Consider the following 57,671-nt stretch of genomic DNA (forward strand, 5'->3'; position numbering starts at 1 on the left):
CTGGCCTTGGTCGCGGATTCGCTGATCGTCGATCCATCGCTCACATTGGATCGTTTGGCAAAGAAGACCGGGTATTCGGATGCGTTCAATCTCAGTACCGCGTTCAAGACGCATTACGGGGTGTCACCTTCTCAGTACCCCTCTCGAGCTCGAACCGAATAATCCCTACCTGCACATCACCCGTTTCGAGTGAGTCGCGATGCGCCGGGAGCAGCCAGGCTGTGGGGAGCGTCAACGCGCCCGAATGGTCTCACGATGCCGCCGAACTGACGCCGAAGTTATTCGCTCGAGAGCGACGTCGTCCTCGCGAATTGCGCTTCCGACTTGAAGGCCGTCTACGCCTGAGGCTCAGCGTAGCCCGCCGAGTCGGGCGACTATCATGGACGCGTGCAGGAGGTGAGCGACGAGACTCGAAACTACGGCGGTCGACCGGTATCGGCTCGGCGTGCCGAAAGGCGGCTGCAGTTCATTTGGGCTGCGCTGGAAGTCTTCTCGGACAAGGGCTACGCCTCGAGTTCGGTCGCGGACATCTGTACCACTGCGAGCCTTGCACGACGACAGTTCTACGACGAGTTCGACAGCCGCGAAGATCTGTTGATCGCACTGTACGACCAGATCCAAAGCGATGCGCGGGACGCGATGCTGACTGCGATCGCTGACGAAAAGCCCGACACACTAGCCGATCTCGCAGAGACGGCGATGACAGCGTTCGTCGAGTCGATCGGCAGCGATCCTCGGCGAGCTCAGATCTCGTACGTAGACATCGTCGGGGTCAGCCTGCGAGTGGAAGCACATCGAGTAGAGCGGCGCACAGAATGGGCCGTGTTCTTCAAAACGACAGTTCAAAATGCCGTGGGTGAGGATTTCGTTCCCCCCGGAGGATACGAAATGGCGTCGACAGCATTCATCGGCGCACTCATAGCTCTCGTGCATCAGTGGAGCACTACGCCCACCCGCCCGCCCGTCGACGGTCTTGTCAAAGTCATGTCCACGATTCTGAGCGCTCTGATCGGCACCGACACCTCGTCCAGCTGATTCGACCGCGGCGCGCCACACGCTGCAGCGTCTTCCTCGGAACCCTTCTGCCTTCCGGCCCTTCTCCCGCAGTCCGGAATCTTCCTCAGCGGCGGCGCGCGGTGCAGGGCCCCATACAGACTCCAACTGTGGCGAATACCGATGCGAGACGACCATTGCGAGTCCCGTCACATGTGCGCTACCTTGAGGGAAAGTTAGACAACAATGTCTTACACGGAAGATCTGAGAAGAAATGCACAAAGCTGCGCTGCTCCGTCTCACGACAGTGGGCTTCCTCGCTGTCGGAGCATTTTCCATGAATCTCGCTCTTGCACAAGCGGAATCGAAAGATTTCTATCAACCACCCACGACATTGCCGGCAGGGGAGGGCACGATGATCAAGTCCGAGCCTACCCCTCTGCTCGGTCAGATACCCGGCATCCCTGGCACTTGGCCGGGCAATGGCGAGAAGATCATGTACACCTCCACTCTCGTGGACGGAACTCCCGTGGCCACCACGGGCGCAGCCATCACGCCGGCGTTTCCCTGGCGCGGGCCCGGTGAACGACCTACCGTGGTCGTCGCTCCGGGTACGTTCGGCCAGGGCGATCAATGCGCCGGTTCGAAGAACCTTGCGTGGGCCTTCAATATTCAGATCAGCCCTCAGTTGAGCTTGCCCGTCAACTACAACGTCGCCGACGCCGGCTTGCTGCTCACCGCAGGGTTTCGAGTAGTCATGCCCGACTACATCGGACTTGGCACTCCCGGGATTCACACCTACGTCAACAGGGTCGAGCAGGGCAACGCCGTCGTCGATGCCGCGCGCGCCTCGAATCAACTGTGGAATCTGCCTGACTCCACGCCGATCGCGTTCTGGGGCTACTCCCAGGGCGGCGGGGCGAGCGCATCCGCTGCAGAAATCGTCGGCGAGCGGGCACCAGAGCTGAACATGCTCGGTACCTACGCGGGGGCAGCCGATCCCGATCTGCGCGAAGTTCTCCGCAAGGCAGACGGGTCACTACTCACCGGAGCGATCGGGTACACCCTCAACAGCCTGATGGCGAGATACCCCGAGCTAGGTCCGATCTTCGACAAGCGGCTCAACGAGGAGGGAAAACAATGGCTTACGACCAGTGCGACGCAATGCGTGCCGGATACCGGGCTGACATCGTTGGGTACTCGTAGTACCGATTACACCGTCGACGGAAAATCCTTCTCTCAGATCCTCTCCGAAGAGCCGGAACTCGCGGCAGTAGTCGACGATCAACAGATCGGACGCACGACCCCCTCTGCCCCGGTATACCTGCACACGTCCACCAACGACGACATCGTTCCCGCTGATTCCGTTGCAGCACTGAGAGACAGATGGTGCGCATTGGGAGCGGAAGTCGAATACACACAAGACGACATCACGCCGCCATTACTACCGGGGTCAACTCTCAGCCATGATTTCGGAACGGCGACCGGAATGCCGCTAGCGGCAAAGTTCCTGTGGGACCGAATCAACAAGGCACCGGTCAACTCAGCGTGCAGTGCCTGACGGGCTGACCGAGAACGCCGATGGCCTGGCTACTGCCGAAAACAAGGAACACCAACCGAAGGGAACGGCATGACTGACGTAACTGTTGTTTTGGTACACGGTTTTTGGGGCGGCGCGGCCCACTGGGGCAAAGTCATCGTCGATTTGCACGCCAGGGGATATTCGAATCTCCGCGCCGTCGAACTGCCTCTGACATCACTCGCTGACGATGCCGAACGCACGCGCAAGATGGTCGAGCAGATTCAGGGCCCTGTTCTGCTGGTCGGTCACTCCTATGGCGGTGCAGTCATCACCGAAATGGGGGACCTCCCCAACGTCGTCGGGCTGGTGTACATCGCAGCGTTTGCACCCGATGCCGGCGAAAGCCCGGGCGGCATCACCCAACAGAACCCACCCGCCGCTGCCGCAAATCTGACACCGGACTCCGACGGATACCTGTGGATCATTCAGGAAAAGTATCGCGAAAGCTTCTGTCAGGATCTCGACGTCAATGACTCACTGATCATGGCAGTTACCCAAAAAGCACCATTGGCAAGTACTTTCGGTGACGCGGTTACTGCACCGGCGTGGAAGGTCAAGCCGAGCTGGTACCAGGTCTCCAGTGAAGATCGAATGATCCATCCCGACAACGAGCGCATGATGGCTGGGCGAATGAACCCTCGCAAACTCGTCGAGCTGCCGGCTGGGCACGCATCCTTGGCGTCGCAGCCGTCAGCGGTAACCGACTTGATCGTCGACGCGCTCAGCGACATTCAAGTCTGACAACCCGATCACTCATCCCTCGAGCGGCAGGTCCCGGCCCGCTCGGGGGTATCGGACCGAACCGGTACGCCACACGGAGAGCAGAGAATTGCTGAGCGAGCATGGATACAGCGTTTTCTGCATCAGATTGAACGCTCTTTTCGCAACCCGCCAACCTGGATTGACCAATGCACGAGTCTGCGACGCACTTCGCCAGCAGGGGTATCGCATATCGACGCCCTACCTTTCTCAACTTCGCACCGGGGTTCGCCGCGCCCCGTCAGCGACTGTGATGCATGGCCTCGCACAGTTCTTCGGTGTCACAACCAGCCACTTCTTCGACAGCCGAGGCGATTCAGGAACTGAAGACTCGCGACACTCGGATGCCTTGCTCATTGCCCAGTTGTCGGATGAACCGGTGAAGCATCTTCTCGGACTGACAAACGCTTTGTCGTCTGATTCCCAGGAGATGCTGATTTCGTTAGTTGATCGGTTACGGGAGTCCGACAGACTGGCGAGCCGCAAGTCAAGATCGCAGTGAATGTCGACTCTGCAGCGCCCAAGCCCACGCATCGATAGGCCCCCGCCCAGGCAGGCAAGGCAAGCGAACGCAAGGACATGTTTCGTGGTCTGACCAACATGTTCAGCAGGTGTGTAGATCGGCAGGCTAGGTGGATGACATCTCCCATGCCCTTCGGGGCCCTGACGGCCCCGAACAGCGCAACTCGAACGGACAGCAGAATGTCGCATGCTTCCGAGCGAGGTGTAGCCGGCGAGCCGTCGAGGATTCACTCGCGAGTGAATCGGCGCACGCTGTTCGCAGGGGGCGGCACTCGCAGCCGCAGCCGCAGTCACACCCGCTGCCCCTGCAACTGCTACCGCAGTCACCGGCGTCTCTTCAGCTTCCCCCGCGCGACCGGACTACCTTCTCGTTCACGGTGGCAGCCATGGAGGTTGGTGTTGGCGCAAACTCGCGCCGATGTTGCAACGCGGCGAAAACCGAGTGATCACTCCGACGATCACCGGCGTAGGTGACCGATCCCATCTCCTCCATGCAGAGTTGAGCTACGACGACGCTGTCAACGACATCATTCGGACGATTGAAGCAGAGGAGCTCACAGACTTCGTACTGGTCGGCCACAGCATCGGTGGTGCTTACATAACCTCGGTGGCTGACCGGATGCCTGAGAAGATCCGTCGATTGGTCTACCTCGATGCTGTCGTCATCGAAAACGGTGAGACAGTGCTGTCCACAATGCCACTCGGCAGTCAGGAGGTACTCCGAACGCTTGTCGCTGCCACCGGCGGGCACGCTGTACCCGCCCCGACAGATCCCACTATGTTCGGTCTCACCGATCGAAATGACATCGATTGGGCGAAAAGGCAACTCACTGCGCACCCATGGTCGACCTGGAGTGACACAGTCACTCTCACCGGTCCGGCTGGTGCTGGACTTCCACGGCACTACATCGACTTCACCGAGCCCGCCTTCCCCGACATCCAAGCGTCGAAGCAGCGGGTGCTGAACAACTCGCGCGAGTGGCAACTCGATCGGATCAACACCGGGCACGACGGGATGATCTCCGCTCCCCGAGCAGTCGCCAAACAGATCTTGTCCTACGACCGCTGACTCGATCAGCGGCGAAACTATCGACGATTCAGATTGGACGCCACTCGACATGCAGCGCGAAAACATTGCCCCACAACTCATTACGGGCAGGTTCGGATACAACGCCGCGGTCAGAATCAGCGCACCTTCGGAGTTTCTCTTCGTATCGGGGCATGAGGGACGAGGCAGCGTGGACACACGCGGAGGCGTCGGCGACTTCAGAGCCCAAGTTGCAACGACTTTTGTCAACATCGACCGCACCCTCGAAGTTGCGGGCTTCAGTTTCAGAGACGTAGTACAGATCCGCATCTTTGTCAGAGACATAGCTGCTGCAACCTCGAACTACGATGTTGTTCTCGATGCCCTCGAAACCTACCAATGCTCACCAGCCAGCTTGATGGCTGAGACTACCGGGCTGTCCGACCCGGCAATGCTGGTCGAGATCGAAGCTGTGGCAGTCCGCTAGGGCACCTCGAACGAAATTGACGGATATCTCCAATTCCGCAGAGCGGTAATCATATTCGATCTCACGGATGAATTTCTTTTCGGCAAGCGAACTTACGTAATGGAGGAATAGTCGTGGCGCAGCAATACACTTTCGTTCTCGTGCATGGAGCTTGGCATACCGGGGAGCACTGGGCACCAGTGGCGAAACACCTGCTTGCAGTCGGCCATCGCGTGTACACGCCCACGGTCTCGGGGTTCGGGGTATCACAGACGAGTGTCCGACACGCGGACGGTGTCGAGTCGATCGTTCGGTACATCACAGAGCGAGACATCACGGATTTCATTCTGGTGGGACACAGCTTCGGCGGCACGATCATCTCCAAGGTCGCAGAGGTATTTCCCGACCGCATTCGACGACTTGTCTATTGGAACGCCTTTGTTCCAGCGAATGGCAACAGCATCAACGACGAGTCCCCGGCTCACTATCGAGAGATGGTGCGCGAAGGAGCGGTGGATGGAATGTTCTCCTTGCCTTGGAACGTGTGGCGAGAAGCGTTCTTGAACGACGCCGATCACGAGACAGCCATGAGCGCCTACGAGTCTCTATGTCCGACACCGGTCACTATGTTGGAAGACAAACTTGATCTCACGAAGTTCTACGAACTCGTCAACTCCGGGACGATGAGGACTTCCTACCTGAACTGCACGGAAGACACCGCAATACCGCACGGCGAGTTCGCTTGGCATCCAAGATTTTCGAGCAGACTCGGCCTGTGCAGGATCGTTCAGATGGCAGGAAGCCACGAAGCGATTTTCACTACACCAGCTACCCTCGCCGAGAAGCTGGTCGAAGCCGGGCGCGACTGACTCGTTCTGTGGGTGCCGATGTGCCGCTCCGAGACTACGGAGTGGCACCAACGCCGGCGTCCACCAATGACGCAGCGGGATCCGAAGTCTCCGTCATCAAAGCGATGCATATTTCTGTCAGTCGGTCTGCGAGGTCCGCACGGCGCCGAACGCTTCCGATACGGATAGCGTTGCCGATCAACGTCATTGCTGCACTCACGGTGAACTTCGCCTCGGTGGCATCCAAGCCGGGGCGAACTTCACTGAGCGCTCTAACCCACAGCTCCAGGTAGTCCCGCTGAGCTTGGACACATGCCTTTCGGGTGTTGTCGGGAAGCTCGGCGAGTTCCGTCGCCATCAAACCGATGAGGTGTCCGTCTTCCAGGGCAAACGCGATATGAACACCCAAGAGAATGTCGAGCGTCTGGCTCGAATCGCCTACTTGCGACAGGGCCTGCCTCACGGCAAGGTCACGTCGGTCGAAACCACGCGTGATTGCCGTGGACAGAATGTCGAGCTTTGTATCGAAATGGTTGTACACGTTCTGGCCTGTCGTGCCGCAGGCCGCGCCGATGTCCTCGTTGCTCACCGTTCGATACCCGCGTTCGTCGAACAGTTGAATCGCCGCAGTCAGTAGTTGTTCGCGTCGCGAAACGGGTATGGAGATGACCTCTGTGCGCGCAGCGGGAACGTCGGGGTCCGCAGACCCGATGGGGGACAGGGAAACACGCGCCGAAAGGTCGAACAGCAGTGCCTCCATCTGGCGGGGAGGCATCGAGATTCGGTGACTTGACGAACTGCTGAACACCGCAAGGATCGAGTACGCCAGCAGCCGACTGTCGGAGTCGGAAAGGTCAGACCTGTGCGCTTGCACCAGCTCCGAGATGCGAGAGGTACTGAACCGCAACTTCTTACGCAGCATCTCTCGTTGATCGTCGTCCAGATACCTGGCTTCACGCTGCCACAACAGCGGCAGCCCGCGGCGCTCGACCGACGTTGCCGACAGCGTTGTCAGCAACGTGTACAGATCCGTTGCACCGCCGACAGATTCATTGAGAGACTCGATCCCGGCCAGAACCGCGTGATAGAGCAGGCTGTTCTTGTTTCGATAATGGCGATAGAGCGCGGACGTCGTGATGTCCACACGAGCGGTGACATCCGAAACAGAAATGTTGTGATACCCGTGCTCCCGGAACAGCTCGCTTGCTGCTGTCAATATCTGTTGCTTACGGTCGCGGGGTCGACGGACGGCAGTCATCGGTTCCCTTTCACGTGGCACGCCGCCATCCTATCGTCGATTCGGTCATTGCGTCAGATTCACAAAGCGAGTGTACTCGCATGAAGACGACTCATAACCAGAAAAGTCCAGTTACCTACTATTCTGCACACTCGGGAACCTCAGGTAGCTACGTTCGACTCGTAGCTTTCCAGACGATCTCCTTGTCACGCTCGGGGTTGGCGAAAATCAAGGTTCCGAACGCAAACAGGACCGCAACCAACCCGAAGGCCTGGAACGCAGTGGCATAGCCCGCAGCCGGAGTATCGGCAGCGTCGACGATCCGCCCGGTCACGTAAGGGCCGATCAAACCCCCGATTCCCATCATTGCCATGAAAACTCCGAGCGTTCCGGCTGTCTGCCGGGGCGGACATATTTCGGAGATCGTGGCGATGATCAGCGGATAGCCGGACGCGAGGAACCCATATCCGACCGAGACGATCGCGACGGCCAGCGCGGGGGCCGACACGTAGGGCAGGAACACCATGATCATTCCGCTGACGAGCACACCCACCGAGGGAACGATTATTCGAATCAGGCGGGACGTGGCGCCGCGAGAAGTCAGACGATCTCCGGAAGAGGAGAGGATCAACATCAAGATCAGGCCCGCAATGCTGGGGAATGCGAACATCGAACCAGCCTGCAGTCGGCTGTATCCCAGGCCCACTTCGAAGTACGACGGAAGCCAGGTCAGCACAACCGCGACGATGGCGTATATCGCCATCACCAGCATTGTGCAGCTGATGAACGTCCGCGTTCGGAAGATGCGTATCCACGGCACCGCCGGCTCGTCGGTCTCGGCTGCACCGGCTCCCGCACCTTCTCGTCGCTTTCCACTACGGATGTAGGGACCCTGCGACCACAGGGGCAGCCAGAGCACGCACCACAACACGCCGAGCACCGCCATGCAAACCACGGCAGCACGCCACCCCCACGTGACCGTCACGAAGGCAAGCGCGGGAGCCACGGCAATCTTCGCCAGCGAGGCCGACCCGGCGAGAAGCGCACCTGGAAGTCCACGCTTCGCCGGCGGATGCCAGGAGAACGCGGCGGTGTGCGTCAGGGGCCCGCTCGGCCCCTCAGCCAAACCCAACAGCATCCGACTGATTACCAGCACAGCAAAACTCGCCGTGATGACCATCGGGAGCATTGCCGCCGACCAGAGCAAGGCCAACACCGCCAGCGCCCATCTCAGTGTCGTTATTCGGGCAATCGCTCCGGAAAAGAAACCGCCGATCGTGAAGGTGAGGAAGAACAAGCTACCCACGAGACCGATCTGGGATGCTGTCAACCCCAACTCCTTGGACAACGGTTGGGCAATAATGCCCAAAACCGCTTTGTCGCCCCAGTTGATGACGGTCAGGAAGACCAGCAGCGAGGTCAAACCCCAAGCACGGCGACGTGATTCGGGAGGTGCGGGCACTGCTGTGCCCGAAGATACTTGTTGGTGTGTTGCCACTTGACGAGGCGTTGCCTTGGGTGTGGTCCGGGGTGTTGTCACTGTCGGATCCTTCGAGGAGACGGTTTGATCAACGGGCACTGCCAACGCAGTGCAGGGGCAGACTTGCCGCTTGGTTTGGTGACACTTCGAGTTCACATCGATGTTTGGAATCGAGATCCATCACGCTCTTCTTCCGCAGAGAAGACACGTCAGTTGGCCATTCCTTGAGAGCAAACCACCGAATAGCACTGCCAGATAAGCAGAAACAGACAGTTCGATGCCCGCCTCCCTCAGGTCGAATTTTTCAGTTCAGCCATCCGTGCGCGGGCATTCTCATGCAATGTCGCTTCAGGGAATTACTTGGGATTCACTTTGAGCTATTTTCCCTACTGTGTCAAGGGTCACTTCGAACTACCGACGACACTGGTGACCTTGCCGAAAGGCCAGTTCCCTCGAAACCCAACCGCACGATGCCCCAACACGTGCGGTGACAATCGACAGCTTCCGGCACCCCAGAGTGTCCGTCACTCGCCACCTACGCCCCATCCTGCCAAGTTTGCACGCAACTGTGAACGCATTGGAATAGCGCTTGACCAGCTGTGACAGCGAAGATGCTTGACATACATACTTTTAAGGCCTAAAAGTGAATCATCAGTAATTGCGAATGAAGCTCCCGGAGCCACGACGCCTCGGGATATCGCAGCGCCGGAGCAACCACCGGCCTGGACTACCGCCAATTACGTTTCGCTACAACACTCTTCACTCGAAAGGGAACACCGTGGGAAATGGGATCGCGGGAACTGGGACCGTGGGTAACCTGGAGGGAAAGGTCGCTCTCGTATCCGGGTCGGGACGTGGGATCGGTCGAGAAATCGCACTCAAATTCGCCCGCGAGGGTGCAGCGGTGACAATCAACGACTTGGATCCCGAAGCTGCTGCACAGACCGAGCACGACATCAAGGCGGCCGGCGGGCAAGCAGTCAGCGTAGTGGGTTCAGTGTCCGAGGACGGTTTCGCGGAGCGATTCGTCAGCACTGCGGTCGAGACCTTCGGTGGTCTGGACATCATCGTCAACAACGCCGGATATACCTGGGACTCGGTGATTCAGAAGATGACCGACGAGCAGTGGGACACCATCGTGGACGTGAATCTCAAAGCGCCGTTCCGCATCCTGCGTGCGGCGCAACCTTTCATCAAAGCCAACCCGACCGAATACCACCGCAAGGTGGTGAACGTGTCGTCGGTGTCGGGGTACTACGGGAACGCCGGCCAATCCAACTACGCCGCCGCCAAAGCCGGACTGATCGGACTGACCAAGACTCTTGCCAAGGAATGGGGTCGGTACAGGGTCAACGTCAACGCAGTGGCCTTCGGACTGATCATCACGAGAATGACCGAGGTGTCCGCGGACGCGAACGCGACGTTGACGATCGACGGCCGCGAGATTCGCGTCGGCGTCAACCCTGATCGCTTGGCCGTCGCGTCGAAGATGATCCCATTCGGCCGAGGCGGCAATCCGGTGGAAGCCGCGGGGGCGGTGTACCTGCTGTGCACTCCCGAATCGGACTACATCAACAGCCAGTGCCTCGTCGTCGACGCCGGACGCGTCTGACCCAAAACACGTCATCTCACCACAAATCTTCAGGAGCGCATCATGAAACGTACCGTCTATGCCCCCGAGCACGAGGCATTCCGCGAGACCATCCGGACCTTCATCGCCAAGCAGGTGACGCCGAACTACCCGGAGTGGGAGAACGCGAATCAGGTACCGCGTGAGTTGTTCAACCAGCTTGCAGAACTCGGCGCGACGAGTTTCGACATCCCCGAGGAGTTCGGTGGCGCCGGGCCCACCAGCTTCAAATTCCAAGCTGTCATCCAAGAGGAAACAGCTCGTGCAGCAGTAAGTTTCGGACACTACGGAGTGAGCATCGGCATCGTGCTGCCGTACCTGCTGCGCCTTGCCGACGACGAGCAGAAGCAGCGGTGGCTTCCAGGCGTGGCGAGCGGCGAGACCATGCTCTGCATCGCCATGACCGAGCCGGGAACCGGATCGGATCTGGCAGGCATCAAGACCACGGCGCGCCTGTCCGAAGACGGCACCCACTACATCCTCAACGGTGCCAAGACCTTCATCACCGGTGCCCGCAACTCGGAACTCTGCGTCGTAGCCGCTCGAACCTCCGCGCCGTCCGAGGAGGACCGACGCTTCGGACTCAGCCTCCTGGTAGTTCCCACCGACAGTGTCGGCTTCAATTTCGGACGCAAGCTCGACAAGATCGGTATGAAGTCTTCCGACACCAACGAACTCTCGTTCACCGATGTTCGAGTTCCGGTCGAGAATCTCCTCGGCGAGCAGGACAAGGGATTCTCCTACCTCGGCCAAAACCTCCCCCGCGAACGACTTTCCATCGGTGTCGGCCAGACCGCATGTGCGGCCGCGGCGATCGAGTTCGCGTCGGAGTACGTCCGCCAGCGTCAAGTCTTCGGTAAACCTGTTGCATCCTTCCAGAACACCAAGTTCGTTCTTGCCGAATGTGCTACCGAAGTCGCTGCCGCGCAGGCACTGGCGGACAAGGGACTCGATCTCGACGACTCCGGAGAACTCACCGCCGCCGATGCTGCACGCATCAAGCTGTTCTGCACCGAGATGGCAGGCCGCGTGATCGACAAGTGCCTACAACTGCACGGCGGCTACGGGTACATCCTCGAATATCCGATCGCTCGCCTGTACGCCGACACGAGAGTCTCGCGCATTTACGGCGGTACCAGCGAAGTCATGAAGACCATCATCGCCAAGGACATCGGTCTCTGATCTCCAACCGACTCGGACACAGGAGCTTTCATGCGTGATGCAGTCATTGTCGATGCGGTACGGACACCGATCGGCAAACGTGGTGGCGGGTTGTCCACCACGCATGCAGTCAATCTGTCAGCGCACGTTCTGCGCACGCTGGCAGAGCGAACCGGGCTGGACCCCGCAATCGTCGACGACGTGATCTGGGGTTGCGTCGGAACCCTCGGCATGCAGGCCGGCTGTATCGCCCGGTCGGCAGTACTCGGTGCAGGATGGCCCGAACATGTCCCTGGCGTGACAGTCGACCGTCAATGCGGCTCTTCGCAGCAGGCCGTACACCAGGCGGCAGCGGGCGTGATCTCGGGCCAGTACGACGTCGCAGTCGCGGGCGGAGTCGAGATGATGAGCGTCATCCCGCTCGGCGCGGCTGCGCGTGCCGGCGACTACGGGCCGATGCACGGTCCACTAGTGCTGGGGCGCTACGACATCGAGCGATTCAACCAAGGACTCGGCGCTCAGATGATCGCCGACGAGTACGGAATCAGTCGCGCCGACATGGATCGACACGGCCTCGACTCGCATGCCCGAGCTGCTGCCGCTGTCGACGCCGGCCGTTTCGCCGGCCAGATCGCTCCGGTCACGGTCATCGACGCCGAAGGCGCCACCCGGATCATCGAGACGGACGAAGGTATCCGTCGCGGCGGGACCATGGAACGCCTCGCCGAGCTGCCGGCAGCGTTCGAGGGAACCGAGATCACGGCGGGAAACGCTTCCCAGGTTTCCGACGGGTCCGCCGCGCTCCTCGTGACGACCAGTGACGTTGCGCGTGAACACGGTTGGACACCGATCGCCCGCATTCACACTGCGGTCGTGACCGGTACCGATCCGGTGAGCATCCTCAAGGGACCGATCCCGGCAACGGCGTTGGCGCTGAAGAAGTCCGGGTTGACGCTCTCCGACATCGGCACGTTCGAGATCAACGAAGCATTCGCCGCCGTGTCGCTGGCCTGGTTGCGCGAGACCGGAGCCGACTATTCGCTGATGAACCCCAACGGCGGCGCCATGGCCATCGGGCATCCCGTGGGAGGCTCCGGCGCGCGGTTGATGACCACGATGGTGCACCACATGCGTGACGAGGGAATCCGTTACGGCTTGCAGTCGATGTGTGAGGGCGGCGGCATGGCCAACGCCACCATCCTCGAGTTGCTCTGAATGCGCCTCACACACAACGAATCAACCACCAATCCACGAAGACCAGTAATCACAAGGGAGCACCGATGAGTCGCAAAGTACTAGTCGCCGGGGTCGGAATGATCCCGTTCACGAAGCCAGGGCGCAGCGAGCACTACTACGAGATGGGCGCGAAGGCCATTGTCAACGCACTCGCGGACGCCGGAATCGGATTCGACAAGATCGGGCAGGCCTACGCCGGCTACGTGTACGGGGATTCGACGAGTGGCCAACGCGCCATCTACGGCGCGGGTATGACCGGAATTCCGGTTGTCAACGTCAACAACAACTGCGCGAGTGGCTCGTCCGCGCTGTGGTTGGCCAGACAAGCCGTCGAGTCGGGCGTCGTCGAATGCGCACTCGCCGTTGGCTTCGAGCAGATGCAGCCTGGCGCTTTGGTCAACCACTGGGGAGACCGCCCGGCTCCGATGGAGCGACACGCGGAAGTCCTCGACCGCACCTACGGCATCGACCCCGCCAACCCGTCCATGGCGATGCAGTACTTCGGTGCCGCTGCGCAGGAGTACTCCAAGCGGTACGGGGTCTCGCCGGATCTGTTCGCGAAGATCTCGGTCAAATCCCGCAAGCACGCTGCCAACAACCCGTACGCGGTTTTCCGTGAGCCGGTCACCGAGCAGGAAGTGCTCGAATCAAAGGCACTGTACGGCGGGCTGACTCGTTTGCAGGCCTGCCCGCCCACCTGCGGAGCCGGCGCCGCCATCGTATGCAGCGAAGATTTCGCGCGTGCCCACGGCCTCACACCGGGCGTGGCGATCGCAGCTCAAGAGTTGGTCACCGACTTCCCCAGCGTCTTCACCGACGACGACGTCTTCAAAGTCGTCGGCGCGGACATCACTCGCGTTGCTTCGCAACGGATTTACGAAAAGGCCGGAGTGGATCCGCGCGACATCCAGGTCGTGGAATTGCACGATTGCTTCTCGGTCAACGAGGTGCTCTCGTACGAGGCCCTCGGATTGGTCGACGAAGGGTGCTCCGAGAAGTTCATCCTCGACGGCGACAACACCTACGGCGGCCGGGTTGTAGTGAACCCCAGCGGTGGTCTGCTGTCCAAGGGGCATCCGCTCGGCGCCACCGGCTTGGCGCAGTGTGCGGAACTGGTGTGGCAGTTGCGCGGCACCGCCGACGCACGACAGGTCGACGGAGCAAAGCTTGCACTGCAGCACAATCTCGGTCTCGGCGGCGCCGGCGTCATCACGCTCTACGAAAAGGTTGCTTAGCAACCACTTCCGCCAACACGTCAACACCGCCGCGCCGTAGCTCGGCGCGAAGAACGAAAGGAAACATCATGGGACAACTCGACGGACGCGTTGCCATCGTCACCGGGGCCGGCGCAGGCCTCGGTCGCGAACACGCATTACTCATGGCAGCCGAAGGCGCCAGCATCGTGGTCAACGACCTGCGCGGAGCACAGCAGGTGGCAGACGAAATCGTCGCTGCCGGCGGCTCGGCCATCGCGGTAGAGGGCTCGATCGCGGAAATGGCCGTCGGTGAGAAGCTAACCGACGCAGCAGTATCCACCTTCGGAAACTTGCACTCGGTGGTCAACAACGCCGGTATCATCCGCGACGCGATGCTGTGGAACATGACCGAGGAAGAGTTCGACTCGGTCATCGCTGTACACCTCAAGGGAACCTTCTCTGCTACCCGCGCCGCCGTGAGATATTGGCGCGACCAGTCGAAGGTAGGCGTGCAGGAGACACGCAACCTGGTCAACACCAGTTCCGGATCCGGACTGCACGGCAACTACGGGCAGTGGAATTACTCCGCCGCCAAGGCCGGTCTGGCCATCCAGGCAGTCAACGCCGCTCGCGAATTCGAGCGATTCGGCGTCAAGGCCAATGCCATCGCTCCCGTGGCGCGCACCGAACCTGTCAAAGCCACGCCCGGCATCAAGGATTTGGTCGGTGAGCCCGTCGACGAGTCAGTCTTCGATCGCTACAACCCCGCCAACTGCTCGTCACTCGTGGCCTACCTGTCGAGCGCCGAGTGCGCGTTCAACGGACAGGTTTTTGCCGTCTACGGCGGCTACGTGGGTCTCTACGGCGGCTACTCGATCGCCGACGAAATTCGTGAGGACCGGCAGCTCGACATCGGAGAACTGACAAAGCTTCTCGGCGACGACGCCTTCCTCAAGTCGGTCGAGACCCGGCGCGCCGGCATCCCGAAGATCGAAGGAGAAACCAAGTGAGTTACACGTTTCCGCTCGACTACAGCAAGGTCCAGGAATTCGTCCGGGCCGTGAAGGCAAACCCAGAACAGCATGCCGGCGAGGATGCGGTGATCCCGCCGACCATGCTCACCAGCGGCCGAATGATCTGGGAGCCCGCAGACCAATCCGGTTTCGCCAAGCTCGGATTCGACCGTCGTCGCATCCTCCACGGTGAGGAGGAGTACATCTTCCACGGCCCACTTCCACGAGCCGGCCAGAAGCTGACCGCCGAGACAACTGTCGGTGACCGCTTCGAAAAGCCCGGAAAGCGCGGTGGTGTGATGACCTTCGCGAAGATGATCACCGAGTTCCGAGACGAGTCCGGAGAACTGATCGCGACGCAGAACAGCACGATCATCGAGACCGCCACAACGGGCGGCAAGGAGGAGGGGAAATGACGACCACGACCGAAACCGTCGTAGCCGGACAACAGGCCGAGAGCAAGACTTTCCCTCCACTGACTCGCACCGACTTCGTCAAGTATCAGGGTGCCTCGGGTGATTTCCATCCGTTGCACCACGACGACACGTTCGCCCGTGAGACCGGCTTCCCGTCCGTGTTCTCCGTCGGCATGCTTCAGGCAGGCATGCTGGCCAGCTACGTCACCGACTGGCTGGGTGTCGAGAACCTGCGTCGGTTCAAGATTCGATTCGCCGACAAGGTCTGGCCCGGTGACGAACTCACCTGCTCTGCTGTCGTCGTCGACACCTACGAGGCCGAGGACGGTCGACGTGCTCGTGTCGAACTTGTCTGCGCTCGTCAGAACGGCGTCAAGGCCCTCGTCGGAGACGCGGAATTCCTGATCGATTAACTCGAGGTCGGGGTGTCGATTCGTCGGCATCTCGACTATCCGCCGTCAGCACCACCCGACTCGAGGAGCACGCCAGCCCATGCATCTGACCCACCTTCTGCACAGGGCGGTTCAACAACAGCCGCACCGACCCTTGACCGTCTGCGAGCATCGCGAGCGCACCGCCCCACAGATCGCGAAGCGAGTCGCCAGACTCGCCGGAGCCCTGCGAGAGCGTGGCGTGGGTCCGGGCGACCGGGTCAGCATCCTGGCGTTCAACTCCGACCGTTACTTCGAGTCGTTGATGGCGACGTGGTGGATCGGCGCTGTCGTCAATCTCGTAAACCGTCACGGTTCCGTCCGTGAAGTCACCGACGCGGTCACCGGAGTCGGCAGCGCTTTTGTACTCGTCGACGAGGAATGCCGGCTACTGGTGACCGGACTCGACGCCACTGTCACGCTCGTCTACATGGGCGACGAGCCGGCTCCCGCCGGAATGGCTGGTTTCGAAGACCTGATCGTCGAAGGCCCCGAGGTCGAGGACGTGCGTGCCGGCGGCGACACCTTGGCCGCGCTGATCTACACCGGCGGAACCACCGGCACTCCCAAAGCCGTCATGCACTCTCATCGCAGTCTCTCCACCGCCCTGCTCGGCGGTACCGGCTTTGCCCGGTCCTGCGAGATCGGTGGCATAACTCTGGTGATGGCTCCTCTGTTCCACATCGCCGCATTGCTCGGCATGATGGCCCAGACCGTGGTCGGCGGCACAGTCGTGTTCGCCAACCGCTTCGACGCCGGCGACGTGCTCGGCCTGATCGCGGGCCGTCGGGTCACCACGATGACCGCGATCCCGAGCATGTTGCAGATGCTCTACAACCATCCGGCCTTTTCGGACACGGACGTCACCAGCGTCAAATCGATTGTGTACGGAGCCGCCCCGATGCCCGCGGCCATCCTGGAACGCGCGATGTCGCGCTTCCCCAACGCGAACTTCGTCCAGGGGTACGGCATGACGGAGACCGCGGTCATCGTCTCCCTGCTCGGATCGGATCACCGGGCCGGTGGTCCTCGCCTGCGCTCGGCGGGCCGTGCAAGCCTGCACGCCGAAATCATCATCGCCGACCGGGAAGGCAACGAGGTGCCACGGGGCACTGTCGGAGAGATCGTCACCCGCGGCGAGCACATCATGCTCGGATACTGGAATCGTCCGGAGGAGACCGCCGAAGCGCTACGCGGGGGCTGGCTGCACACCGGAGACCTCGCGTACATGGACGACGAGGGGTACATCTTCATCGTCGATCGCGCCAAGGACATGATCATCACCGGCGGCGAGAACGTCTATTCGGCCGAGGTGGAGGACGCCGTCGCCAACCACCCCGCTGTGTTGCGCTGCGCCGTCATCGGCCTGCCCGACGCTCAGTGGGGCGAGCGCGTGCATGCAGTGGTGGTCCTCAACCCACAACTGCATGCCACCGCCGAAGAAATTCGCGAGCACGTCAAAACCCAAATCGCAGGGTACAAAGCACCGCGCACGGTTGCCTTCGTCGAAGCACTGACGACCACGGCCACCGGTAAGACCGACAAACGTTCACTGCGCAGCCTCTACACCTAGCCAACCCCGCGTCGTCCGCGGAACAAGGAGACTTCCCATGAAGCGCACAATCTTCGACGATCAGCACGATGCCTTTCGCGAGGTGTTCCGGGGTTTTCTACACAGGGAGGTCGTCCCTGAGTTCGCGAAGTGGGAGGAACAGGGTTACGCGCCACGCGAGTTCTACCGCAAGCTCGGAGAATTGGGAGTCATGGGCTTCGACATCCCGGAGGAATACGGCGGCGCGGGGGCGACGAGCTACCGCTATCTGATGATCATCGGAGAGGAAGCCGCGCTGGCCGGTGTCTCATTGGGTAACTACCACGCGAGCGCCGGAATCGTTCTGCCCTACTTGCTCACTCTCGCAAACGAGGATCAGAAGAAGCGCTGGCTGCCCGCCTGTGCGAGTGGGCAGGCCGTGCTTGCCGTGGCGATGACCGAGCCGGGGACGGGTTCGGATCTGGCCGCCATTCGCACCACCGCGAAGCTCTCCGACGACGGAGAAAGCTACATCCTCAACGGCGCAAAGACCTTTATCACCAACGCCTCTCAGGCGACACACATGGTCGTGGTCGCCCGTACCGGCGACCCAGGTGAGAATCGCAGAGGCGGGCTCTCGCTGTTTGTCGTCGACACCGAATCCACCGGCTTCGAAGTTGGTCGCCGATTGGACAAGATCGGTTTGAAATTCAGCGATACCTGCGAGGTCTCGTTCACCAACGTCCGGGTACCGGTCACCGATGTACTCGGAGAGGAAGGAGCGGCCTTCAGCTACCTCGGACAGAACCTGCCCCGCGAACGCCTCGCCATGGCGGCCGGAGGGTGCGCCACCGCAGCCGCTGCCATCGCCCACGCGGTTTCCTACACCAGCGACCGACGAGTCTTCGGAAAACCGGTCGCAGACTTCCAGAACACCAAATTCGTTCTTGCCGAATGCGCTACGGATCTCGCCGCAGGTCAGACAATGGTCGATCACGCCGTCGCACTCGAAGACGCCGGCGAATTGAGTGCCGTCGACGCTGCGATCTGCAAGCTCTTCTGTACCGAGATGGCAGGCCGCGTGATCGACAAGTGCCTACAACTGCACGGCGGCTACGGGTACATCCTCGAATACCCGATCGCACGGTTGTACGCGGACACGAGGGTGTCGCGAATCTACGGCGGCACCAGCGAAGTCATGAAAACGATCATCGCGAAATCTCTGAGCCGATAGGAGCCCCGATGGACGAACTGTTGCAGCTCACTCACGCAGGCACTGCATACGGCGGGGCACCCGAATTTCGCGGAACCTGCTGTGCCGGTGGCCCAGATCGCGCCTACGGCGGCCATGTCGTCGCGCAGGCCCTGCTCGCTGCGCACCGCACCGTCGACCCTGTACGGTACGTGAACTCGCTTCACGCGTACTTCCTGTCCATGGGTCGACCGGGCGCCGAGGTGCAGTACCGAGTGCGAATCCTCCGAGACGGTGGCACCTATGCACTACGAGAGGTGACCGCCTTCCAGGGCGGCAATGCGCTGCTCTCACTGACCGCATCCTTCAAGAAGGAGGAACTCGGACCCGATCGCCATATTGTGATGCCCCACGTTCCCACACCGGAATCAATTCCGGCACAGAGCGAATCCGTTGATCGATTCTGGTCAGGCATCACATCCTCGGCCATTCGCCAGGCAGTGCAGGTGCGGCCGATCAGCGGAGATTCGGCCGACGACGACGCTGCCGACCACGGCGGTGGCAGGGACCGCCGCATGTGGATTCGCATCGCAGGTGAAGTATCGAGCGATCACGGGATGCACGCCGCCGCACTTGCGTTCTGCTCGGACCTCACGCTGGCGCGAACCGCCGCCCTCGGTCATCTCGATCTGATCGGCGGTGGAAGTCCATCCCAGAAGCTCTTTCTCACTTCACTCGATCACGCCGTGTGGTTCCACCGCCCTTGCCGAACCGACGAATGGTTGCTGTTCGTTCAACGCAGCCCTACGTCGGGGGACGGACGGGGTCTGTCCAGTGGCGAATTCTGGACCCGCACCGGGGTTTTGGTTGCCACGGTCACTCAAGAAGTTCTCATCCGCGAAAAGCACGCTCCCACTTTCGACACGCGGCCGAAGCTCGCCGCGACCATGCAGGCAGGTTAGTTACGTCAGGAGTAAATGTGCACGGAATGCCCTTCATGCCAGTATCTCTCGAGTATCCCGACGTTGCGTTCGACGCTGTTCTCGCCGGTTCGGCACGCGCCTACGGAGATCGTATTGCCCTACGGGACGGCGACCAGGCTCTCACTTTCATCGAACTCCACGATCACGCGCTCCGCATAGCGCAAGGACTGTCCGACAGGGGCATTCGACCTGGCGATCGTGTAGTTCTCCTGATGCCCAATTCCCTGTGGTACCCGGTCGCCTACTTCGGAATTCTGTGTGCCGGCGCCGTGGCATGCCCGGTCAACCACACTCAGCCGACGGAAACACTGCGAGAATTGTTGGCAGAGTTCTCGCCTCGTGCCGCGGTGGTTCACCCGTCCAGTGTGGCGGCATTCCGTGCGGCACAGAACTCGGGGCTCGAATTCACCGTCGTCGCTCCCCCGACCGCGGCGGCCCCGGCGAACTGCCCGTCGCAAGACAGCGCAATCAGTGACGTCGATCTCTCTCATCTTCTCGAGTCGCCGGCCCTCACCCGAAAACTGGCGAGTTCACAAGGCGTCGCACATCTTCAGCTCACCGGCGGCACCACAGGCCGCTCGAAGGGCGTTCAGGTTCTGCACCGCAATCTGGTGGCCAGCACGATACAGACCACAGCGTGGCGTAGCTCGTCTCTTCCGGAAAGCGACGAAGCCGGTGGCATTCGGATGGTTCCGGTACCCACTGCTGTACACGAGAATTCGGAGCGAATGGGCGAGGGCGTCATTGCCGTCGTCGCACCGTATTTTCACGGACTGGCTCTCGTCGGACAGTGCAATCACGTACTTGCCGGTACCACCACCCTCGTACTCGGCAGGTTCGATCCTCACGAGTACCTCGCAACCATCGAGCGCCACAAGATCGACAGACTGATCGGCGCACCGGCGTTCTACCACCTACTCCTCGAGGCCTCGACCAAATCGACTCACGATTTGAGTTCGGTGCGTTCGGTGTTCTCAGGTGCTGCACCCATCGACACGACCACGTTGCGTCGCATGGGCGAGACATTCTCGAACGCGAAGGTCATCGAGGGTTACGGACTCAGCGAGGCGACAACCATTCTCACCAATCAACTCAACAACCCAGATGCGCGATCACCGATCGGCAGCGTAGGCCTACCGATCTTCGACACGCGAATATCATTGCGAGACATGGAAACCGAAGAGGAAGTCACAGCCGGTGAAGTGGGCGAGATCTGGGCGAGTGGACCGCAAGTCACCGCCGGGTACTTCGCCGCACCCGAACTGACCGCGCTCCAATTTCGTGACGGTTGGCTCAAGACCGGCGACTTGGGCAGATTCGACAGCGATGGAAATCTGTATGTCGTCGGCAGGAGCAAAGACATGATCATCTACAAGGGGTACAACGTATATCCGGTTCAGCTCGAGGAGGTGCTGTGCTCCCACCCCGGCGTCGCGCAGAGTGCGGTGATCGGCAGGCCCAATGACGAAGTCGGGCAGATCCCGGTGGCCTTCGTCGTAAGATCGCCGGGCGCGGCCAGGGTTTCGGCATCCGAACTCGTGGAATACGTGAGTGAGAAGGTGGCTCCCTACCAGCGCATCCATGCAGTCGAGTTCATCGAGGCGCTACCTTTGACTCCAACGGGAAAGGTGCAGAAGTCGCGGCTCTTGTTCCACCCGGTTGCGGCCAGGGTAGTCAGGTGAGCGGTTTTCCACCCGTCACGCCGATGACTTCCCCAGTGGTGTAACTGGATTCGACAGAGGCGAGAAATACATAGGCGGGAGCAAGCTCGGCCGGCTGACCTGCCCGCCCGAGCGGAACGTCGTCCCCGAACGTCTCGAACTTCTCCTTGGGCATCGTCGCCGGAATCAGTGGCGTCCAAATCGGTCCAGGTGCAACGGCATTGACCCTGATTCCCTTTCGTGCGACATCGGCGGCCAACCCCTTGGTGAAGTCGATGATGCCCGCCTTTGTCGTGGCGTAATCGAGCAGCTCGGGCGACGGGGACGCACCTTGGATGGACGAGGTATTCACGATCGTCGATCCGGGCTCCATCTGCGCGATCGCTGCTTTGGAGAGCCAAAATAGTGCGTAGAGGTTGGTTTTCATCACACGGTCGAATTGTTCGGTGGTGATATCGGCGATGCCGCCCATCTGCACCATCTGAAACGCGGCGTTGTTCACCAAGATGTCGAGTCCGCCGAGTTCACGCACCGCGGTTTCGACCAAAGCAGAACAGTGTTCCTCGCTTCGGAGATCTCCCGGCACCGAGACGGCTTTGCGACCTGCCTCCTCGACCCAGCGAGCGGTTTCCCGAGCGTCCTGTTCTTCCTCGTCGAGATAACTCAGGACAACGTCCGCGCCTTCTCTGGCAAATGCAATCGCGACCGCACGTCCGATGCCCGAATCTGCTCCGGTGACAATCGCACGCCTTCCTTCGAGTCGACCGCTTCCTCGATAGGTGTTTTCACCGTGGTCGGGAGGAGAAACCATGTCTGCGGTGAGACCGGGGTGTGCGATCTCCGCCTGCCGCTCACGCACAGGAGCGGGGAACCGCGTGGTCGGGTCCTGCATTGCGTACTGGTCCGGCATATCGATACTCCTCAGGTGACGCAGTTTCTCGTGGGCTTCTGGATGGATGCACTGCACATGCCTCCTTCCCGCCGAATAGAAATCGAAACCTCGGGGTGGCCGGGATCTCACTCGTCCTGGCGCCGACGATCTCGGTGCGTCGACCCCACTTGTTCGTTGTGGTTACTACGCGGTAGGTCGGGGTAGCCCGCGTAGCGGCGGTGGCTCCGCGACCCGCGGAGCACTCGTCGAGCAGAAGCTGAACATCACGTAAAGCACGCACCGACGAAGGGACGACCCCGATATGAGCAACTCCGAAACCACGTCCGCCTTGATCACCCAGTTACGCATCCTCCTCGGTCTGACGCACACCGAGATCCAGGTCGCCGAAACGCGCGTCGCACAGGCCAGAACCGAGGCTGTTCGACGCGAATTGACGGAAAACGCAGAGAACGGCCGTGAAAGGGCGAGTTCCATAGAGTCCACTGTTCGCGATCTGGGGGGCGTGCCGGAATTGGTCGGTCCGTTCATCGGACGCGCGACAGCCGGAGTGAAAGCGATGGTCGAACAGGCTCAGCCCTTCGACGAAGCGGTATTGGGAGACCTTGCGCTCGAACACCAACTCCTCGACCGCTCCCGCTACCTCAAGGCCCTGGCCACTGCCGGCGGCGATCAGACCGTCGCGGCGTTGGCCGACCGACTCATCGCTGCACACTCCGCGACCGTGGACTGGCTCACGACTGTCTTGGCCGAAGAGGCACTCGGTGGACCGGCAGCTTTGCGCCGCACACCGATGCAAGCTGCCACCGGCGCGGCGATACGGCTGGTCAACGTTCCGGTCTCCTGGTCCACCCGCAGTCTCGACCGTGCCATCGACGCTGTTCGCACCTCACCGCCGGTACTGGGTGAGCTGATCAGCTGGGGCGCATATGCCGGTGACGTGACTGTGAAAACACTCTCGGCCAGTAGGGATGCGGCCATCGCCACGGCTGAGAAGGTCACTCGCCGAGAAGGTGCTGACGGTGCCGCCGACGTCTTCCGTTCGGTACGGAAGTCGAGTGGGCTACTCGACCCCGCTGAACTTCCCATCGAAGACTTCGACGAACTCAACGTCACCCAAGCCGTCTCCGCTGTGAAGGAACTGACCGACGCCGCACAGGTGCGGGACATCGTTGCGTACGAGGAAGCGCACAAGAACCGACACGGCGTCGTATCCGCTGCCCAGGCAAGACTCGCAGCGATCGCCCAGGAAGTCGTCGGAATCAACTAGAGCGTTCAATCGACATATCGAGAGTCCGACTCTCGGAACCGCGAGCACTGGACCTCGTGAAAGCGGGATTCGCGGCCAGGGGCACCCGAGACCGTCAAGAAGATGACAGCGGCTCTCGAAGCCCTCTGATCAGTTCGACGCGCGCGGAATCGAGAATTTCCTCGGAGAGCGGGGAACCCTTGGTAGCTCGCGAAAGAACCAGTGCACCGAGCATGGTGGAGAGCCGGAGGAGACCGACAGCTTCGTCGTCGGCAAGAGCTGCGGCAAAATCCCCCACTCCCTCCGTGTAAACCCGACGGGCCTCGCTGTCTGCAGGCTCGCGCGCCATGTCGGCGGCGAGCGCAGCAGCGGGGCATCCGTCTGCCGGGTTGTCGCGATGCGCCACCGAGAGATAGGTATCGATCAAAGCTTTTCGGGCGGAGTCACGTTGCCCTGCATGCTCTTCGAGTCCCGCAGAATGCAGCTGAGCCAGTTCCTTGAAGGCGTGGGTGGTCGCTTCGTCGATGAGAGCGTCCTTGGACGCGAACTGCTTGTAGAAGCCACCGTGGGTCAGCCCCGACGCCTTCATCAGGTCGGCGACGCTGAGGTGAGTGCCCTTCTCTCGGAACAGTCGGGCTGCGGTTTCCACGACGCGCCGACGGTTCTCTTCCGCTTGTTGCTGCGATACGCGGCCCATCACAACGCCTTCCAGTTTGGATTTCACTTGACATCTATCCTAGCCGACACTTAGATTTGATTCATAATCTAAACGTCACGAGCAATCACAACTCTGGGAGAATCATGGACCTGAACAAGACGGTTGCGGTCGTCACAGGAGCCAATCGCGGGCTCGGACGCCATCTGGCTGCGGGACTCGTCGAGCGCGGCGCAAAGGTGTACGCGGCTGCGCGCAATCCGGAAACTGTCGATCTACCCGGCGTCATCCCCCTGAGGTTGGACGTGACGGACGCCGAATCGATAACCGCCGCCGCGCAAATCGCATCGGATGTGACCTTGCTGGTCAACAACGCAGGTATCTCTACCTCGGCGCCCTTGATCGGGGGCGACATCGATGACATTCGACGAGAGATGGACGTCAACTTCTACGGCCCGCTCGCCGTGACCCGGGCGTTTGCTCCCGTCATCGAAAACAACGACGGCGGAACAATACTCAACGTTCTGTCGGTGCTGTCCTGGTTCCATCCAGCCGCGCTCGGGTCTTACGCGTCGTCGAAGGCAGCGGCCTGGGCGATGACCGACGCCGTTCGAGAAGAACTTGCGCCGCGCAAAATCTCCGTATCGGCACTGCATGTCGCATACATGGATACCGACATGGCCGCTGGCGTACCCGCCGAACAGAAGATCGATCCTGCCGACGTCGCCGCGCAAGCACTGGACGGTATCGAAAGCGGGCTCGCCGAGATCCTCGCTGACGACACCACCCGGTACGTCAAGGGGAGTCTGTCCTCGTCGAACTCCGAGTAAGCAAGGGACTGCAGACGAGTGACGCTTACCCCACCGTTTTGAGGCTGGCCAATCTGCTCAGGATCGGTGCCCGCCAAGCTGCGAGGTCTTCCGGACCGTTCTCTTCCCACAACTCGTACAACTCCGAAGTGTCGCTGTCGGAAACTGCACGCTCGAGTGCGGTGAGGACCCAACTCTTCTGCTCCGGGCTCAAGGTGCTGACGTACCCGGCGGCGTCAATTCCATCCAGCTGCACAGGCTTCGGCGCAACGCCGTGCGCAACCGCAAGAATCTCGGCGACGGCAATTGCTGTTTGAGCATCATCGGCATCGAGATAACCGCCATCGGGGTGGCTAGCGTAATCGTCGATGTCGTAGTCACCCGCCTGTACTGCGCTGAGCAGGTCGCCCGCTACGTCGTTGTCGAAAGGTCCTGAACCCCAAGTCCCCATGCTGTCTCTCCGATCCGTACCCGGCGCACCTGTCGTAAAGATATTAGTGAATCACAGGCTTCGGCCAGGACCCTCGGGCTGGAAGTACTGCGTTCGCCGGAAATCGACATCAGCGCAACGGCACGCGAAGGATGCGGTCATCACCGGGGTTGGGGTCGCCACGACCGTCGGTGTTGTTCGTCAGTATCCACAGCGACCCGTCCGGTGCGACTACAACGTCACGGAGGCGCCCGTATACGTCGACGAACTGCTCATCGGCGGTCGCGGGGTCAGCCAACGGCACAATGCGGAGTCGCTCACCACGAAGGTTGGCAATGTAGATCGAGCCGTCGTGGATGGCGATTCCGCTGGGGCTGGCATCATCCGGTGACCATTGTTGGAGCGGGTCGATGAATCCGTCTTCACCCGCAATCCCTTCGACCTCGGGCCACCCGTAGTTTCCGCCTGCTTCGATCCGGTTGAGTTCGTCCCAGGTGTCCTGCCCGAACTCGCTGGCGTACATCGTGCCGTCCTCGGTCCAGGCAATGCCCTGGGAGTTGCGGTGGCCGTAGCTGTAGACAAACGAGTTCGGAAATGGATTATCTAGCGGCACATCGCCATCCGGAGTCATTCGAAGGATTTTCCCGGACATCGAGTCGAGGTCCTGAGCTCTGTCTCGACTACCGGCATCACCGACAGTGGCGTACAGCATCCCGTCCGGGCCGAACGCGATGCGACCACCGTTGTGGTAGTTGGCCGAAGCGAGCCCGTCGAGAATCGTCTCGGCCGGCCCGAGCGCGAATTCCCCCGGAGCACCGATGATGTCGAAGCGTTCGATCCGGTTCTCCCCGTTCGCGGTGAAGTACGCGTACAGGCGGTTTTCACGTACTGCGATCCCCAGTAAACCGCCCTCACCCCTGGGGCTGACGCCGTCGACGACTCCCACCTCGCGGCTGTTTCCGCCGGCGTCGAGTTCGAGGATTCGCGCGCTGTCGCGCTCACTGACAAGTGGTGTATCGCCGTGGAATGCGATCGACCAGGGCGCGTCCAAGCCGTCGGCGACGGTCTCGGGTTCACCGAAGGCCGCGGCGGGCGCCGATCGTGTTGTCGTGCTTGCCTGCGGACCGGGCCCTTCAGGATCCTCGCTACCGCAGGCAGTCAGGAAGGCCGAAAGGAGCACTGCGGCGCCAAGCCCTCGGATCTGTCGTCGTGTCATGGGCGCGCCTCCCGGGTTCAGGCAGTCTTTGCGCCGACGGTAGCGCGCAATCGGTCACACCGGGAGTCCCTTCGAGTACCCCCAACGACCGGGACTCCCTCGCAGGCGACGGGCGTGATGCCCTGGACGGGTGCGCCACGACATACGCGTCGTCAACAGAAAGAGAACTGACCACCTCATGATTTCCGCCCCGACCGTCGAAGAAACCGGCCGCCTGCCGCTCGTGATCTACGTGCTGGCCGTCGGAGTTTTCTTGATGGGCACAACCGAATTCGTCGTCGCCGGCATTCTTCCCGAGATTGCGGGTGACCTCGGTACGTCGATCGCGAACGTCGGCCTGATGATCACCGTCTTCGCGATCGGAATGATCGTCGGCACGCCGGCGATGGCGATCTTGACACTCAGGGTTCCTCGACGCGTGACCTTGAGCTCGGCGCTGGTTGTTTTCGCGATCGGACACGTCATCGTCGCGCTCTCGTCCAACTTCGGACTCATTCTCGGCGCCCGCTTCCTCACAGCCGTGGCGACGGGCGCATTCTGGGCAGTCGCCGCAGTGGTCGGAGCAAAAGCGGCCGGCCCGGCGTCTTCCTCGCGCGCGCTCGGCATCGTCTTGGGCGGAGGCATGCTCGCGAACGTTATCGGTGTTCCGCTCGGCGCTCTGGCCGGTCAGACCGTCGGGTGGCGTGGTCCTTTCTGGGCCCTCGCCGCCCTCGCACTCGTTGCCGCGGCCGTCGTCCACCGATTGGTACCCGCCGACACCGACTCCGGTGCGGTGCCGTCCTGGCGAGCGGAGATCGCGAGTCTACGGGACGGACGCATCTGGCTCGTTCTGTCCGGTTGCGCCGTCGTGTGCGGGTCGTCGCTGGCGGCGTACAGCTTCATCTCTCCGCTGTTGACCGAGAACACGGGACTTGCTGCGTCGGCAGTGCCGCTAGTGCTTGTCGGCTACGGACTCGGTGCGTTCGTCGGCTCCAATCTCGGCGGTCGACTCGGTGCGAAGCATCAGTACGGGGTCTTGTTCGTCTCGGCAGCGATGACGTTTCTCGTACTCGGGGCGCTCTGCCTCTTCTCGCACAACGTGATCGTGACGGTGATTCTCGTAGTCATGCTGGGACTGTTCGGCATGTCGACCAATCCCATCCTGATCGGGATGGCTGTGCGTTATGCCGATCAGGCGCCGACGATGGCTTCTGCTCTCAGCACCTCGTCGTTCAATCTGGGCACGGCGGTCGGCTCCTGGATCGCCGGGTTCGCGTTCGCCTCGAGTCTCGGTGCCACTGGGCCGGTGTTGGTAGGCACCGGCGTTGCCGCTCTCTACTTTCTGCCGCTGATGATCCTGTTGCGCAAGGAACGCACGAAGCGCACCACCGTCGAAGTCGTCAACTGACGACCCGATCAACCGTCGCGCAGTTCGTCAGCCGTCCGTCAGCGACCGCTCCGACACGTGAGGCGCAGAGTCCGCATCCTCACTGGCTGCCAACGAGGCGAGCAGCTGCATCCGTTCCGCGGAAGGCGATCCCGGCTCCGCGGTGTAGATCGTGAGTATCAACCCTGGCTCGGCGGCCATCTCCAAACCTTCGAAGGCAAGCGTCAGCTCGCCCACGGCGGAGTGGTGAAAAGTCTTGAATCCGGTGCCGTGATGGCGGACGTCGTGCGCGCCCCACCGACGCCGGAATTCCTCACTCCGAGTGCTGAGTTCACCGATCAGATCGTGCAATTCCTTGTTGTGAGGATCTCGCCCGGCCTCGGTTCGCAGAATCGAGACGGTCACCTCGGCAAACGCGTTCCAGTCCGGATAAACTCGAAAGCCCTATCGTCGAGGAACGTGAAGCGCGCGATGTTCGGGGGCTGCCCCGGCATGTCGTACAGGTCCTTGTAAAACGCTCGCGCGAGTGGGTTGACCGCAAGAAGATCCATGCGACCGTTCCGCACGAAAGCGGGTCCTGCGGTGACTGCATCGAGCGCCCACTGCAGGCTCTGATGGGGCTTCCAGCCCTTCGCATTTCGCCGACGCGGGGGCCTGGCTACCGGGCTTGCCGCGTGCGCGAGATCAAAAAGGTGGGCGCGCTCGGCGCCGTCGAGTCGTAAGGCCTTCGCGATACTGTCGAGTACACCCGGCGATGCGCCGCTGATCGCTCCGCGCTCGAGCCTCGTGTAGTACTCGACGCTCACGCCGGCGAGGGTTGCCACTTCACTTCGACGTAGACCTTCCACGCGGCGGTTCGATCCGGCCGGAAGTCCAACTTGTTCGGGCGTGACTCGGGCGCGCCGCGAGGTCAGGAATTCGCGTACTTGCGCTCGATCGTCCATGCCATCGAGCGTAAGTCAGTGACCGGTAGCGAGGGAGTCCCTCGCAGTACCACTATCGCGCGGGACTCCCGCACGCCGCCGAATCGTGATCAGGTTGAAGTGACACGAGAAAACCGATGGTGAGGAGCCACGTCATGCGCGCTGTCGTCATGCATGCCCCCGGCGACGTCCGGGTCGAAGAGATCGAAGCGCCGGTGATCGTCGAACCGACCGACGCGATCATTCGCGTTACAGCCACCTGCGTCTGCGGTTCCGACCTCTGGCCGTACCGCGGCATCGAAGAGCTGAATGGCCCGACGCCGATGGGACACGAATACGTGGGCGTCGTCGAACAGGTCGGCCCCGACGTCAACGACATCGAAGTTGGAGACTTCGTCGTGGGCTCGTTCGTCGCGTCGGACAACACCTGCGAAATCTGCGAGGCCGGCTTTCAGTCTCGCTGTATCCACCAGGTCATGATGGGCTCGGTCGGCACCCAATCCGAATACGCTCGCATCCCGCTCGCGGACGGCACCCTCGTCCCTGTCCACGGAGAGCCGACCGAGCGGCAGGCCCGCAGCCTCCTTGCAGCCTCCGACGTACTCGGCACCGGTTGGTTCGCCGCCGTAGCTGCGGAAGCCGGACCTGGCAAAACAGTCGCCGTCGTCGGCGACGGCGCAGTCGGACTCCTGGCGATCCTCGCTGCCAGACAACTCGGCGCCGAGCGGATCATCGCCATGTCACGTCACGCCGACCGGCAGGCACTCGCCACGCAATTCGGCGCCACCGACATCGTCGAAGAGCGGGGCGACGCGGGCATCGCGAAGATCAAGGAACTCACCGGCGGCTACGGCGCCCACTCGACCGTCGAAGCCGTAGGCACCCAAGAATCGATGATGCAGGCTATCGGAGCTACCCGCCCCGGCGGACATGTCGACTACGTCGGGGTATCCCACGGCGTCGAACTCGACGGCATGAACCTGTTCTTCGCGACGGTGAGCCTGCTCGGCGGTCCCGCGCCGGTCAGGCGATTCCTACCCGAACTGATCGAGCTCATCATGACCGACCAGATCGACCCAGGCATCGTCTTCGACCTCACTCTCCCGTTGGAGGACGCCGCCGCCGGCTACCAGGCGATGGACGAGCGGCGCGCCACCAAAGTGCTACTCACCCTCTGACCGATAACAAAGGCTCACGAGTCAGAACTGGGCTCTCCACGCCGATCGAGGAACGTCTCGGCTACCAACGAGAGGCGCTCTTGGTTTACCGAGCAGCATGTTCACTGATCACAGCGAATGCGTATGACGCCGAAGGTGAGGATGGGTACTTCTATTGGTGCGCAGTCGCTTTGATCCCAGAGGATGCTACGCGACTGATATGCACCCCCACCGGCGGAAACCGATTGTACGAGTGAATGTTTCAATGAGAGCGACTCGGCGCTACTTTGCAGCAACGAAACTCGTCTCTACCTACGGTTGCGTACTGAATTCCTTGTGGGGCAGGCTTTCTTGTGTACTGCTGACGAGCCGTATCTGCTGACGAACCGTATTGCTGACGAACCAAGGTCGGAGAACAATGGGTCACTACAAAAGCAACGTGCGTGATATCGAGTTCAATCTGTTCGAGGTGCTCGGGATCGGCGAACTGTTGGATGCCGGCGCTTACGGGGACCTCGACACCGACACTGTGCGCAACATTCTTGCGGAAGTAGCGAGACTGGCAGAAGGCCCGGTCGCCGCGTCCTTCGCCGACGCGGATCGGAACCCTGTCGAATTCGACGCACCCAATCACGCAGTTGTGGTCCCGGAACCTCTGCGCAAGACGGTCGAGGCGGTGAACGAGGCCGGTTGGTCGCGACTCGGCCTACCAGAAGGCATGGGTGGTGTTCCTGCTCCTGCACCGTTGGTCTGGGCGATCGGCGAAATGTTGGTCGCGGCAAACGGATCCGCAAGCTTTTTCAACATGGGTCCACTGATGGCGAGCGTGCTCTACACCATCGGAAACGAACAGCAAAAACACTGGGCCAAAGAAGGATTCGAGCGCGGATGGGCCGGAACGATGGTGCTCACCGAACCAGACGCCGGATCCGATGTAGGCGCAGGCCGAACAAAGGCAATCGCGCAGGACGACGGCACGTGGCACATCGAGGGCGTCAAGCGATTCATCTCCGGCGGTGACGTCGGAGACACGGCCGAGAACCTCTTCCACTTGGTGCTTGCCCGGCCCGAGGGAGCCGGTCCAGGAACCAAAGGTTTGAGCCTGTTCTACGTTCCGAAGTCCCATTTCAACTCGGACACACTTGAACTGGGAGAGCGCAACGGTGTGTACGTCACCGGCGTCGAGCACAAGATGGGTCTCAAGTCTTCCCCGACTTGCGAGCTCACCTTCGGAGCGACGGACGTTCCTGCCGTCGGCTGGCTCGTGGGTGATGTCCACAACGGTATCGCCCAGATGTTCCAGGTCATCGAGAACGCTCGAATGATGGTGGGCACCAAGGCTACCGGAACACTGTCCACCGGCTATCTCAACGCCCTCGAGTACGCGAAAGAACGAATTCAAGGCGCAGACCTCACCGAGCTGACAAACAAGACCGCGCCCCGCGTGGCCATTACGCACCACCCCGACGTCCGACGCAGCCTGGCGATGCAGAAGGCCTACGCCGAAGGCCTCCGAGCGGTCTACCTCTACACCGCTGCACACCAGAATGCCGATGTCGCCGAGTTGGTTTCGGGTGCGGATGCCGAATTGGCGGCGCGGGTCAACGATCTGCTGCTGCCGATCGTCAAGGGCGTCGGCTCCGAGAAGGCCTACGAACTGCTCACCGAGAGCCTGCAGACCCTGGGCGGCTCCGGTTATCTTCAGGACTACCCCATCGAGCAGTACATCCGCGATGCCAAGATCGACACCCTGTACGAGGGCACCACGGCAATCCAGGCGCAGGACTTCTTCTTTCGAAAGATCGCACGCGACCGCGGCGTTGCGCTCGCTCACGTAGCCGGTCGCATACGAGAGTTCATCGACAGTGAGGCCGGGAACGGTCGACTCAAGGCCGAGCGAGTCCTACTCGAGACCGCCTTGACCGACGTGCAGGAGATGGCCGGGACGCTCACCGGGTATCTGATGGCTTCCCAGGACCAACCCTCCGAGTTGTACAAGATAGGCCTCGGCTCGGTGCGCTTTCTGTACGCGGTAGGCGACCTCCTCATCGGATGGCGCCTGTTGGTGCAAGCGGAAGTCGCGTTGGCAGCCTTGGACCGTGACGCGTCGGCAAAGGACCGGTCGTTCTATCGGGGCAAGGTGGTGATCGCGTCGTACTTCGCCAAGAACATCCTGCCTATCCTCGCGTCGACCAAAGAAATCCTGGGTTCCCTCGACAACGAGATCATGGAACTCGAGGAAGACGCATTCTGACAACGTGCCACGCGCGGTATGGGTGGTGCGCAACTCGGAATGCTTGCTGCGTGATTCAAACGTGGTCGTGAACCGGCGACGGAATCTTGTTGGAACGGTAAGAGTCTGCGCTCCGGTTCGGCCGCCAGAGACGCCAGTGTTTCGCGGACAACCGGAACGGGAGATGGTCTTGTAGGTGACGAGCACCGGACGACAACCGTTCGTCTGCAGGCAGGTTGAGCCACAGGGACAGTGAGGATGCCGCGTTGCCAAGGGTTGCGCGTATGCCTGAGTCACCCAGAGTCCGGCCGTATCCATCCACGGCAAAACGGCCGAACGCGTCGGGGGTGATGTCAGGGTACGGCGCGCGCGTGTTGGGGTCGATCAGGCGTACGGGCGTGCTGCAGGTCAGTGCCGCCAAAGAACGTCCGTGGGTTGTGACCGCATCGGAACCAACGAGGGCATCGAGCGCTTCGTTGACAGAACCAGGTGGGACGTTCCATTCGGTATGGGTTTGCGCTTTGTAGCGGGGCCCACCGAAGAGCTCGGTAGCGAACGATGACAACTGCGCGGTCGGCTCGGATGGCCCCCTCTGGTAGATCTCGAACGTCCACGACGGCAACGACACTGGTTCGGTGCAGGATTCCAGGAATGTCTGCAGCCGCTGAAATGCAACATCGGGACGCTTGACTCGAAGCGAGTGTGCACCACCGGCGGACCCGGGCAACCCGTCGTATGTCACTACCTCGGGCAATGTGATGTTCGGTGTCCGCGCCGTCACAGGTTAGCCAATCGCGAAAGCACTACCCCGGCTGGTTCCTCCGTCGCGTGGCGATAGCCAGTACCGGCCCACAGGTGCATTCGCTCGGGATCTGCCTGCGCAACAGCGGCTTTGCGCATCGGGTTGGTCAGGTGATGGATGGCCGGATACCCGATGGGCGCTTGTGCGTCGTAGCGATCGATGAACTCGTTCCGAAGCGCCCGTGCAGGACGTCCCGTGAAAGCTCTTGTGACGACCGTGTTCCCGCGGGACGTGTCGGCCAGAGCTGCCTTGTGCGGAGCCGAGGCACCACTCTCCTCGGTGCGCAGCAGCACAGTACCGACCACTGCCGCGTCCGCTCGGGCACGTAAGGCAGCAGCGACGTCGGCGGAGGTCGCCAGTCCACCGGCCGCCAATAGTGGAACCGACGTGCGGTGACGGATTTGTGCGATCAGTTCGGTGATCGGTGTTTCTGCCGGAACCTGCAGGGGGGTGAGCGTTCCGGAGTGGCCGCCGGCAGCCGACGATTGCACGACAAGCAGATCGGCACCGGCGTCGACGGCAAGGACCGCCTCTGCCTCCGAAGTCACTGTGAGGACGACAAGTGAACCGGCAGCGCGCAGCGCCTTGATGACGCCGGGTGCGGGAAAGCCGAAGGTGAAGCTGACCACCGGAACCGGGCTGGCCAGGAGCAGATCGATCTTGTCCTCGAAGTAGTCGTCGTCTTCGACCGGCTCACCGTCAGCCAGTGTGATGCCGTAGCGATCCGCCTCGACCTGGATCGCCCTGGCATAGGCACGGTAGGCATCGACATCGACAGGCACCGGGTTGGGCGCAAAGACGTTGACACCGAAGGACACTCCCTCGGCGCGCACGGCGTCGATCTGGTCGGACAGAGCCTGAGGCGTCTTGTACCCGGCGGCGAGGAAGCCGAGACCGCCTGCGCGAGAGGCAGCAGCAACAAGTGCCGGTGTGGAAGCGCCGCCGGCCATGGGGGCTGCGATGACAGGGACCTTCAGGTCGAGATCGGTTGTGAGTGCGCTCATTCGAACATCTCCAGTCCTACGTCGGGTAGTGCTCCGGCGGTTTCGTCATCTGACATCAAAACTACCTCCTCAGTCGAGGTGGCCGTCCGAGGGTCCGCATCGAGATCGGAAGGGAATCGGAACCGCAAAACCGCGGCGGCCACTGCTGCGCCCAGAACGACGGCCGCACCCAACAGCAGAGCGTCGCGATACCCGTCTCGCAGCAACGGAGTGACAACGAGTGGGCCGAGAATCTGACCGACGCTGTATCCAGCGGTCAGCAACGCCACGGCGCGTGGGAACTGCAGGTGCGCGCCGATTGCCAACACAATTGACCCGATACCAAGGAAGGTGACACCGAACAGAAAAGCTGAAATCAGTGCGGGGCCGACGCCTCCGATCACAGCAGGAAGCGCTATGCCCACCGCCTGAATCAACAGGGCAACGAGAAGCAGAGTCGGCCTCGACCAACGCAGGCTGAGCCAAGCCCACAGGGCGCACGAGGGAAATGCGGCCAGACCGACCACTATCCAAGCGCCGCTGCCCACCCATTCTGGAGCGGCGAGATCGATTGCGGCAACAAGGAACGTGCCCGCGATGATGTAGCCGATGCCTTCCAGGAAATAACTGATGAACAAGGCAGTGAACCCGCGTTGGGGAGTGGGAGTTCCCGGCGCGTCCGGTGTGATGGCCGGACGCGGTTCCGGCGTCAATCCCCAGGCTGCGACCGCACACACCACTGCAAGGGCCGCAGATGCCAGCCAGGCTGTACTCCAGGTACCGATGAAGCGGACGACCAACACGAGGACCCCGGACAGGGCGATACCCAACCCAACTCCGCCGAATCCCCATCCGGCCAGAAATTGGGACTGCCCCCGAAGGTGCGCGTGCAAAGCGCTGACGGCGATCATGAAGACGAGGGCACTGGCAATGCCTGCGACGAGCCGCAGGGCGAACCAGATGGATCCGTCGTGGGTAGTGGGCATGAGCGCCAAAGTCGCGATGAGGACCACCAACGACGTACGCATCACCGCTGCCGAGCGCACCACGCCGGGAATGAGGATTCCCGCGAGCGCGCCGATCAGGTACCCGACGTAGTTGGCCGTCGCCAGGGTGGCGCCGAGCAAGGCGGACAGACCGGACTGCGTGTGCATCAACGGCAGAATCGGTGTGTAGACGAATCGACCGATTCCCATGCTCGCCGCCAGCGCAGCGGCAGCTTGGACAGCGTGCGCTCGCGGGGAGACGCCGTTGTGGATTGTGGTCATGGTCTTATCGTGTGCCCCGGCCGCGCCGAACCGCCACGACCGCTTTGCTCCTGACTGATAGGCACAACCTCCCACCGCACGTAGCATGAAGGATCGTGGAGCTGCGTCAGCTGAGATATTTCGAGGTCGTCGCCGAGGAATTGCACTTCGGCCGAGCCGCGGCGCGGCTACTGATAGCCGGGCCGTCATTGTCGCAGCAGATCATGGCACTCGAGCGCGACCTCGGCGTCAAGCTGTTCGTCCGCGACCGCCGTTCCGTCGCTCTGACGCCAGCCGGCGCGGCCTTGCTCCCTGATGTCCGTGCGCTACTCGAGAGTGCCGAGAATCTGCGACGCCGCGCGGAGCGTCTGTCCGGAGCGGAGCCCGTCCGGATCGGCTACGTCAATTGGCTCCCCACGGATCTGATCGCGCGCACTTCAGGGGTCGCGCAACTGCACGTCGACGCCTGGGTGGTGCCTTCGCACGCGCAGGCCGCGCGGGTAGCGGACGGCAGCCTCGACCTGGCGATCGCCTGGGTGCGGAAAACCGATGTCGCCCAACATGCTCTGAGCGCAAGACTGCTCGGTGCGGATCGGCTGTACGCGGTCTCCACCGGAGAGGACACCACACCGGTGCGGGCACGCGACGTCGTCGTACTCGTCGACGACGACACCACCTCCTGGTATTCGTGGAACGTCTACGCCGAAGAATTCGCTCGCGATACCGGCGCACAGATCCTGCGCATCAACGACGGTGGTATCACCGGTCCGGCATTCTTCGATCACGTCCGTGCCGTCGGCCGTCCGGTCGTCAACTCGCCCAAAGGGCAGACCATCACGCTGCCGAGCGATCTCACGGCACGCCCGATGATCGACCCGGCGGCAATCTGGACGTGGTCACTCCTGTGTCGTGAGAACGAAACGCGCCCTGCCGTTCTCGCGGCCGTCGACGCTCTCACCGGCGGTGCCACTGATCTCGGAATCCACGAAGACGGGATATGGCTACCCATGGACGATCCTTACCGGAGGACTCGATGACACGGCGCGCTATTCGAGTTTTCTGGGGACGACGGCCGGAATCGGCGCAGGCCGTGGCCTCCCGGTGGCGTCGGACGTTGGAGCAAGTCGAATTCCTGTTGCCCGAGGTGGTCGACGGGTCGTGGCAACAGATCCATTCCGCTGGACCTGCTACTGCCGTGACCGTCGACCAGTTGGCACAGGCCCTCGAGAACGCGCAGGCCGCCGAAGACTGGTCGGATCGTCTGGGAATCGGATTGAGGCTCGTAGCCAGTGGAGGGCCCGAATGGGGGCTCGAACTCTCCGGCTTGGCGGGCGGCGAACCTGAAATCGTCCTTCAGTCGATGATTATTGCCGTCAGCGCGCCGGACACCGCCGAAGTTCCTGAGACAGAACTACTTCGGATGCTCGCCGCGGTGTGGGAACCGGACTTCGGAGATGTCACCGACGACGACATCCTCGACGCTCTCGAAGACGAGTCCGACTATCGCGTCGGTGATCCCGTGATCGGCCGAGTCGGCTACCTCTCGTCCGCTCGCGCTGACGCGATCCCGGGTGACCTCGCAGCAGGCGTTGCCGCGTTACCGGGCGGCGTGTTGCTACAGATCGGGGCCGTCGATGGGGTCGTTCGGGCGTACGAGCGCCTGCGCGAGACCGGCGCACTCGATCCGCTTCCGCGTCCACTGGACCGCGCAGTCCTCTGAAGACGGTTACCGTTTGTCGAGTTTGGGTAGCCCGGGCGTCGGAACGAACTCTCACCGCGGCACTACCGCCGAAAAATGAACCGAAAGGCCCACCGCATGGTTGACGTCACCCGCAAATTCACCGCCGAGGTACCGATCGAAAAGGCTGCGGCGTTTCTCCGCGACTTCGCCAATGCGCCGACGTGGGATCCGGGCACCGAGAGCTGCACGCAGATCTCCGACGGTCCTGTCGGCGTCGGAACCCAGTGGCACAACGTGTCCAAGCTGTTCGGCGTCACCACGGAACTGACGTACACGCTGGTGACCGACGAGCTGAATCACGTTGTTCTCGAAGGAAAGAACAAGACTGCCACCAGTACCGACGACATCACCTTGACTTCGGTGGGTCCGAACTCGACCGAGATCGAATATCACGCGAACGTCGAGTTCAACGGTGCCGCCAAGATTGCGTCGCCTCTCCTGAAGGCGGGATTCGAAGCCAAAGTGGCACCGGAGACGGTGAAGAAGATGACGGAAGCCCTCGAAGCGCTCTGACAAGTCCGTCAGGTTCTTGTCACTGTGTGTTGCCGCCGCTCGCGCCACCGTTGCGAGCTTCGATGGCATCGATGGACTTCGTGAACGACTTTCCCAGCACTTGGGTGCCGACGAGTCCGAGTACCGACGCCAGGAGCTTTCCCTTGAGGTTCTTGCCGTCCCGGACCACGACGGCATCGACATCGGTCAGACCCGTCGGTTGCCGGGTCAGCGTGTAGGTATGGCTCGACGCCCCGCCCCACAGGTTGGAGTCGGTGGTTGTCATCACGACGCGGTGCGGGTCGGTCCAGTCGTAGTGCAGACGCTCCCAGATACCACTGGAGCCCTCGGTGACATCAGCATCGTGGGGTCCTTGTTGGTGCACTTTCAGGTAGCTGTCCGCACTGCGGCCGAAGATTTCCTCACGGCCCGGGCCGAAGTCGGTCAGGCCGGCAAGGACCTGTTCGGGCGTCGCAGTGGTCGTCTTGTGAAGATGGATCGTGGTCATGGCGCCTTCTTTCAACTGTGGATGATCCGGTGCTGAAAAAGCCGGGAAGTGACTCATCCAGCACACCACTCACACGAAATGAATGAAAGAGAATTGCTCGCCCTGTCTCGATCTGCTGTCTCGATCCGCTATTCGACGCCGCGCCGGCTGGCAGTGATTGCGCCGTGCGGCCTGTAGCCGCTCCCCGTCCGGGTATGGGTCTCGATCACGTCGAAACCCGCTGTGACCAGCACCTCGGCAAGTTCGGTCACCGGCCATCGATAACCAGTCGTCGCGGCATGATCAAAAGGCTCTACCGTTGTGCCTTCGAAGAAGCCCACCAGCAACCCACCACCTGGGCGGATCACGCGCGCGAATTCAGCGAGCGGTGCCTCGATATCTTGCGGGTGATGGTGAATGAGCGAGTACCAGGACAGCACGCCGCCCAGTGAATTCGTTTTCGCGTCCAACGCCTCGAAGCCCCCGACCTCGAAGGAAAGATCCGGGTATTGGTTGCGTGCTCGTTCGACGAACTCGGGCACGAGATCGATCCCGCTCACAGCCAGCCCGCTCTGGGCCAGGAAGTCTGTCCACTGCCCCGGCCCGCACCCGGCGTCGAGCACGGGGCCGGTCAAAGTGGCAGCCCAGCTGGTCACCAGGGCCCGATCAGATACGTGCGTCGAATCCATCGAGCCGAAGAGGTCCGTGTACTCCTGGGATCTGGCCGAATACGACTTTCGGACTACGTCGCGGCGCGTTGCACTCGAATTCTCCACGCCGTCAATGATTATCGATGTGCACCATTCCTTCGCCACAACTCGCCGAACCGAAGGTTCATACTCTGTTGAAGGCCTACGGTCACGACCGGAAACTGAGGTCACACGGTGGAAGAGAAAGAACTGGCGGCGAAGATCCGCGAACTACTCAGTGCCCGATCGGCCGAGTCGAGCATCTGCCCCTCCGACGTGGCCCGCGCAGCAGCACCCGACAATTGGCGTCCGCTGATGGAACCCGTCCGAGAGGCTGCCCGCCACATGGTGGCCCACGGCGAAGTGCAGATCACCCAAGGCGGCGAAGTCGTCGACCCGGAATCCGTACGAGGTCCGATCAGGATTCGGTGGGCTCGTTGATCAACCGCGTGACTTCTGGCGGCACTGCTCTCGCAGCGTGTATCAGCGGAAACGGTCCAGATGCTCACGCAGGAACGCATCCAGGCTTCGTGGCTCACGCCCCAGGACACGTGCCACCGTGTCGGTGGGTGACTCCGGGCGCGAGACGGCAAGTTGCTGGATCTCCAGAATGTGCTCGGCCAGCCACGGAGGCATGTGGGCATGATCGACGAGGTTTTGCCGAAGTTCGTGCGGTGGCAGGTCGATATATTGGACGGGGCGATCGAGCATGCGGGTCAGAGAATCGGCGATGCCGCCGTAGCCGACTGCCTCGCTGCCCGTCAGGACGTAGGTACCGCCGGCGAGGTCGGCGCGTGTGAGCACGGCCGCGGCGACGTCACCGATATCTCGGCAGTCGATCCAGTTGCACGGCGCGTCCCGCATCGCGCCCAGAATCACCCCTTGCGCAGCCACCGCCGGAGCCAGGAGCAACAGATTCTGCATGAACGCATAGGGGCGGAGCAGAGTGTGGCGGATCCCGGATGCGCGCAGGTGTTCACCGACAGCGTGGTGGCCGCGGGAGAGAGCGATGGGGGAGTCGGCCGCGGCGGCGGGGTCGGAGATCTTGACGATGTGTTCGACGCCGCTCTCGGCGGCTATGTCGATCACACGCGTTTCGAGCTCGACCTGTTCGAGTCCGTTGGCCATGGCGAGGAAAAGCTGTTCGGCCCCTTTGAAAGCCGTCCGTAGCGAAGTTGGGTCTGCGGCATCGGCCGGCACTACTTCGACCAAACCGTCGGCCAAGTCGCCGAGGTGGGCGCTCAGCCTGTCCGGGTCGCGGGACAGCGCTCGGCTCGGCACACCCGAGGATGCGAGACTGTGTAGCAACGCGCCGCCTGTGGTTCCGGACGCTCCCATGATGACGATCATCGTGTTCCTTTCGGTCTTCCCCGGGAAGCCGGGGATCGTTGACATGTGTTGTCTGTCAGGGATTCTGACGGCGCCATCGCCAGCTGACGATGACGGCAGCGACAGCGGCAGATATCGGTAGATCGAGTTGCAGGCGAGCAAGCCAAGCAGTGTCGACCACGCTCGTGTGAGCTGGTAGCCAACGGGAGGCGAACCACCCGACGAGACCAGCAATCACAGCGGCTCCGACGGCAAGAATTGCCGCCACCATGATGCGAGGCAGGGCCGTGGTCCACGGCCGTGACCTCCCGCGACGCAGCAGCCAGGAGCCGATCAGCAACGCCACCACTGCCGACGTGCCCGCGATGGACGTAAATGCCGCCATCGTGAGGCCCGATTGGCCGGATGCGACTCCGCCCGCACCCGCCATCAGCGCAGGGGCAAGGTAGGCGACCAGCACCTCTCTCCACAGGATGAAAGGTCGTGCGCCGCGACGATCGGCAACCGGGTCGAGTCGATTGGAATCGGTTATCTCCCTTTTGTTTTCGCGACGGATCGGTGGGGTGAGTCCGGACATGAAGGAGACCAACTTTCCGATTATAATTAGGTGGCTAACTATTTGGGCATGAAAAGAGAAATCTCTGTCGAGAATTGACGACGATTCGAATCGCTACGCGAATACTTGGAATCCCAGCCGACTACTCCGCAGTCAGCACACCGATACCGCGAACGACCCGCGAGAGCAGATCCAAAAAAACCGCTCGCTCGTCGACAGTGAGCTCGTCGACCATTTCCTCGAGACGAGCAAAGTGTTCGGGCGCCATGTCACGTAAACGCTGAGCGCCGCGAGCAGTCAGGACGACCACCGCACCACGCCCGTCCTCCGCGGACGGACGTCGAGCGACCAAACCCTCCTGCTCGAGCCCATCGACCAAGCCGGTGACCGTGGCTCGCGAGACGCCGAGATCAGCCGCCAGACGTGAGGGAGATTTCTCCCCGTCGTGGTCTTCCAGATCCGCAAGCAGTCGGTAACGGCCGGTCGACAGCCCATACCTCGCGAAGTGAACCTCAGTCGCTCGACCGAGCCGCGCGCCCGCCGAGATCAGCCGCACCGCAACCAGCACCGCCTGCGGATCGGACCCGAGGCCGTAATGCTCCAACTGCCGCCGCGCCTGATCCAAAGTGGGTGAGTCGTGATCGGTTCCGTCCACTGCCATGAAACTAATATGGCACCTAACTACATTCTGGTCAACCCGCCACCAGAGCTAGCTTCAAACGCCGAACAATTCCTGCGGGGCCGCATGGCAGTCCGGGTGATTGCCGGGATAGGGCAGGACCTTCTCGAGGGCGAGACCAATCGAGAAGGCCGTTTGGTCGTCGTACGGTCGCGTGACTATCTGTGTACCGGTGGGGATTCCGTTCCGAGCGAAACCTGTGGGGATTGTCAGCACCGGGCAGCTACTCAGGATGTTGAAGGTGATGGCCGGTACAGCCTCGAGGTAGAACTCCAATTCTGTTCCAGCCACATTGATTCCGTGCCCCACGTAGTCGTCGCCGGCAAGAAAGCCCTCCGTCGCCACTGCCGGAGTGATCAACGCGTCATAGGTATCGAACAGGGATCCGACCGATGAATACAGTTCGGCTTCGATCGCGAGCCCGTCGAGGAAAGTCGCATCACCACGAGTGCGACGTGCCCACCGCGCGAATTCCTTCGCGTACTCCGTGACCTTGTCGGGGTGCGCGGACGCTTCGGCAGAGATCGAAGCACCGAACACGTGGTCGTAGTGAATGGCGGCCGCACGCATGATTGCAGCGCGGGACAGGTCGACTTCGATGATCTCCGCGCGTGCACCCAGAGCGGTGAGGGTGTCCACCAACTTCGCCGTGTTCTCGGCGATGTCCGAATCAACCGGCCAGTCACCCAATGCGGGAATCACGGCAATCCGCATTCCCGCGCACGAACGCGTTGCGAAGGTAGGTAACTGCGATGCCGGTACGTGCGAGGCAATGTCAGTGGAGGTCGGTCCCGCGATGACCGACTGCATTGTGAGGCAATCACTTACGGTGCGCGCCATCGGACCGCAGTGGCAGTAGCGATCGAGATTGAAGGGCGGATCAACGGGGACACGGCCGTGCGGTGGCTTGAACCCGACAATTCCGTTGAGTGACGACGGAGTTCGGATCGAACCTGCAACATCGGAACCGGTAGCCAAGTGCGTCATACCGGTGGCAAGTGCGACTGCCGATCCACCGGAAGACCCTCCGGAGGAGTATTTCGTGTTCCACGGATTGCGAGTGACGCCCCACAACTCGGACTGTGTGAACGCGGCCGAGGAGAATTCGGGTGCCGTCGATCGCGCGTGGACGATGGCACCGGCGTCGACGATCCGCTGCACGAAAGTCGAAGTGTGGGTGGCGATCAAGTCCTCATAGACCTTGGACCCTTGAGTCCACGGTTGGCCTTGTACCGGTTCATCCTCTTTCACCACAACGGGAACACCGGCGAGCGGAAGGCTGACATCCGAGCCGCGGGCGTAGTGGCGTTCCGCTGACTTCGCTTGTGCCCGCGCAGTATCGAAGAAAGTGTGTCCCACTGCGTTCAAGGTTGGGTTGAGCGCCTCGATACGTTCGATGGTGGACTCGAGCACTTCCACCGGAGACAGCGATTTGTCCCGGTAGCGTTCGAGCAACTCGGCCACATCCATGAATGCCGAAGCGGGTGTCTGGTGCATATCTGTTGTCCTGCCTCTATGAAGGTTTGTGTAGGCGATTAGGTTGTCAGTTCGCGCTTGCCACGACGGGACTGCGGAATGTCGCGAGCAGCATTGCCAGAGTTGCGATTCCCGCGGCTGTCCAGAAGACCGTTTCGGAACCGGAGTGGTCGTGAATGCGTCCGCCCGCGAACGCTCCGAGCGCGATGCTTGCATTGAAGACTGCAACCCATAGAGCAGAAGCGGCCTCGCGGTGAACGGGAGCTGCTTGTGCAATCCATGTTTGAGTACTCACCGATGCACCACCGTAGAAGAGGCCCCAAGCCGCCATGAGCAGAGCAGCTGCGATCAAGGTGGTAGCCGAGATCGGAAACAGGGCGAGTGTGACCGCTATTCCCACGCTGAGGCTGACGACCACCGCCTTCGGGGACTTTGCAGCGGACGGCCCGGCGATGAAGTTGCCGACGACACCGAATGCACCGTAGATCAGGAGCATTGTGCCGACCTGCGAAGCGTTCAACCCCGCGAAGAACTCCAGCCCCGGACGCACATAGGTGTACGCCGCGAAATGAGCGGTGACGATGAGCGCGGTAATCGCGAATCCGACCCGGACTCCTGGGTTCCGAAAGGCCGCCACGAGACTCCCGAGCGACAAGGCCCGATCAGCTGGCATCGTGGGTAGGACAGCGATCATGGCGATCGCGATCAGCGTCGCCGCGCAGCTGAGAGTCCAGAACGCCACGCTCCATCCGGCGACTGCCCCGATATACGTCCCAGCAGGGACACCAAGAACTGAGGCAACAGCGATTCCGCTGAAGATGATCGTGGTCGCCAACCCGACGGATCTGGAACCCACCAATTTGGGTGCCAGACTAGCGGCGAGTGCCCAGACTCCACCCATGCTCACGCCTAGAAGGACGCGAGCCACAGCGAGGACAACGAAGCTCGGAGCAAGGGCCGTGAGGGCGTTCGCCGCGGCGACTACCAGCATCAGAACGATAAGCGTCGACCGACGATCGAAGCGCCGGGTCACGATGGGCACAAACGGGGCAGTGGCCGCTGCCACCAATCCGGTAATGGCCAGTGAGAGCCCGATGGTCCCTTCACTTTCCACCAGAGCAGCACCGATCGGGGTGAGTAGCCCGACCGGCATCATCTCTGCCGCGACAACGATGAAGGTGGACGCTGCGATCAGCGCGACCGCAGCCCAGTGGTTCTCGATGGCGTGTGCGTGGGTTGAGGACGTGGACGCAGGGCTGTTCTGTACAGATGCGGAGTGGGGCATGTAACCAGAGAAGCTCCTGCACGGCGATGGATCAACGGCGAATCGCTCATCCAACCATTAGCTCAATTCATCGATGAGCCATGATGGAGTGGTCGAATGAGTCGAAGGTCGGAGTGAAAATGTCGGAGCCTCCGATGCGTGAGATCGAGTGTTTCCTCGTTCTCGCTGAAGAACTGCACTTCGGTCGCACCGGCGAGCGGCTGTTCATCTCCCAGAGCCGAGTGAGTCAGCTGATCAGCGCATTGGAGCGTCGTATCGGCACAAGCCTGGTAGCGCGCACCAGTCGCCGCGTTCACCTGACTGAATTCGGCGCCGATTTTCTTGCGTCGTTGGCTCCCGCCCATCGTGCGCTCGTCGGAGTAATCGAGGACGCTCAATCGAGAGCACGCAACACGCCGACGCCGTTTCGGGTGGGTTTCCAAGGAGCAATTTACGATTCGATCGCGGCTGCTGTCTCTCGTTTCGAGATACAACATCCGCAAACATGCGTGACCATCAAAGAATTACCCCTGGGTGATCCGTTCAGTGATGTACTCGCCGGGCGAATCGATGCGGCAGTGGCACTTCTCCCCGTAGATGAGCCCGAGCTGACAACCGGGCTCGTCTTTTCTCGACAGCCCCAGACCCTGGCTGTCTCAGTCCATCACCCGTTCAGCGAACTGGGCGTGATCGACGCCGAGCAGTTGGCGCAGATCTGTCTCGTACCCATCACCGGCCCCGCCCCCGACTATTGGCAGCGTGTGAATTCCCCGAGCACGACGCCGGGCGGAGCCACGATTCCCACGCAGGGTGGGGCGAGCACCGTTCAGGAAGGCCTGTCGCAGGTCGCATTCAGTCAGGTCGGCCTCATCCTCTGCGCTGCAACCGCTGCATACAGCCAGCGCTCGGACATCACATTCGTACCGATCAACGGATTACCCGAATCTGCTTTGGGTCTCGTGTGGCGTACCGATCTCGAAAGCCCACGACTTCGCGCTTTCGCGAAAGCGATCGAGGAAGCACACACCTGTCCCTCCTGACGTCGATCAGTAAGTCGCGGAAGGAGTCCGGGGCATTGAGATGCATCGTGTGTGAGATGATCGCGCCATGTCTGCGATCACCGACTACTTCACCGCGCGCACGGATGAGCATGCCACCTCTGCCCTCGAGGGACTCGTCGACTTGGAACCAGAGGTGATGGAGGCGAACGCAGCTTCTCGCCCGCGGATCCAGTTGGCTGCGAGTGGGACTCCAGTTCTGCAGGCGAAAGGCGTCGATCCAGTTGTCGCGCTCGGCCGACTGGAAGCAGCCCTCACCGCTCGCCCCTACGACGAAGTTGCAAAAGGTCCACGCTGCGGGAAACTCGTCGCGATGAGCGACGACGGCGACACCCTCGTGCTCACGGTTACCGACGAATTGCGTGATGCACTAGCGGAATTGAACGCAGAAGGCGTCGCGGCCGCTGCGGCCGCCTGGGCGATCGACGAGACCAGTGAACCGTCGGAGGACTCAGTGCCGTTCCTGACCGCCTTCGTCGAACTAGCGACCAGAGCTGTGGCTCAGGGCGAACGAATGTACGGCTACGTCGTCATTTGAGCTTCGCAACTCCGCCGATCTGAACAGACAGGTCGTTCGTCTTCGACTCCCGACTTACCGTCAGCCCGGGATCTGCCGGGCCAGATCGTTGCGGTCGAAGTCGGAGAACTGCTGGGTGTCAGTGCAGTATCCACAGCTCGCTCCGAAGAACTCGGTGCGAGCGTTCGGATCGTCGAGTAGCCAGTACCGCAGCCACGCCGTGCTCGGCCCGCGCATATCGCCGCCGTTGATCGCCGTACCGAAGTGCGTGGCGCCGCGCAGTTCCAGATACTCGGCAGGCACGTGGTCGGCGTCCTCGTACATCGCCCGCACGATCGCCGGCCAAACGATTGCGTCGGCCTGGCCGGCCAGATAGAGAACCGGCTCGTCGATGAGATCGACATCATTGAGCGGGCCTGGTTGGATCGCGACGGCAGTGTCGACGCGGTCGTCGATCGCCGCGTTGATCGCCGCAGACCCGCCCTGCGAGTGCCCCACCGCACCAATGTGTTCCAGGTCGACTTTGCCGTAGAAGACACTCGACGGGCTGGCCGCTTTGTCCGCGATAAGGTCGATTCCCGACCGCATGGTGATGGCAAAGTTGCTTGCCGGGGTATTGGCGGCGACCACGATGAATCCGTGGCTGGCGTAGTGGCGCAACAAAGAGGTGTACGCACCGGGGAGCACACCGGTCCCGTTGCCCCAGATCACAACAGGGTGCTTCTCGCCGCGCGCGCCGAGCTGGCGCGGGTAGTACAGAGTGTGCACCAGCCCGATCGAGACATTCGGCGTGTACGGCCCTGCACTCGCCCAATCGTGCCCGACGCTCGGGATGCCGGGCGCATCGGCAGCCGCTGTTCCGGTTGCGCCCGTGAGTCCTAGCGTCGCGCACAACGCAACCGCCGCTGCAGCATTCACGAAATGTTTCAGAGACTTTCGCATGAAAGTCAACCTTTCGAAGTTGATCCGGAGTGACGTGTATTACATATTCACGGGAAGGCAACCCGTCGGCTTTGTTTCAGGAAACGGACTATCCCAGAAGTGTTGTGTCTGTGGACAAAATCATCGTTCTCGGTGGATGCCCCGGCGACGCGAATACCCAGAGCGCAAGGTCCAGTTCGCCTCGGCCTACGGCTTCCGCGCGGATTGCTCGGCACACAGCCGTAGGAAATGTTCGACGATCTGCGTGTTCTGGCCGTCCCTTGCCACGGCTGCGATCTTCCGTGATGGCAGTTCGAATATCTCGCCCACAGTGCACCCGCGTTCGGATGCTCGCTCGGCACTGGAGAGTTCGAGGATGACAGCACCGATCCCTTCGTACGCGAAATCCGCGAAGGCATCGCGGTGCTGTGACCTCATCACGAATGCGTGGTCGATTCGCGGTTCGATCGACCGCAGATGGCGATAGACATCGGAAGTTTCGAACCGTGGTGCGACAACCAAACCGATGCGCATGAGATCTTCGCCGATGAATACCCCGTCCACCGGTGGCGGGGTACCGGGCGGGCAGACGAGCCGCAACTTGTGGTCCGGAAGGCGCACCGTGCGCGTCCCGGGAACACCGGTGGGCGGCGACTCCATTATTGCCACGTCAGCGGTGCCTGCCATGACCGGATGAATCGCATCGGCCACGGACGACCCAGGCGGATCCGAGATGGTGATCCTCAGGTTCGGCACCTCCGTGCGCAGCGCTCCGAGCAGTACCGCTGCGGGATCGTCCGCAAGGCTCGCTGTCGTGGCAACACTGAGGTGGGGGACTGCTGACAGTAAGAACTCGCGCTCGACCACTAATCGGTCGAGCGCGGCCAGCGCTTCGCGTGCTGGATCGATGAGATTCCGTCCGCGCGCAGTCAGCGTCGCGCCGGTCCGGCCTCGATTGAAAAGCCGTCCTCCGACGCGTCTTTCGAGCCGCGCAATTGATTGAGAGACGCTCGATGTTCCCGTGAACTGATTTGCCGCTGCCGCCGTGATACTGCCGTGTTCGACGACGGCAAGGAAGTCTTGTAGTTGCCGCGGATCGATTCGCGGGGTGGCGGACTCTCCGAACTTGCTCATCCGGCGTTCCCCATTCCACCTTCGTCACGTAATCGACTGGTCGTCTCGATAAACGCTTGTGCCGCAGGCGATGGCGTCGAACCGTGGAACATCCAGATATCACGAGTGAGCGGGGGCCGAGTACGACACAACACCACACCTTCTCCGACTGTATCGGCGACAGATTCGGGAAGGAAAGCGACGCCGACTCCCGCGCGTACAAGTGGGATCATCGAAGCCACAGAGATAGTCTCCGCAACCACCGCCTCGTCCACAGTGCCTTCGCCCAGGCGTTCCGCCAACAGTCGCCGAGTGACATCGTCACGCGGGCTGGTGATCAATCCGATTCGCAACAGATCCGTCAACGCCGCTGCCCCCTCGCCTTCACTTCGTGCGGCCGGCACCAGCGCAACGATTTGTTGCCGGCCGAGAAGGATACGTTCAACGCCCTCGTCGAACACCTCGTCCACCCCGAGGCCGATATCAGCCTGACCCGAGGCGACCACCGTTCCGATTCCGTCGGTGTCGTTGCTGAGCATCGTCACCGCAACGTTCGGAAACTTTCTTTTGAACGCACCCAGGGCTGTGGCCGCTGGATCACGCGCCAATGTTCGCGGACACACGACCGTCAGCCGACCCCGCTGCACGACGTTCAATGGATGCAAAGCGTGATCCAAATCCCGGTATGCCCGAAGTACTTGGGCCGCCGGACCTGTGAGATCGCGTCCAGCGTCGGTCAGGGTGACTCCCCGCGATCCACGGCGGACGAGCGTCAGGCCGCACTCTTTCTCCATTCTGGCCAGAGCCTCCGAGATCGTCGGCTGGCTGACCCCCAGTCCGCGAGCCGCAGCGGAAATGCTGCCCCGATCAGCAAGGGCGAGAAAGTATTCCAGATGACGCCGGTCCATTCGGGGTTCCCTTCTCGTGGCAGTCCTCGCGCGCGCCCGATTTTGCGCCCGTCAGGCATAGGGAAACCCTATGGCATACCTCTCGAATGTGGCGTAGACGGGAAGAAGAATCTCGTGATCTGCTTCACATATGAACGCAGTGAGCAACAACCCGGGGAGCTTCGACCAGAGGCACCCGTCTGCTTTTGTCGAGCACCTATCGCCGCCTGCGAGCACCACGGAGGAGGCGCCGAAATGACCGAAACCATCACCGCAAGTTCGCCATCCGGTGCTACGTCACCCCGTTCTGCGAGGCGGGCACGCTCTGAGCCGAAGCCCGCTCGACAGCGTCGATCCGGTACGCGACTCACCATCGGGGTACGACTGGCCCAGGTCGCGCTGCTTCTGGTCCTACTCAGAGCGTGGCAGCTCGTCGCATCGCAAGGTTGGATCGAGCCAGTTCTGGCCAAAACGCCAGGCGAGGCCTGGGCCTACTTCACCGCAGCGGTGCAGTCGGGCGAGATTTCGTCGAACTTGCGTGCCACGATGACTGCCGTCGTGATCGCGTGGATCCTCGCCAGCGCAGTCGGGGTGGCGGTCGGACTCTCTCTCGGACTGCTTCCGACCCTCGAACGCATCATGAGTCCGTTCCTGGATGCGGCGAATGCCATGCCACGTCTTGCGCTGGCGCCTCTGCTTATCGTCATCTTCGGGATCACGATGACGGCGAAGGTCGCTCTCGCGTTCACACTCGTCTTCTTCATCGTCTGCTCGAGTGCACGAGCCGGTGTGAAGTCGGTGGACGACGAATGGCTCCGACTATCCACTGTCCTGAATGCCAGTAAGACACAGGTGTTCTGGCACATCCTCCTCCCCGTCGCAACACCTGGCATTTTTGCCGGTCTTCGGTTGGGGCTGATCTATTCGCTACTTGGCGTTGTCGGTTCGGAACTGATCTCGTCACGGGACGGGCTGGGCCAGCTTGTGTCGATCTACTCGGCCCAGTTCCGGATGGAAGCGGTCTACGCGATCCTCATACTTCTCGCAATCGTCGCAGTCGTCCTCAACCAGGCCATGAACTTCGCCGAGCGCTACCTCCTTCGGTGGCAGCCGCCGGCTCGACGATGACAGGAATCATCATGGATACCAAAGTGATTACACCCGCAGTCCAACTCGACGGACTGACGATATCCTTCCCCTCGCCCGACGGGTCGGCGAAAACTGTGGTCGACAATCTCGACCTCACCATCCCTCGCGGACAGTTCGTCAGCCTGGTCGGCAGGAGCGGTTGCGGAAAGACCACTCTGCTCAACGCGCTCGCTGGATTGGTGGACGCAACGGAAGGCAAAACCGAGGTCCTCGGCACAACACCATTCGACGCTCGTTCCCGGATGGGCTTCATGATGGCCCGAGATGCGCTGTTCCCGTGGCGAACAGCGCAGAAGAACGTCGAGTACGGTCTCGAATTAAGGGGAGTACCCAAGGTGGAGAGACGAACTCAATCAGCGCGCTGGCTTGCGGCCGTTCAAATGTCCGAGGCGTCACGGCTGTGGACTTGGCAACTCTCCCAAGGGATGCGCCAGCGTGTCGCGTTGGCCCGAACGTGGGCACTGGATCCGGACATCTTGTTGATGGACGAACCCTTTGCCGCCCTCGATGCGCAAACCCGAGTCGAAGTACAGCGAGAATTCCTCGAGCTTTGGCAATCCCAGGTAGGCCGGACGGTCATCTTCGTAACCCACGACCTCGGCGAAGCCATCTGTCTGTCCGACCGCGTTCTGCTGCTCGGGGCCGGCCGGGTGATCGACGACGTCAGCATTGACATCGAACGCCCCCGCGAACTCGAAACCCTCACCGCCGAACCTCGATACATCGAAATCTTCAACCGGCTGCGTGGTCAGCTCGACCACTGATGTGCCCAGCCAACTCAGCTTGATTTCTGATGCGCCCACCCAACTCAGCTTGATTTCTGATGCGCCCAGCCATCAAGGAACAGGAATCCCATGAAACTTCGACCTTTTGTCGGCACAGTCATTGCAGCGGCCCTACTGCTTTCCGCGTGTGGAGGGGGAGGGCGTCCGAACGACGGTAGCGTCGCCATCGGGGTCTACCCTGCGAGTGCTTTGTCCCTGCCTGTCTACGTCGCTGTCCAACAAGGAATGTTCGACAAGGAAGGCCTCCACGTCGAGCTCATCGACGGAAAGAACGGGCCCGAACTCATCAGCGGTCTCATCGGCGGTACAACCGATCTCGCGGTCGGTGCACCCGGAACCGTCGTGCCGGCCATAGAGCAAGGGCAGAGTCTGCGGCCACTGTCCCCCTACGGGTCGATCGATCTTGCCATCGCCGTGACGAAAGACAGCGGCATCACCACCATCGAGGATTTGCCCGGCAAGCGGATCGCCATACCGTCACGTGGCGGCGCGGCCGAGCAATTCGTCAATCAGCTTCTCGCAGAACGAAACATCGACGCCTCCACGGTGCAATTCATCGCAGCGGCACCCACCGCGAGTCAGATACCACTCGCACGAAAGGGCGACATAGATGCCGCCGTTCTCACCGCTGCCAGCCAGGCCGTATTCGATGCTCAAGGAATACCGATGACGGCGATTACAGAAGTAGACCCGGTGGGCTCTGACGGCGTGAGTTCATACGGCCTGGGCACGGTGCTCGTCACGACAGCCACATTCGCTGAATCCGATGCTGCTGCCCCCGTGTGTGCGGCGCTCGAGGCCGCAGCAGGGTGGATAGCCGATCCTGCGAACGAGCAAGCAGGAGCTCAACTTCTCACCGAGCGAATGAATGTTCCTGCTGACAAAGCCAACCAGGTGTGGGCTTCGCAGAAGAGCCTCTGGCCTGTGCAGATTTCGGCCGACCGATGGACCCAGAACGTCAGATGGGTGAACAACCAGACCTCGGGCAAGTCCGACGCCGACGTTCCTTTCGACCCCCTCTGCTGACCAACGCCCCCATACACAATCCAGTTCGTCTACTACGAAAGAGAAGAAAAGATGACACAACTCGCTGACCAGTCAACACAATCCGAGTCCCAGCACGATCGCCGGCAGCTCACCGAGGCTTGGTCTGCAGTCACCGACAGTCTTGCGACATTCGGTTCGACCGCTGCCGCTACCGGATCGCCGCTGGACAGCGCCGAAGGTGTACGGCACGCACTTCGTCTGTTCGGATACCTCGCCGAGATGAACATCGAGCGCCAAGACGTACTCCGGCCTGAACTCTTCACCCTGATGTCACCGATGCGAAAGTTCTGGGGAGACGGCATCGACGTCGACTACTGGACTGCGATGATCGACCCCAACGAGACATACCGTATTCACGGTAACCGTGGCACAGTGCCGTACGTCGCCGTTCTCGCCAATCGTGTCGGCGCGTCTGGGACCGACCGGGTCGCCGACAACATCGTCATCGACGACAAGGTGTGTGACGCGGACGGCAACTTCGAGATCTTCGTCGCACAAGAGCTGGAGGGGCGCAGCGGCATTCGGCTGGATGAGCGCTGCTTCGACGTAGTAGTGCGTGTGTATCACAAGACGCGTAACGCGGAGATCGATCCTGTTCTCCACATCGAGCGCCTCGGTCCGCCGCCTGGTGCACGCCCCGATCTCGACACGGCGTGGCTGACCCAGCGCCTCACGAAACTTGCTCGTGGCATGGACGTGAGCCTTCGACGCAGTCTTCAGCTCATCGAAACACTCAGTCAGTCTCCCAACGAAATTCGCGTGACCTCGGAGCAGCGAGGGTGGGGAGACTTCTACGGCACCAGCTCCAACCAATACGTTGCCGGCTGGTGGTCACTGAAAGACGCTACTGCCGTAGACATTACATTCACCATCCCCGACTGCACCTACTTCGGAGTGATGCTGTACAACCACTGGTTCGAGTCCTTCGAGTACCGCGACCACACCGTCAACCTCAACGACGCACACTTCGAGCGCAATGACGATGGAACCGTGACGATCCGAATCGGGGGAGTAGAAGGCGACAGAAACCGACTGAACCCCTGCAACCACACCGAAGGCATCTTGTTGGCGCGCTGCCTGGAGCCCGCTGAGGATGTCACTTCGCCTCATGTGGAGATCATTCGATGACCGACGAAGTAGACCTGCCGTTGGCAGGTGTCCGAGTAGTGGAGATCGGTCAACTGATCGCAATACCCAGCGCCGGGCAGCAGTTGTCCGATCTCGGCGCCGAGGTCATCAAGCTCGAGCCTCCAGGTGGTGAACCGGCCCGACAAATCGACGCCGACTACGCGCGCGGCATCTTCTACGGGTACAACCGTGGAAAGCGTTCAATCTGCCTCGACCTCAAAGACTCCGCCGATCTGCAGCGAGCTCGGGATCTGATCGCATCGAGCGACATCTTGCTGCACAATTTGCGTCCGGGAACCCTTGATCGATTGGGATTCTCCTCTGCCGAACTCCAACTCCTGCGACCGGAAATCATCGCCGTCTCGGTGAGCGGGTACGGGGCGGAAGGCCCGTCCGCCACCCGCGCGGGGCTCGACATCGCTGCGCAAGCAGAGAGCGGACTGATGTCGGTGACGGGTGAGGCGGATAGCCCGCCACAACGTGTGGGCGCACCGGTCATAGACCATGCAACGAGCTATGTCGTCGCGCAGGCGGCACTGGCAGCGCTACTTCGACGTGAGCGCACCGGCAAAGGATCGTCCGTCCGAGTCTCCCTGCTGGACGTCGCAATCCACTTGCAGACCGCCAACTGGATCGAGTGGCAGGTATCCGGAAAGCCCATGAGTCGCAAAGGGAACGGACAACCAAGCGTCGCACCGGCGGCAGACGTCTTTCGCGCCGCCGACGGCGAGCTGGTGATCAGCGGATACCAACCGCGCGCATGGATCGAACTGTGCAAGGCGATCGACCTACCCGAGTTGGCCGACGACCCGAGGTTCACCACCAACGCGCTGCGTGTGGAAAACCGTGTTGACCTCGTCGCCACTATCGAGAAGCAGCTGTGCCACCGTAGCGCCGCTGAGGCGGTAGAGCATCTCACTGCGGCCGGAGTGGTTGCCGCACTTGTGCGTGACTACGACCAGGTGATCCGCGCCGACGACGTGGTTGCGAACCGTACCTTCATCCCCGGCACCAACGAACATGGCGAACAGTATTTGACGCCTGCCATGCCCTATCGCGCCGAACCTCCGATGGCACGAACTGAACTTTCACAGGTTCCGGCCTTGAACGAGTGGACAACATCGACGCGCTGAATGCGCCGTTCGGGTCGAAATTGACTTTGCACCAACGTAACTGACAAACAGATAGCCATGCACCATCGAGGAGATGTCCAGTGCTGACCACCGCATTTACCGAGACATTCGGAGTTCGCCACCCAATCGTGCAGGGCGGCATGCAATGGGTGGGGAGAGCAGAACTCGTAGCGGCAGTTGCAAACGCCGGCGCGCTCGGCATGCTCACTGCCCTGACACAGCCGACACCTGACGATCTTGCCCGAGAAATATCCCGAACGCGCGAGCTCACCGATCAACCTTTCGGGGTCAACCTCACAATCCTCCCGACGATCACACCTCCGCCCTACGATGAGTATCGCAACGTGATCATCGACTGCGGAGTGAAAGTCGTCGAGACAGCTGGATCGTCTCCCGCGCCCCATCTGCCGCACTTTCACGGCGCAGGCATCAAGGTTCTCCACAAGTGCACCAGCGTCCGCCACGCGGTCAAAGCCCAGGCCCTCGGTGTCGACAGCATCAGCATCGACGGGTTCGAATGTGCCGGGCATCCAGGGGAAGACGACGTACCGGGTCTCGTTCTCATCGCTGCAGCAGCAGAGCGGATCAGCATTCCCATGATCGCGTCCGGCGGATTTTCCGATGGGCGAGGATTAGTGGCGGCCCTCGCGCTCGGCGCCGACGGCATCAACATGGGTACCCGGTTCATGTGCACCGAGGAGTCTCCGATTCACCGCAACATCAAAGAGGCGATAGTCGCTGCCTCGGAGGTCGACACGGAACTGATTTTCAGGTCACTACGTAATACGGCTCGCGTAGCACGCAACAGCGTCAGCCAAGAGGTTGTCGAAATTCTCTCCAGCGGTGGCAAATTCGAAGACGTTCGAGATCTTGTAGCCGGTGCGCGGGGCAGAGCGGTGTTCGACAGCGGCGACCCCGAGGCTGGCATCTGGACGGCAGGGACGGTGCAAGGATTGATTCACGACATCCCCACAGTGGGCGAATTGGTGGAACGAATTGTCGCAGAGTCCGAAGCACTGATTGCCGGACGGCTTACCGGCCTCCTGGATCCTGTCAGCGCCTGACGCTGTCCGAACCCGCTGAGCGCTACAGTCGGCCAGTCCTTCGCGCATGATCGCTGCCGTTGCGCTCGCCGACCCGCATGCCGCCGATACTTCGTCCTCGATGCGTCGTGCGGTGACGGTGAGCTCTTCCGGCTAGCCTCGCGGCTCGTCATCGCCGCTCGCTCGTTTCGGGCGCATCCGGACGATCATTGACGTCAGGACGAGGAACGCACAGGGAGGAGTCGTTCAATCAGCTCAAAAACCGCGATCACCAGGCACCTTAGTATGCTTTTTGACAATCAAACGTAGTCAACTGTGCCAGCAGTGGACCAAAGCCCGAAACCGCACTACTGACGGAAGCAGCAGGCGCCATCTCGCACTCACCGGCGAAAAGATTGCAGCACTACGACTCTGCGAATCGCCGACAGCGCCCACTACACGTTCGATCGCGACACTGCCGCGATGTTCGGGTCTGATCCACCCAAACGCTCCGACCTTGTCAAAGGGCTCGGAACCGATGTCTTCACACGAGATATCAGTCGCGGGCCGCGCGAACTCACACCTACCGGCACGTCGCTGCAACACCTCGTGCTGGCGAATATCGATCGCCTCCGCAAGATCGCCAGCTACGAACCAGCCCGACCGAAGTAGACCCTCAACGACGCCGTCCTCTTGCGGTCGCATTCGACCGTGAGACGTAGGCGTACGCACGACAGCCTTTTGGCACGCAACTCCAACCTTCAGAAGTTGAGGGTGGGCTCAGCCTGCATTTGTACTGTCGAGATGCCGCGAAGATCAGCGAAACATTAAAGGTCCCGGCGCCGGTGATCTAGGCTGATCATCGTTTTCTATCTGCTCGTGACGGGGGAAGTACGTGTTCGGCTTCTATGTGACAGCGCTGTTCGTCAGCGGAATCGGCGTGATCGTTTTGGCGCTGGTGACCTCCGAACTGCACCCCGGCCGCCGTCTTGTCAACGGTCTTATCGGCACCGCGTTCCTGAGCTACGGCATCTACCTGGCCGTATTCCTCCACGGTGGCGAGTACCGAATCTTCCTCTGGGTCTTCATCCTCCCGTTCATCTTGCTGGGCCAGGCGATGCGCACCGTCGAGGTCCCCGCGCCTCCCGGGGCGTCCTCCCCCGACATCGACGACCACCTCGTCGACCCCGCCCCGGCACCGACTCCGGCTCGTACCGCCGCCACCCGCGAACGCATGGCCGCGGCCAAGTCTGCCCAACTCGAGGCCCTTCGCGCCAAGCATGCCGCCAAGAGCGATAAGTTCGACGATCACGCGCCGTCTACGCCTGCCTGACGAGAGGCATAGCGGCGGCAACTAAACCATTAATGGTTTGCTCCGCCAATTTCTTCCCCGCCACCTCGACCGACCGCGCGGTAAGACGCACATACTTTGACGAACTTCGGCGACTCGCCCGAGACCCGTCAAAGTAGCGGGGCGCGTCTCGCTAATCTGCGCTGCATCTCGACAGCAGCAGCTATCCCCGCGCCATATCCACGAACTTGGACAGGTGAAGTTGGTGCGCCACAGTGATTGTCGCGGTCGGACCGTTACGGTGCTTACCCAGAATCAAGTCGGCTTCACCGCCACGGGGATCGTCTCGCTCAGTCGCGTCAGGGCGATACAACAGGATCACCATGTCGGCGTCCTGCTCGAGTGAACCAGACTCGCGAAGGTCGGCCACCTGCGGGCGCTTGTCGGTTCGCTGCTCGGGACCACGGTTGAGCTGACAGATCGCGACAACAGGAACTTCGAGCTCCTTCGCCAAAAGCTTTAGGCTACGGGAGAATTCGGAAACTTCCTGCTGACGAGACTCGACCTTCTTACCCGAGCTCATCAGCTGCAGGTAGTCGATGACGATCAGGCGAATATCGTGTTTCTGCTTGAGCCGTCGAGCTTTTGCGCGAATCTCCATCATCGTGAGGTTGGGGGAGTCGTCGATGAAGAGCGGCGCCTCACTGATCTCACTCATACGACGTGCGAGCTTGGTCCAGTCGTCGTCGGTCATCTTGCCGGAGCGCATGTCACCGAGCTTGATCTTCGCTTCTGCGGACAGCAGACGCATCACGATCTCGGTTTTACTCATTTCCAACGAGAACATGACGCTGGCCATGCCGTGTGTGATGGAGCAGGAACGCAGGAAATCCATTCCGAGCGTGGAGTTGTGCGTCGGGACCATCGAATGACCGGCCAGGTACATGTGGTCGGCGTTGTCGACCTCGACGCAGCGAACCGGAACACTCGCAATTGGCCGAACGTCGACAATGAAGCGCGATCCGTGATCCTCGGCGCGCAGTTCCTTGTGGAACAACATCTTTCGAGAAACGCGGAACACATCTGCGTTTGCAACAATCGACAGAACTGATTCGCCTGCAACTGTTACTCCAAAACCGAGGCCAACAACCAACTCCGCGATATCGCCTGACAGACCTTGATGTGCAATCGCCAAGGCAATCGAACCGTCGTCGCCGACAACACCCGCAACATCGAGGATGCCTGCCAGCAGGTCGCGTCGCTGCCCGATGGGGCCACGGAGGTACTCGGCCGGAATGCGCTTGTCTTCCAAGGACACCTGGGCGCAACCATCGCCCTCGAGGAACATGGCAATCTCGGGGTCAACCGAATCGAGAGCACCGTCGGTGCCCAACCACACACCGAAGGTGTAAGCGGGAGTCACGAGTTCCTGGGCCGCAAAATCCAAGGCAGCAGTGTTGGCAACTCGATGCCCGGAATCCAGATGGGCGTAAATATCGGCGGTAGTGCGGACCGAAACACTGGAGGTCTCCGTCAACCACTGATGCTGCTCGTCGGCCACCAACACTGTTCCATCGGAAAACT

The 57,671-nt window shown here is 61.4% G+C and carries 56 protein-coding genes and 1 pseudogene (2 of these 57 cut by a window edge); 36 read left to right on the forward strand and 21 right to left on the reverse strand.

What is annotated here, in order from left to right:
- From G9U53_RS06540 to G9U53_RS06570, 7 genes are all read left to right on the forward strand, one after another.
- Positions 1–162 carry the end of a helix-turn-helix transcriptional regulator gene (locus tag G9U53_RS06540; RefSeq protein WP_165638482.1) on the forward strand. 747 nt of this gene lie to the left of the window's left edge, so 162 of the gene's 909 nt are visible here — the last part of the coding sequence; its start codon lies off the left edge, out of view; its stop codon occupies positions 160–162.
- Between the two features lie 225 nt (positions 163–387).
- Positions 388–1,035: a TetR/AcrR family transcriptional regulator gene (locus G9U53_RS06545; protein WP_165638483.1), complete on the forward strand. Its 648-nt coding sequence runs from the start codon at positions 388–390 to the stop codon at positions 1,033–1,035.
- 232 nt (positions 1,036–1,267) lie between these two features.
- The gene (locus G9U53_RS06550; protein WP_165638484.1) at positions 1,268–2,554 is read left to right on the forward strand and encodes a lipase family protein; all 1,287 of its coding nucleotides are present in this window, start codon (positions 1,268–1,270) and stop codon (positions 2,552–2,554) included.
- Between the two features lie 69 nt (positions 2,555–2,623).
- Positions 2,624–3,316: an alpha/beta hydrolase gene (locus G9U53_RS06555; RefSeq protein WP_007735651.1), complete on the forward strand. Its 693-nt coding sequence runs from the start codon at positions 2,624–2,626 to the stop codon at positions 3,314–3,316.
- Positions 3,317–4,274: 958 nt separating this feature from the next.
- Complete coding sequence (locus tag G9U53_RS06560) at positions 4,275–4,925, forward strand: alpha/beta hydrolase (protein WP_242692436.1); 651 nt, start codon at positions 4,275–4,277, stop codon at positions 4,923–4,925.
- A 49-nt stretch (positions 4,926–4,974) separates the two neighbouring features.
- Complete coding sequence (locus G9U53_RS06565) at positions 4,975–5,370, forward strand: Rid family hydrolase (RefSeq protein WP_003943219.1); 396 nt, start codon at positions 4,975–4,977, stop codon at positions 5,368–5,370.
- A 113-nt stretch (positions 5,371–5,483) separates the two neighbouring features.
- Positions 5,484–6,218: an alpha/beta hydrolase family protein gene (locus tag G9U53_RS06570; protein WP_165638485.1), complete on the forward strand. Its 735-nt coding sequence runs from the start codon at positions 5,484–5,486 to the stop codon at positions 6,216–6,218.
- A gap of 34 nt (positions 6,219–6,252) precedes the next feature.
- Here G9U53_RS06570 and G9U53_RS06575 read toward each other — a convergent pair whose 3' ends face one another.
- Together G9U53_RS06575 and G9U53_RS06580 are read right to left on the reverse strand one after the other, a co-directional pair.
- Entirely contained in the window at positions 6,253–7,455 is a 1,203-nt protein-coding gene (locus G9U53_RS06575; protein WP_007735646.1) for a TetR/AcrR family transcriptional regulator, read from the reverse strand.
- 148 nt (positions 7,456–7,603) lie between these two features.
- Entirely contained in the window at positions 7,604–8,896 is a 1,293-nt protein-coding gene (locus G9U53_RS06580) for an MFS transporter (RefSeq protein WP_165638563.1), read from the reverse strand.
- An 826-nt stretch (positions 8,897–9,722) separates the two neighbouring features.
- On the opposite strand from G9U53_RS06580, the gene G9U53_RS06585 reads away from it, so the two are divergent.
- The 11 genes from G9U53_RS06585 (at position 9,723) to G9U53_RS06635 (ending at position 21,385) form a co-directional block, all read left to right on the forward strand.
- Positions 9,723–10,526 (forward strand): SDR family oxidoreductase, encoded by an 804-nt coding sequence (locus G9U53_RS06585; RefSeq protein ID WP_165638486.1) that lies wholly within the window; start codon positions 9,723–9,725, stop codon positions 10,524–10,526.
- A gap of 42 nt (positions 10,527–10,568) precedes the next feature.
- A complete protein-coding gene (locus G9U53_RS06590; protein ID WP_003943151.1) occupies positions 10,569–11,726 on the forward strand; it encodes an acyl-CoA dehydrogenase family protein in 1,158 nt (385 codons plus the stop codon).
- Between the two features lie 30 nt (positions 11,727–11,756).
- Positions 11,757–12,920, forward strand: a complete 1,164-nt coding sequence (locus tag G9U53_RS06595; protein ID WP_165638487.1) for an acetyl-CoA C-acyltransferase — start codon at positions 11,757–11,759, stop codon at positions 12,918–12,920.
- A gap of 65 nt (positions 12,921–12,985) precedes the next feature.
- The gene (locus tag G9U53_RS06600; RefSeq protein ID WP_165638488.1) at positions 12,986–14,176 is read left to right on the forward strand and encodes a lipid-transfer protein; all 1,191 of its coding nucleotides are present in this window, start codon (positions 12,986–12,988) and stop codon (positions 14,174–14,176) included.
- Between the two features lie 68 nt (positions 14,177–14,244).
- Complete coding sequence (locus tag G9U53_RS06605) at positions 14,245–15,147, forward strand: SDR family NAD(P)-dependent oxidoreductase (RefSeq protein WP_165638489.1); 903 nt, start codon at positions 14,245–14,247, stop codon at positions 15,145–15,147.
- Positions 15,144–15,566 (forward strand): MaoC family dehydratase N-terminal domain-containing protein, encoded by a 423-nt coding sequence (locus G9U53_RS06610; protein WP_007735631.1) that lies wholly within the window; start codon positions 15,144–15,146, stop codon positions 15,564–15,566. Before G9U53_RS06605 ends, G9U53_RS06610 begins: the two co-directional genes overlap by 4 nt.
- Positions 15,563–15,979, forward strand: a complete 417-nt coding sequence (locus tag G9U53_RS06615) for a MaoC/PaaZ C-terminal domain-containing protein (protein WP_003943245.1) — start codon at positions 15,563–15,565, stop codon at positions 15,977–15,979. Before G9U53_RS06610 ends, G9U53_RS06615 begins: the two co-directional genes overlap by 4 nt.
- 79 nt (positions 15,980–16,058) lie before the next feature.
- Positions 16,059–17,570: a long-chain-fatty-acid--CoA ligase gene (locus G9U53_RS06620; RefSeq protein ID WP_165638490.1), complete on the forward strand. Its 1,512-nt coding sequence runs from the start codon at positions 16,059–16,061 to the stop codon at positions 17,568–17,570.
- Positions 17,571–17,607: 37 nt separating this feature from the next.
- The gene (locus tag G9U53_RS06625; protein ID WP_165638491.1) at positions 17,608–18,762 is read left to right on the forward strand and encodes an acyl-CoA dehydrogenase family protein; all 1,155 of its coding nucleotides are present in this window, start codon (positions 17,608–17,610) and stop codon (positions 18,760–18,762) included.
- A gap of 8 nt (positions 18,763–18,770) precedes the next feature.
- Complete coding sequence (locus tag G9U53_RS06630; protein WP_165638492.1) at positions 18,771–19,682, forward strand: acyl-CoA thioesterase domain-containing protein; 912 nt, start codon at positions 18,771–18,773, stop codon at positions 19,680–19,682.
- 35 nt (positions 19,683–19,717) lie between these two features.
- The gene (locus G9U53_RS06635; protein WP_242692437.1) at positions 19,718–21,385 is read left to right on the forward strand and encodes an AMP-binding protein; all 1,668 of its coding nucleotides are present in this window, start codon (positions 19,718–19,720) and stop codon (positions 21,383–21,385) included.
- Here the strand turns inward: G9U53_RS06635 and G9U53_RS06640 are convergent.
- On the reverse strand, positions 21,378–22,274 hold the full coding sequence (locus tag G9U53_RS06640; protein ID WP_165638494.1) for an SDR family oxidoreductase: 897 nt from the start codon (positions 22,272–22,274) through the stop codon (positions 21,378–21,380). The two genes, G9U53_RS06635 and G9U53_RS06640, sit on opposite strands and share 8 nt — an antisense overlap.
- Positions 22,275–22,557: 283 nt before the next feature.
- On the opposite strand from G9U53_RS06640, the gene G9U53_RS06645 reads away from it, so the two are divergent.
- Positions 22,558–23,523 (forward strand): ferritin-like domain-containing protein, encoded by a 966-nt coding sequence (locus tag G9U53_RS06645; RefSeq protein WP_165638495.1) that lies wholly within the window; start codon positions 22,558–22,560, stop codon positions 23,521–23,523.
- Positions 23,524–23,617: 94 nt separating this feature from the next.
- Here the strand turns inward: G9U53_RS06645 and G9U53_RS06650 are convergent, their stop codons facing one another.
- The gene (locus G9U53_RS06650; RefSeq protein WP_007735618.1) at positions 23,618–24,226 is read right to left on the reverse strand and encodes a TetR/AcrR family transcriptional regulator; all 609 of its coding nucleotides are present in this window, start codon (positions 24,224–24,226) and stop codon (positions 23,618–23,620) included.
- Between the two features lie 77 nt (positions 24,227–24,303).
- Between G9U53_RS06650 and G9U53_RS06655 the strand changes: the two genes are divergently transcribed.
- Entirely contained in the window at positions 24,304–24,987 is a 684-nt protein-coding gene (locus tag G9U53_RS06655; RefSeq protein ID WP_007735616.1) for an SDR family oxidoreductase, read from the forward strand.
- A 25-nt stretch (positions 24,988–25,012) separates the two neighbouring features.
- On the opposite strand, the gene G9U53_RS06660 is transcribed toward G9U53_RS06655, so the two are convergent.
- Together G9U53_RS06660 and G9U53_RS06665 are read right to left on the reverse strand one after the other, a co-directional pair.
- Positions 25,013–25,417 carry a DUF4259 domain-containing protein gene (locus G9U53_RS06660; RefSeq protein WP_047888657.1) on the reverse strand — a complete coding sequence of 135 codons (405 nt, stop codon included), beginning with the start codon at positions 25,415–25,417 and terminating at the stop codon, positions 25,013–25,015.
- Positions 25,418–25,526: 109 nt separating this feature from the next.
- Positions 25,527–26,612, reverse strand: a complete 1,086-nt coding sequence (locus G9U53_RS06665; protein WP_058227808.1) for a PQQ-dependent sugar dehydrogenase — start codon at positions 26,610–26,612, stop codon at positions 25,527–25,529.
- A gap of 178 nt (positions 26,613–26,790) precedes the next feature.
- Between G9U53_RS06665 and G9U53_RS06670 the strand changes: the two genes are divergently transcribed.
- Complete coding sequence (locus G9U53_RS06670) at positions 26,791–27,999, forward strand: MFS transporter (RefSeq protein ID WP_165638496.1); 1,209 nt, start codon at positions 26,791–26,793, stop codon at positions 27,997–27,999.
- Positions 28,000–28,026: 27 nt separating this feature from the next.
- Here G9U53_RS06670 and G9U53_RS06675 read toward each other — a convergent pair.
- Positions 28,027–28,922: pseudogene (locus G9U53_RS06675) on the reverse strand (helix-turn-helix transcriptional regulator).
- A 134-nt stretch (positions 28,923–29,056) separates the two neighbouring features.
- On the opposite strand from G9U53_RS06675, the gene G9U53_RS06680 reads away from it, so the two are divergent.
- Positions 29,057–30,079, forward strand: a complete 1,023-nt coding sequence (locus tag G9U53_RS06680) for a zinc-dependent alcohol dehydrogenase family protein (RefSeq protein ID WP_165638497.1) — start codon at positions 29,057–29,059, stop codon at positions 30,077–30,079.
- A gap of 397 nt (positions 30,080–30,476) precedes the next feature.
- Positions 30,477–32,312, forward strand: coding sequence for an acyl-CoA dehydrogenase (locus G9U53_RS06685; protein WP_021333262.1), 1,836 nt, complete (start codon positions 30,477–30,479; stop codon positions 32,310–32,312).
- A gap of 55 nt (positions 32,313–32,367) precedes the next feature.
- Here the strand turns inward: G9U53_RS06685 and G9U53_RS06690 are convergent, their stop codons facing one another.
- Genes G9U53_RS06690 through G9U53_RS06700 form a run of 3 tightly spaced genes read right to left on the reverse strand, consistent with a single transcriptional unit; the run spans position 32,368 to position 35,344 of the window.
- Entirely contained in the window at positions 32,368–33,072 is a 705-nt protein-coding gene (locus tag G9U53_RS06690) for a hypothetical protein (protein WP_065456484.1), read from the reverse strand.
- Complete coding sequence (locus G9U53_RS06695) at positions 33,069–34,097, reverse strand: nitronate monooxygenase (protein ID WP_007735606.1); 1,029 nt, start codon at positions 34,095–34,097, stop codon at positions 33,069–33,071. Before G9U53_RS06695 ends, G9U53_RS06690 begins: the two co-directional genes overlap by 4 nt.
- Entirely contained in the window at positions 34,094–35,344 is a 1,251-nt protein-coding gene (locus G9U53_RS06700; RefSeq protein ID WP_242692438.1) for a YbfB/YjiJ family MFS transporter, read from the reverse strand. The genes G9U53_RS06695 and G9U53_RS06700 overlap by 4 nt, the downstream gene beginning before the upstream one ends.
- 95 nt (positions 35,345–35,439) lie before the next feature.
- Between G9U53_RS06700 and G9U53_RS06705 the strand changes: the two genes are divergently transcribed.
- From G9U53_RS06705 to G9U53_RS06715, 3 genes are all read left to right on the forward strand, one after another.
- Positions 35,440–36,360, forward strand: coding sequence for a LysR family transcriptional regulator (locus G9U53_RS06705; RefSeq protein ID WP_030537169.1), 921 nt, complete (start codon positions 35,440–35,442; stop codon positions 36,358–36,360).
- Positions 36,357–37,043 carry a hypothetical protein gene (locus tag G9U53_RS06710; RefSeq protein WP_058039373.1) on the forward strand — a complete coding sequence of 229 codons (687 nt, stop codon included), beginning with the start codon at positions 36,357–36,359 and terminating at the stop codon, positions 37,041–37,043. The genes G9U53_RS06705 and G9U53_RS06710 overlap by 4 nt, the downstream gene beginning before the upstream one ends.
- A 96-nt stretch (positions 37,044–37,139) precedes the next feature.
- The gene (locus G9U53_RS06715; protein ID WP_007735601.1) at positions 37,140–37,577 is read left to right on the forward strand and encodes an SRPBCC family protein; all 438 of its coding nucleotides are present in this window, start codon (positions 37,140–37,142) and stop codon (positions 37,575–37,577) included.
- Positions 37,578–37,596: 19 nt separating this feature from the next.
- Here G9U53_RS06715 and G9U53_RS06720 read toward each other — a convergent pair whose 3' ends face one another.
- Positions 37,597–38,064, reverse strand: coding sequence for a hypothetical protein (locus G9U53_RS06720; protein ID WP_020971317.1), 468 nt, complete (start codon positions 38,062–38,064; stop codon positions 37,597–37,599).
- A 128-nt stretch (positions 38,065–38,192) separates the two neighbouring features.
- On the reverse strand, positions 38,193–38,819 hold the full coding sequence (locus G9U53_RS06725) for a class I SAM-dependent methyltransferase (RefSeq protein WP_007735599.1): 627 nt from the start codon (positions 38,817–38,819) through the stop codon (positions 38,193–38,195).
- A 108-nt stretch (positions 38,820–38,927) separates the two neighbouring features.
- Between G9U53_RS06725 and G9U53_RS06730 the strand changes: the two genes are divergently transcribed.
- Positions 38,928–39,173: a DUF3253 domain-containing protein gene (locus G9U53_RS06730; RefSeq protein ID WP_021346052.1), complete on the forward strand. Its 246-nt coding sequence runs from the start codon at positions 38,928–38,930 to the stop codon at positions 39,171–39,173.
- A 42-nt stretch (positions 39,174–39,215) separates the two neighbouring features.
- On the opposite strand, the gene G9U53_RS06735 is transcribed toward G9U53_RS06730, so the two are convergent.
- The 5 genes from G9U53_RS06735 to G9U53_RS06755 all read right to left on the reverse strand — a co-directional run bounded on the left by G9U53_RS06735 (position 39,216) and on the right by G9U53_RS06755 (position 44,057).
- Positions 39,216–40,127, reverse strand: a complete 912-nt coding sequence (locus G9U53_RS06735; RefSeq protein WP_230587623.1) for an NmrA family NAD(P)-binding protein — start codon at positions 40,125–40,127, stop codon at positions 39,216–39,218.
- A gap of 10 nt (positions 40,128–40,137) precedes the next feature.
- Positions 40,138–40,638 carry a hypothetical protein gene (locus G9U53_RS06740; RefSeq protein WP_007735596.1) on the reverse strand — a complete coding sequence of 167 codons (501 nt, stop codon included), beginning with the start codon at positions 40,636–40,638 and terminating at the stop codon, positions 40,138–40,140.
- Between the two features lie 121 nt (positions 40,639–40,759).
- Positions 40,760–41,278 (reverse strand): MarR family transcriptional regulator, encoded by a 519-nt coding sequence (locus tag G9U53_RS06745; RefSeq protein WP_165638498.1) that lies wholly within the window; start codon positions 41,276–41,278, stop codon positions 40,760–40,762.
- Positions 41,279–41,332: 54 nt separating this feature from the next.
- On the reverse strand, positions 41,333–42,793 hold the full coding sequence (locus tag G9U53_RS06750) for an amidase (RefSeq protein WP_165638499.1): 1,461 nt from the start codon (positions 42,791–42,793) through the stop codon (positions 41,333–41,335).
- Between the two features lie 46 nt (positions 42,794–42,839).
- A complete protein-coding gene (locus G9U53_RS06755; protein WP_165638500.1) occupies positions 42,840–44,057 on the reverse strand; it encodes an MFS transporter in 1,218 nt (405 codons plus the stop codon).
- A gap of 119 nt (positions 44,058–44,176) precedes the next feature.
- Between G9U53_RS06755 and G9U53_RS06760 the strand changes: the two genes are divergently transcribed.
- Positions 44,177–45,076, forward strand: a complete 900-nt coding sequence (locus G9U53_RS06760; RefSeq protein ID WP_042448101.1) for a LysR family transcriptional regulator — start codon at positions 44,177–44,179, stop codon at positions 45,074–45,076.
- 67 nt (positions 45,077–45,143) lie between these two features.
- The gene (locus tag G9U53_RS06765; protein ID WP_030537159.1) at positions 45,144–45,632 is read left to right on the forward strand and encodes a hypothetical protein; all 489 of its coding nucleotides are present in this window, start codon (positions 45,144–45,146) and stop codon (positions 45,630–45,632) included.
- Positions 45,633–45,692: 60 nt separating this feature from the next.
- On the opposite strand, the gene G9U53_RS06770 is transcribed toward G9U53_RS06765, so the two are convergent.
- From G9U53_RS06770 to G9U53_RS06780, 3 genes are all read right to left on the reverse strand, one after another.
- Positions 45,693–46,553 carry an acetylxylan esterase gene (locus tag G9U53_RS06770; protein ID WP_042448096.1) on the reverse strand — a complete coding sequence of 287 codons (861 nt, stop codon included), beginning with the start codon at positions 46,551–46,553 and terminating at the stop codon, positions 45,693–45,695.
- Positions 46,554–46,739: 186 nt separating this feature from the next.
- Positions 46,740–47,666 (reverse strand): LysR family transcriptional regulator, encoded by a 927-nt coding sequence (locus tag G9U53_RS06775; RefSeq protein ID WP_064074390.1) that lies wholly within the window; start codon positions 47,664–47,666, stop codon positions 46,740–46,742.
- Entirely contained in the window at positions 47,663–48,553 is an 891-nt protein-coding gene (locus tag G9U53_RS06780) for a LysR family transcriptional regulator (protein ID WP_007735587.1), read from the reverse strand. Before G9U53_RS06780 ends, G9U53_RS06775 begins: the two co-directional genes overlap by 4 nt.
- 234 nt (positions 48,554–48,787) lie before the next feature.
- Here G9U53_RS06780 and G9U53_RS06785 point away from each other — a divergent pair, with 234 nt between their 5' ends.
- The 7 genes from G9U53_RS06785 (at position 48,788) to G9U53_RS06815 (ending at position 56,129) form a co-directional block, all read left to right on the forward strand.
- Positions 48,788–49,660: an ABC transporter permease gene (locus tag G9U53_RS06785; protein ID WP_165638501.1), complete on the forward strand. Its 873-nt coding sequence runs from the start codon at positions 48,788–48,790 to the stop codon at positions 49,658–49,660.
- A gap of 11 nt (positions 49,661–49,671) precedes the next feature.
- On the forward strand, positions 49,672–50,445 hold the full coding sequence (locus G9U53_RS06790) for an ABC transporter ATP-binding protein (RefSeq protein WP_242692439.1): 774 nt from the start codon (positions 49,672–49,674) through the stop codon (positions 50,443–50,445).
- A gap of 90 nt (positions 50,446–50,535) precedes the next feature.
- The gene (locus G9U53_RS06795) at positions 50,536–51,492 is read left to right on the forward strand and encodes an ABC transporter substrate-binding protein (protein WP_003943065.1); all 957 of its coding nucleotides are present in this window, start codon (positions 50,536–50,538) and stop codon (positions 51,490–51,492) included.
- A 51-nt stretch (positions 51,493–51,543) separates the two neighbouring features.
- Positions 51,544–52,641, forward strand: a complete 1,098-nt coding sequence (locus G9U53_RS06800) for a hypothetical protein (RefSeq protein WP_054188348.1) — start codon at positions 51,544–51,546, stop codon at positions 52,639–52,641.
- The gene (locus G9U53_RS06805; RefSeq protein ID WP_003942859.1) at positions 52,638–53,774 is read left to right on the forward strand and encodes a CoA transferase; all 1,137 of its coding nucleotides are present in this window, start codon (positions 52,638–52,640) and stop codon (positions 53,772–53,774) included. The genes G9U53_RS06800 and G9U53_RS06805 overlap by 4 nt, the downstream gene beginning before the upstream one ends.
- A gap of 80 nt (positions 53,775–53,854) precedes the next feature.
- On the forward strand, positions 53,855–54,838 hold the full coding sequence (locus tag G9U53_RS06810; protein ID WP_003943081.1) for a nitronate monooxygenase family protein: 984 nt from the start codon (positions 53,855–53,857) through the stop codon (positions 54,836–54,838).
- Positions 54,839–55,691: 853 nt separating this feature from the next.
- Entirely contained in the window at positions 55,692–56,129 is a 438-nt protein-coding gene (locus tag G9U53_RS06815; RefSeq protein ID WP_003942929.1) for a hypothetical protein, read from the forward strand.
- Positions 56,130–56,310: 181 nt separating this feature from the next.
- Here G9U53_RS06815 and dnaB read toward each other — a convergent pair whose 3' ends face one another.
- A protein-coding gene (gene dnaB, locus G9U53_RS06820) for a replicative DNA helicase (protein WP_003941250.1) crosses the window boundary here: on the reverse strand, positions 56,311–57,671 show its 3' portion. 877 nt of this gene lie beyond the right edge of the window; only the last 1,361 of its 2,238 coding nucleotides appear in the window; the start codon falls outside the window, past its right edge; its stop codon occupies positions 56,311–56,313.

The organism is Rhodococcus sp. D-46 (assembly GCF_011290655.1).
Lineage (GTDB): Bacteria > Actinomycetota > Actinomycetes > Mycobacteriales > Mycobacteriaceae > Rhodococcus_F > Rhodococcus_F qingshengii.

Coding starts and splice junctions, on each gene's coding strand:
- G9U53_RS06550 (WP_165638484.1), top strand. CDS start 1,268: ATGCACAAAGCTGCGCTGCTCCGTCTCACGACAGTGGGCTTCCTCGCT.
- G9U53_RS06555 (WP_007735651.1), top strand. CDS start 2,624: ATGACTGACGTAACTGTTGTTTTGGTACACGGTTTTTGGGGCGGCGCG.
- G9U53_RS06560 (WP_242692436.1), top strand. CDS start 4,275: ATGTTGCAACGCGGCGAAAACCGAGTGATCACTCCGACGATCACCGGC.
- G9U53_RS06565 (WP_003943219.1), top strand. CDS start 4,975: ATGCAGCGCGAAAACATTGCCCCACAACTCATTACGGGCAGGTTCGGA.
- G9U53_RS06575 (WP_007735646.1), bottom strand. CDS start 7,455: ATGACTGCCGTCCGTCGACCCCGCGACCGTAAGCAACAGATATTGACA.
- G9U53_RS06590 (WP_003943151.1), top strand. CDS start 10,569: ATGAAACGTACCGTCTATGCCCCCGAGCACGAGGCATTCCGCGAGACC.
- G9U53_RS06595 (WP_165638487.1), top strand. CDS start 11,757: ATGCGTGATGCAGTCATTGTCGATGCGGTACGGACACCGATCGGCAAA.
- G9U53_RS06600 (WP_165638488.1), top strand. CDS start 12,986: ATGAGTCGCAAAGTACTAGTCGCCGGGGTCGGAATGATCCCGTTCACG.
- G9U53_RS06605 (WP_165638489.1), top strand. CDS start 14,245: ATGGGACAACTCGACGGACGCGTTGCCATCGTCACCGGGGCCGGCGCA.
- G9U53_RS06615 (WP_003943245.1), top strand. CDS start 15,563: ATGACGACCACGACCGAAACCGTCGTAGCCGGACAACAGGCCGAGAGC.
- G9U53_RS06620 (WP_165638490.1), top strand. CDS start 16,059: ATGCATCTGACCCACCTTCTGCACAGGGCGGTTCAACAACAGCCGCAC.
- G9U53_RS06625 (WP_165638491.1), top strand. CDS start 17,608: ATGAAGCGCACAATCTTCGACGATCAGCACGATGCCTTTCGCGAGGTG.
- G9U53_RS06630 (WP_165638492.1), top strand. CDS start 18,771: ATGGACGAACTGTTGCAGCTCACTCACGCAGGCACTGCATACGGCGGG.
- G9U53_RS06635 (WP_242692437.1), top strand. CDS start 19,718: ATGCCAGTATCTCTCGAGTATCCCGACGTTGCGTTCGACGCTGTTCTC.
- G9U53_RS06640 (WP_165638494.1), bottom strand. CDS start 22,274: ATGCCGGACCAGTACGCAATGCAGGACCCGACCACGCGGTTCCCCGCT.
- G9U53_RS06645 (WP_165638495.1), top strand. CDS start 22,558: ATGAGCAACTCCGAAACCACGTCCGCCTTGATCACCCAGTTACGCATC.
- G9U53_RS06655 (WP_007735616.1), top strand. CDS start 24,304: ATGGACCTGAACAAGACGGTTGCGGTCGTCACAGGAGCCAATCGCGGG.
- G9U53_RS06660 (WP_047888657.1), bottom strand. CDS start 25,417: ATGGGGACTTGGGGTTCAGGACCTTTCGACAACGACGTAGCGGGCGAC.
- G9U53_RS06665 (WP_058227808.1), bottom strand. CDS start 26,612: ATGACACGACGACAGATCCGAGGGCTTGGCGCCGCAGTGCTCCTTTCG.
- G9U53_RS06670 (WP_165638496.1), top strand. CDS start 26,791: ATGATTTCCGCCCCGACCGTCGAAGAAACCGGCCGCCTGCCGCTCGTG.
- G9U53_RS06680 (WP_165638497.1), top strand. CDS start 29,057: ATGCGCGCTGTCGTCATGCATGCCCCCGGCGACGTCCGGGTCGAAGAG.
- G9U53_RS06685 (WP_021333262.1), top strand. CDS start 30,477: ATGGGTCACTACAAAAGCAACGTGCGTGATATCGAGTTCAATCTGTTC.
- G9U53_RS06695 (WP_007735606.1), bottom strand. CDS start 34,097: ATGAGCGCACTCACAACCGATCTCGACCTGAAGGTCCCTGTCATCGCA.
- G9U53_RS06700 (WP_242692438.1), bottom strand. CDS start 35,344: ATGACCACAATCCACAACGGCGTCTCCCCGCGAGCGCACGCTGTCCAA.
- G9U53_RS06710 (WP_058039373.1), top strand. CDS start 36,357: ATGACACGGCGCGCTATTCGAGTTTTCTGGGGACGACGGCCGGAATCG.
- G9U53_RS06715 (WP_007735601.1), top strand. CDS start 37,140: ATGGTTGACGTCACCCGCAAATTCACCGCCGAGGTACCGATCGAAAAG.
- G9U53_RS06720 (WP_020971317.1), bottom strand. CDS start 38,064: ATGACCACGATCCATCTTCACAAGACGACCACTGCGACGCCCGAACAG.
- G9U53_RS06735 (WP_230587623.1), bottom strand. CDS start 40,127: ATGTCAACGATCCCCGGCTTCCCGGGGAAGACCGAAAGGAACACGATG.
- G9U53_RS06740 (WP_007735596.1), bottom strand. CDS start 40,638: ATGTCCGGACTCACCCCACCGATCCGTCGCGAAAACAAAAGGGAGATA.
- G9U53_RS06745 (WP_165638498.1), bottom strand. CDS start 41,278: ATGGCAGTGGACGGAACCGATCACGACTCACCCACTTTGGATCAGGCG.
- G9U53_RS06750 (WP_165638499.1), bottom strand. CDS start 42,793: ATGCACCAGACACCCGCTTCGGCATTCATGGATGTGGCCGAGTTGCTC.
- G9U53_RS06755 (WP_165638500.1), bottom strand. CDS start 44,057: ATGCCCCACTCCGCATCTGTACAGAACAGCCCTGCGTCCACGTCCTCA.
- G9U53_RS06760 (WP_042448101.1), top strand. CDS start 44,177: ATGTCGGAGCCTCCGATGCGTGAGATCGAGTGTTTCCTCGTTCTCGCT.
- G9U53_RS06765 (WP_030537159.1), top strand. CDS start 45,144: ATGTCTGCGATCACCGACTACTTCACCGCGCGCACGGATGAGCATGCC.
- G9U53_RS06770 (WP_042448096.1), bottom strand. CDS start 46,553: ATGCGAAAGTCTCTGAAACATTTCGTGAATGCTGCAGCGGCGGTTGCG.
- G9U53_RS06775 (WP_064074390.1), bottom strand. CDS start 47,666: ATGAGCAAGTTCGGAGAGTCCGCCACCCCGCGAATCGATCCGCGGCAA.
- G9U53_RS06780 (WP_007735587.1), bottom strand. CDS start 48,553: ATGGACCGGCGTCATCTGGAATACTTTCTCGCCCTTGCTGATCGGGGC.
- G9U53_RS06785 (WP_165638501.1), top strand. CDS start 48,788: ATGACCGAAACCATCACCGCAAGTTCGCCATCCGGTGCTACGTCACCC.
- G9U53_RS06790 (WP_242692439.1), top strand. CDS start 49,672: ATGGATACCAAAGTGATTACACCCGCAGTCCAACTCGACGGACTGACG.
- G9U53_RS06795 (WP_003943065.1), top strand. CDS start 50,536: ATGAAACTTCGACCTTTTGTCGGCACAGTCATTGCAGCGGCCCTACTG.
- G9U53_RS06800 (WP_054188348.1), top strand. CDS start 51,544: ATGACACAACTCGCTGACCAGTCAACACAATCCGAGTCCCAGCACGAT.
- G9U53_RS06805 (WP_003942859.1), top strand. CDS start 52,638: ATGACCGACGAAGTAGACCTGCCGTTGGCAGGTGTCCGAGTAGTGGAG.